Source organism: Pseudomonas sp. MDT1-85, assembly GCF_054898065.1.
Window position 1 is genome coordinate 6,070,338 of sequence record NZ_CM142715.1, and the last position, 56,968, is coordinate 6,127,305.

Genomic DNA, 56,968 nt, shown 5'->3' on the forward strand with positions numbered 1-56,968 from the left:
TGCTCTCGCGGCCGCTCAGCAGCGTTACCAGAACAGCCTGCCGCCAGCGGTGTTTCAAGCCCTGGTCAATAACAGCAATCAGCGCTTTGCGCCCAAGGCCATGGACCAGCGTGCCGAAGCGCAGTTGCGCAAAACGCTTGCCGATCCGAAACCTGCATTGACCTTCTTCCAATCACCCTTGGGCAAGAAAATCGTCGCCGCCGAACTGCTGGCGACCCGTCGCGATCAATTGGCGAAAAATGCCAAGGGCTTGCCGAAAATGCAGGCCAGCGATACCCGTCAACTCATCATCGGACACTTGGCCCAGGCCCTGCCCGCCCGTGAGGCCGGTGCTGAAGTCAGCCTGGCGATCGCGGGCGTGGCGGCCGACAGCCTGAGCTCGATGATCCCCGGCCTGCTCGGTGGCGGTCAGGCTCAAGGCATGTTGAACGGCCAGCGCCAGCGCCTGATGGAGCAGATCGGCGCCGACCTGAACAACACGCTGCTGTATGTCTATCGCGACCTGTCGGATGAAGAGCTGGAAGAGTTCGCGACCTTTGCCGAGTCCATTGAAGGCAGGGCTTACTACCAAGCGGCATTGGCGGCGATTCGGGCGGGGTTGGCGGTGGGGCAGAGTACGTCGAGCCTTGCCCAATAATCTGCAGCGACTGGTAGATCGCTATCGCGAGCAGGCTCGCTCCCACAGTTGACCGGGTTGCTCAGGCAGACACGGTCTAATGTGGGAGCGAGCCTGCTCGCGATGGGGTCGCAATGGCCACTAAAGATTCCGCCCCTTCATCCGCTTGCTCAAAAACCCGAAATACTCCTGCCGCAATCCCGGCGTCTCATTCGCCAAATGATGCCGTGCCTCAGGCAACATCAGCACCTGAGGCCGATCGAACTTGCCCCGCAGTACATCAAGGTTGTGCTTCCAATCCACGGTCATGTCCGCCTGCCCCTGCACGATCAGCGGCTGCCGCGGGCTCTTCGGAGCCGCTTCGATACGCTTGATCCATCGACCCAGCGCACCGACCCAGGCCGTTGGCAGACGCAACGGCTGCAGCGGATCGGCTTGCAGGAATGCGAGAAAGTCAGGGTCGTTGGAGTTCTCGCTGAAACGCCGGGCGATGCCGTTGACGAAAGGCTTGAGCAGGTAATAACTGAGCTGCGACCAACCCCAGGCTCGCGGCCGCACCAACGGCGACAGCAGAATCACCTGCCCCTGGGCCGGACTGTTCGCGCCCTGATTGAGCACATGATCGATCACGATCGCCCCGCCGGTACTTTGCCCGCACAAGTGCCAAGGCTGCGGAAGGCCCAGCGACTGCGCCTCGGCCAATAGCCCTTGCAGCGTGCTCTGATACTCGGCGAAATCCTTGATGCTCGCCCGTTCGCCACTGGACAGGCCATGCCCCGGCAGGTCACAGGCGATCACCGCAAAACCCTGGTCCAGCGCCCACTCGATCACATGCCGGTAGAGCCCGGTGTGATCGTAGAAGCCGTGAAACAAAAACAGCGTCGCCTTCGCCCGCTCGGGCCACCAGAGCTGGCTGACCACTTCATAGCCATCGACCTCGAAACGCCCCAGGCCACTGCGCAGGTTTCGTTGCGGGAAATCCAGCCCATAAAAATGCTGATAGGCCATGGCTTCCGTCGACAGCGGCTGCCACTCGGCCAATGGCCGCAGGCTGGCACGCAAATGATCGGGGTCGAAAGTGGCAGACATGGGCTATTCCAGAACGCGAAACGGGCTTTATGGGCCTGCGATATTCATCTGTCGCGGCAAGCATGGCAAGCTAGCCGACCTTCGAGGATTGAAACCCATGCGTCCGGCCTACCGCACCACACTGCTTGCCAGCCTGCTCGCCCTTGTGTGTGCCGGCGTGCTGTGGGCCGCCTATGACTGGTTTCAGGGGCGCTACTTGCGGGCATTCAGTTCGCACACCGCCGTGTTCTCCGGCGACCCGTTGCGCCTGCCGGACGAACTGGCCGGACCCGGCGCCATCCGCCTAGTGCACTTCTGGGACCCGGCCTGCCCGTGCAATGTCGGCAATCAACAACACCTGACCGAACTGGTTGAGCAGTATGTACCGCGGGGCGTCGAGTTCTATGCGGTCCAAAAACCCGGCAGCCACGGTCAATTACCCAGCACGTTGAGTCGCCTCAAAACCATTACTGTCCTGCCGGGTTCCGAACAAATCCCTGCCAGCCCGGCGGTGGCGATCTGGGACCGCAGTGGCAGGCTGGCGTATTTCGGGCCGTACAGCGAAGGCCTGACCTGCAATTCGAGCAACAGTTTTATCGAGCCCATTCTGCAAGCGCTGAATGAAGGCCGGGCCGTGAACGCCACCCATACGCTGGCGGTGGGTTGCTACTGCCCGTGGCCTGTTGAGGTGAAGTAAGGCATTCCTGACTTTTCCAGGACCGCGATGCCCGGCACAGGAGGTCTGTGCTACACGTTTGCAGCCCACACGGGCGGCAATCCCGAAAGAACAAGGAGTCACCATGAAACGCGTCCTGACCGTACTTGCCTTGCTGATCGTCGTGCTCGTCGCCGGGGGCGGCTGGTACGTGTACAGCAAGCAACCGACGCGCCAGGGCCAGGTGAAGTTGCAGCACCTGCAAGGTTCGGTGACCGTGCGCTACGACGTGCGCGGCGTGCCGCATATCCGTGCCGAAAACGAAACCGACCTCTACCGCGCCCTTGGCTATGTACATGCCCAGGACCGACTGTTCCAGATGGAAGCCATGCGGCGCCTGGCCCGTGGTGAGCTGGCCGAAGTCCTCGGCCCGAAACTGACCGACACCGACAAACTGTTTCGCAGCCTGCGCATCCGCGAACGGGCTGAAAGCTACGTGGCCGCGCTGGATCGTCAATCGCCGGCATGGAAAGCCTTGCAAGCCTATCTGGACGGCATCAATCAATATCAGGACAGCCACGCTGCGCCGGCAGAGTTCGACGTGCTGGGGATTCCCAAGCGCCCTTTCACCGCCGAAGACAGCATCAGCATCGCCGGCTACATGGCCTACAGCTTTGCCGCGGCGTTTCGCACCGAACCCTTGCTGACTTACGTGCGTGACCAACTGGGCGCCGAGTACCTGAATATCTTCGATCTCGACTGGCAGCCCAAGGGCGTGCTGGCCAAAAGGCGCGCCAATCCTCCACCGGCCCTCACCACCAATGACTGGAAGGATTTGAACGCCCTCGCCCGTTTGAGTGAGCAGGCCTTGGCCGACAATGGTTTGCCACAATTCGAAGGCAGCAATGCGTGGGTGATTTCCGGCAGCCGCAGCAAAAGCGGCAAACCACTGCTGGCCGGCGACCCGCACATTCGCTTCTCCGCGCCGTCGGTGTGGTACGAAGCGCACCTGTCAGCGCCGGGTTTCGAGCTTTATGGTTACCATCAGGCGCTGGTGCCGTTTGCGTTTCTTGGCCACAACCTGGACTTCGGCTGGAGCCTGACGATGTTCCAGAACGACGATCTGGACCTGATCGCCGAGAAGGTCAACCCGGACCACCCGAACCAGGTCTGGTATCGCGGCCAGTGGGTCGACATGGTCAATACCGAACAACAGATCGCGGTCAAAGGCCAGTCACCGGTCACGCTGACCCTGCGCCAGTCGCCCCACGGCCCGATCATCAACGATGCGCTCGGCACGGCCTCGGGCAAGACGCCGGTCGCCATGTGGTGGGCCTTCCTCGACACCCCGAATCCGATCCTCGATGGCTTCTACCAGCTCAACCGCGCCGACACCCTGGCCAAGGCCCGCGCCGCGTCGGCCAAGGTTCAGGCACCGGGGCTGAACATCGTCTACGCCAACGCCAAGGGCGACATCGGTTGGTGGGCCTCGGCGTTGCTGCCCAAGCGCCCGGCCGGGGTGAAACCCGGTTTCATCCTCGACGGCAGCACCCCTCAGGCAGACAAGGAAGGTTTTTACCCGTTCAGCGCCAACCCACAGGAAGAAAACCCGGCGCGAGGCTATATCGTTTCGGCCAACTTCCAACCGGTGTCGCCGACCGGCATGGAGATTCCCGGTTACTACAACCTCGCCGATCGCGGCCAGCAACTCAATCGTCAGCTCAGCGACAAGAACGTGAAGTGGGACAACGACTCCAACCAGAAGCTGCAACTGGGCACCACCACCGACTACGGTCCGCGTTTGCTGGCGCCGTTGTTGCCGGTACTGCGTGAAGTGGTGAGCGATCCCGCCGAACTCAAACGGGTAGAGCAACTGGCGCAGTGGAGCGGCGATTACCCGCTGGACTCCGTCAGCGCCACCCTGTTCAACCAGTTCTTGTTCAACCTCACCGACGCGGCGATGCGCGATGAACTGGGCAATGACTTCTTCGAAACGCTGCTCCCGACTCGGGTAATCGATGCCGCACTGCCGCGCTTGGCAGCCTCCGCCGATTCACCGTGGTGGGACAACCGCAACACCCCCGGCAAGGAAACCCGCGCCGATACGGTCAAGGTTGCCTGGCAAGCGAGCATGGCCCACCTCAAAACCACCCTGGGCGCCGATTCAACACAATGGCAGTGGGGCAAGGCGCACACCCTGACTCACGGCCATCCGCTGGGGACGCAGAAACCGCTGGAGCGGATCTTCAACGTCGGACCGTTTGCGGCGCCCGGCACCCATGAAGTGCCGAACAACCTCTCGGCCAAGATCGGCCCGGCGCCGTGGCCTGTGACCTATGGCCCGTCAACCCGGCGGTTGATCGACTTCGCCGACCCGGCCCACAGCCTGACCATCAACCCTGTCGGCCAGAGCGGCGTGCCGTTCGACAGCCACTATGCCGATCAGGCCGAATCGTATATCGAAGGGGTTTATTACCAGGCGCATTTCAATGATGAAGAAGTGACGGCCAATACACGTAGCACGTTGAAGCTGTTGCCGGCGCGGGCTGCGCAATAGATTTTTGGTTGGCCCGGCGGGCCCCATCGCGAGCAGGCTCGCTCCCACAGGATTCTGTGACATACACAAAATTTGTGTTCGCTGGAGATCCCTTGTGGGAGCGAGCCTGCTCGCGATGAGGCCCTGAGAGACGACAAAAAACCCTACTCAAACCATCGCCGTAAAATTCAACCTGAACTGCTGCGGCGTCACCCCCAGCCTGCGGTTGAACACACTGCGCATGTGCTGGGCATCGCGAAACCCGCACTGGTACGCCACGGTTTTCAGCGGCGCATGGGTGCTTTCGAGCATCACCCGCGCCGCGTCCACCCTCGCCCGCTCGACGAATTCCGCCGGAGTGATTTTCGCCTCCTTGGCAAACACCCGGGAAAAGTTGCGCGTGCTCATATTGGCGGCGTTGGCCAGATCAGCGATGGTCAGGTCGCCATTGAGGTTGGCCAACACATAGAGCTGGACCAGCGCCACCACCGAAGTCGGTTCGGCGTGGGGCGTGAGGAACGGGCTGAACTGCGATTGCCCGCCCGAGCGCTGGGTGAACACCACCAGCCGCTTGGCCACGCTGAGTGCCACGTCCGGCCCGTGATCCCGGGCCAGCAAATACAGCGACAGATCGATCCCCGCGGTGACCCCGGCCGAGGTGTAAAGCTCGCCGTCCTGCATGTACAAGCGATCAGCCTCGACCTGAGTCGACGGGCATAGCTGCGCCAGCGCCGCGGCGTCGCCCCAATGGGTGGTGACGGCTCGCCCATCGAGCAATCCGGCCCGGGCGAGCATGAAGGCACCGTTGCAGATCGAACCAAACCGTTGCGCCCGCGCGCAGGCATCGCGCAACCAGGCATCGAACGCCGCGCCAAAATTGATGAACGGCAACTGCGGCCCACCCGCCACCAACAGCAGGTCATAAGCCTCCAGCGCTTCACTGAAGTGCCGGTGGGCGTTGAGCGACAAACCGTTGGAGCACGCCATCATCCCACGCTCGACACCGATCACCTCCAGCCGATAGTGATCCTGCGGTGCCAGGAAACGATTGGCTTCGGAAAAAACATCCATGGGGCCGGTGACGTCCAGTGACTGGACGCCTGGGAACACCACGATGGCAACGGTTTTGTGCATGGCATGAAACGCCTTCTATGGCACTGAACTAGATGTCAGCTATCACTGGACCTGTAGCAGCTGCCGAGCCTGCGAGGCTGCGTTCGGCTGCGCAGCAGTCGTGAAGTCAGGCACCGCGGTCTTTCAGGTGAATCGCGTGCGCAGGGTTTACGACTGCTTCGCAGCCGAACGCAGCCTCGCAGGCTCGGCAGCTGCTACAGGCCTGCTTCTTTCGGGATATCTGCGCCAACCCTAGCCAATCCAGGCCCAACAAGCGAGGTTGGCGCGATAGGCAGGCTCATTGGCCGGGATCGCAGCCATGGATCGATTGTCCGGTTTCGGTTGCCTGAACAGACTTGACTCCATCAGCGCCGCCACGGTGCCGGCGTCGAGATGGATGTGCCGGGCATCAACTACGCGGCGTTTTCCACCGTGCAGCGTGAAGCGGTGGTGCATGCGCATCCACGGGGTGAAGGGTTCAAGGAGTGCATCCTGTGTGCGTTCGCCAATGGCTTCAAACATAAGCCGGACAGCACGTTTGGCACCGTGAACGCGGATGTGCTGGTGGACAGCGAGCCGGGCTTCAAGCCGATGAACTTCGTCGAGATAATCCGAAAATAGCCTTGGCTCGCTTGACCCTTTGTGGGAGCGAGCCTGCTCGCGATGCAGGCCACTCGGTGCAACCAAGATACCGAGGTGATGCTATCGCGAGCAGGCTCGCTCCCACAGGGATTTGGGTTGGCCACGCAACGGTGATCAACCCGGCATCAAGCTCAAGCCGCTTCCGGCGCTTGCGCCCGGCGCACGTCCGGTTGTTTCCAGGAATCGGCGGCACTTTCTTCGATGGCCTGCTGGATCGCACGCTTGCGAATCTCTTCGGCACGTCGGCTGAAGTACCAGACCAGGAACGTCATCAGCGACACCGCCAGCAGAATCAAGCTGGCCACGGCGTTGATCTCAGGCTTCACGCCCAGACGCACCGCCGAGAACACTTCCATCGGCAGGGTCGTTGAACCCGGTCCAGAGACGAAGCTCGCCAGCACCAAGTCATCCAACGACAAGGCGAACGACATCATCCCGCCCGCCGCCAGCGATGGCGCGATCATCGGGATGGTGATCAGGAAGAACACCTTCCACGGCCGCGCACCCAGGTCCATGGCGGCCTCTTCGATGGACAGGTCCAGCTCACGCAAGCGCGCCGACACCACCACCGCCACATACGCTGCACAGAAGGTGGTGTGGGCGATCCAGATGGTGACGATGCCACGCTCCTGTGGCCAGCCGATCATCTGCGCCATGGCCACGAACAGCAGCAACAGCGACAGACCGGTAATCACTTCAGGCATCACCAGCGGCGCGGTGACCAGACCACCGAACAGCGTGCGGCCCTTGAAGTGAGTGATGCGGGTCAGCACGAAGGCTGCCAGCGTCCCCAGTGCCACCGCTGCAATCGCCGTGTAGCAGGCGATTTCCAGGGAGCGCACCACCGAGCCCATCAGTTGGGTGTTGTCCATCAACCCCACGTACCACTTGATCGACCAGCCGCCCCACACCGTCACCAGTTTCGAGGCGTTGAACGAGTAGATCACCAGGATCAGCATCGGCGCGTAGATGAAAAGCAAACCCGCTACCAGCATGAAACTTGAGAAACGGAAGCGCTTCATTCCTTGCCCTCCATTTCTTTGGCCTGACTACGGTTGAACAGAATGATCGGCACAATCAGGATCGCCAGCATCACCACCGCAAGCGCTGATGCCACCGGCCAGTCGCGGTTGTTGAAGAATTCTTGCCAGAGCACTTTACCGATCATGAGGGTTTCCGGACCGCCAAGCAGTTCCGGGATCACGAACTCACCCACCACCGGGATGAACACCAGCATGCAGCCGGCGATGATGCCGTTCTTGGACAGCGGAATGGTGATCTTCCAGAAGCTGTTGAAGGTGCTCGAACCCAGGTCGGACGCGGCTTCCAGCAGGCTGTTATCGTGTTTCACCAGGTTGGCGTAGAGCGGCAGGATCATGAACGGCAGATAGGAGTAAACGACCCCGATATAGACCGCGAGGTTGGTGTTGAGAATCTGCAGCGGCTCGTCGATCCAGCCCATCGTCATCAGAAAACCGTTGAGCAGACCGTTGTTGCTGAGAATGCCCATCCACGCATACACGCGGATCAGGATCGCGGTCCAGGTCGGCATCATGATCAGCAGCACCAGCACCGTCTGCATTTCTTTGCGGGCACTGGCAATGGCGTAGGCCATCGGGTAGCCGATCAGCAAACAGAGGACGGTGCTGATCAGCGCCATCTTCAATGAGCCGAGGTAAGCAGCGATGTACAACTCGTCGTCGCCGAGCATCGCGTAGTTGCTCAGGTTAAGCAGCACCTGGAGCTTCTGGTCGATGAAGCTGTAGATTTCGGTGTATGGCGGAATGGCCACGTCGGCTTCGGCGAAGCTGATCTTCAAAACGATGAAGAACGGCAGCATGAAGAACAGGAACAGCCAGATGAACGGAACCCCAATGACCAGCTGACGGCCACCGGGAATTATTCGATTGAGCCGGCGTTTGAGTTTGCGCATGTTCATGAGCGAAGTACCACGCCGCTGTCGTCTTCCCAGTACACGTAAACCTGGTCACCCCAGGTTGGGCGCTGACCGCGACGCTCGGCATTGGCGACGAAGGACTGCACCAGCTTGCCGCTCGGCAGTTCGACGTAGAACACCGAATGGCCACCGAGGTAGGCGATGTCATGCACCTTGCCGCTCGACCAGTTGTATTCGCAGGTCGGCATGTCGGCCGTCACCAGCAGTTTTTCCGGACGGATCGCGTAGGTAACGGACTTGTCCTGCACCGAGGTGCTGATGCCGTGACCCACATAAATACTGCGGTCCAGATCCTTGCAGGTGATGAGCGCATGACCTTCGGCGTCGTCCACCACTTCGCCTTCGAAGATGTTGACGTTGCCGATGAATTCGCAGACCAGACGGCTGGTCGGGGTTTCATAGATGTCGATCGGGCTGCCGATCTGGGCGATCCAGCCCAGGTGCATGATCGCGATGCGCTCGGCCATGGTCATGGCCTCTTCCTGGTCGTGGGTCACCATCACGCAGGTCACGCCGACCCGCTCGATAATCTCGACCAGTTCCAGCTGCATTTGCGAGCGCAGCTTCTTGTCCAGCGCCCCCATCGGTTCGTCGAGCAACAGCAGCTTCGGCCGCTTGGCCAATGAACGTGCCAGCGCCACACGCTGACGCTGACCGCCGGACAACTGATGGGGTTTGCGCTTGGCGTACTGGCTCATCTGCACCAGCTTGAGCATCTCCGCCACGCGAGCGTCGACTTCAGCCGACGGAATCTTGTCCTGCTTGAGGCCGAAGGCGATGTTCTGCGCCACCGTCATGTGCGGGAACAAGGCATAAGACTGGAACATCATGTTGATCGGCCGCTCGTACGGCGGCATGTCCGTGATGTCTACGCCATCGAGGAAAATGCGCCCCTCCGTGGGCCGTTCGAAACCTGCCAGCATCCGCAGCAAGGTGGATTTGCCCGAACCCGAGCCGCCGAGCAGGGCGAAGATTTCGCCTTTCTTGATTTCCAGGGACACGTCGTCCACGGCAATCGTCTCGTCGAACTTTTTGGTGACCCGGTCGATTTTGACCAGCACCTGTTTAGGTGTCTGGTCGCCCTCGAGGGCTTTCTTATAGGCGCCGGAGGCAACTGCCATTTACGAAACTCCCAACAGAATTTGCAGTTCGCTCAACGTGGCGAACCTGGATAGTTTGAAGCTATTTGCCCGACTTGACCTTGGTCCAGCTGCGCGTCATCAAACGTTGAATGTTCGGTGGCAAATCGGTGGAAACGTATGTCTTGTCGAGGACCGCTTGCGGTGGATATACCGATGCGTCGGTGCGTATGGACTGTTCCATCAGTTTGTCCGAACCGGGGTTCGGGTTGGCGTAGCCTACGGAATCACTGACCTTGGCGATCACTTCAGGTTTGAGCAAATAGTTGATAAAGGCATGGGCTTCTTTGACGTTGGCCGCATCCTTGGGGATCGCCAGCATGTCGAACCAGAGCGCGCCGCCTTCTTTCGGAATCGAGTAGGCGATGTTCATGCCTTTGCCGGCTTCAGCCGCGCGGGCCTTGGCCTGGAACATGTCGCCGGAGAAACCGATCGCCACGCAGATGTCACCGTTGGCCAGGTCTGCGATGTATTTGGACGAGTGGAAATAGGTCACGTAAGGCCGCACTGACAGCAACTTGGCTTCAGCCTTTTTGTAGTCTTCAGGGTTGGTGCTGTTGGCGTTCAGGCCCATGTAGTTAAGGACCGTGGGCATCATTTCATCGGCGGAGTCGAGGAACGCCACACCACAGCTGTGCAGCTTCTTGATGTTCTGCGGCTCGAACACCACATCCCAGGAATCGATCTTGTCGAGGCCCAGCACTGCCTTGACCTTGTCGACGTTGTAACCGATGCCGTTGGTGCCCCACAGATACGGCACGGCGTACTGGTTGCCCGGATCGTTCTGCTCCAGCCGCTTGAGCAGTACCGGGTCGAGGTTGGAATAGTGGGTCAGCTTCGATTTATCGAGCTTCTGAAAAGCCCCGGCCTTGATCTGCTTGCCAAGGAAGTGGTTGGACGGCACGACCACGTCATAACCGGTACGCCCGGCCAGCAACTTGCCTTCAAGGGTTTCATTGGAATCGAATACGTCATACACCGGCTTGATGCCGGTTTCTTTCTGGAAGTCGGCCAGGGTGGTTTCACCGATGTAGTCCGACCAATTATAAATATGCACTGTGCCAGCGGCCTGAACACTGACAGCAAGTGTCAGCCCGGCACCGACCAGCAGGGCATTGCGCAACAAAGAAAAAATAGGCACGTGGAGGTCCTCTAAAATTAGTTGGGCCCAAGTTGCCCCGCGTTACATGACAGCCATGGCTACCGGGCAACAAAACCGGCGCGCAACTTACCCTCGAAAAACCGTTCCAGCAAACTTTATGAAGATCCTGTAGCAGCTGCCGCAGGCTGCGTTCAACGGCGAAGCAGTTGTGCTGTCGAAAAGCGGAGGTCCTTCGGACCTCAACGCAGCCTTCGGCAGCTGCTACAGGGTTTTACTTATTTACCGGATTTAATCTTGGTCCAACTGCGAGTCATGATCCGCTGGGTCGCGGCCGGCAAGTCAGCAATCGCGTACAGCTTGGCCAGCACGTCCGCTGGCGGGTAGATGCCTGGGTCGGCGGTGATTTCTTTATCGACCAATTCGGTGGCGGCCGCGTTACCGTTCGGGAAACGTACGGCGTTGGTGATTTCAGCCATGATTTCCGGCTTCTGCAGGAAGGTCATGAACTTGTAGGCGCCTTCGACGTTTTCGGCATCTTTAGGGATGGCGACCATGTCGTAGAAGCTGCCGGCACCTTCTTTGGGAATGTTGTAGCTGACTTTCACCTTGTCACCGGCTTCAGCGGCGCGAGCCTTGGCCTGATAGATGTCACCCGAGTAACCCACGGCGACGCAGATGTTGCCGTTGGCCAGGTCGGAGATGTACTTGGACGAGTGGAAGTAGCCCACCGAAGGACGGATTTTCAGGAACAGCGCTTCGGCTTCAGCCAGTTGTTTCTTGTCCTGGCTGTCGGTTGGATAGCCCAGGTAATGCAACGCCACCGGAATCATCTCGGTTGGCGAATCGAGGAAGCTGATACCGCACGACTTCAACTTGGCCGCGTTTTCAGGTTTGAACAGCAAGTCCCAGGAGTTGGTTGGCGCGTCGGCACCCAGTGCAGCCTTGACCTTCTCGGCGTTGAAACCAATACCGATCGAACCCCACATGTAAGGGAATGCGTGTTCGTTACCCGGGTCGCTCACCGATACCGCTTTGAGCAGGTCCGGGTTCAGGTTTTTCCAGTTAGGCAGCTTGGACTTGTCCAGCTTCTGGTAGACGCCGGCCTTGATCTGTTTGGCCAGGAAGTTGTTCGACGGCACGACGATGTCGTAGCCGGACTTGCCCGCCAGCAGCTTGGCTTCAAGGGTTTCGTTACTGTCGAACACGTCGTAGACGACTTTGATACCCGACTCGGCCTCGAACTTCTTGACGGTATCCGGTGCGATGTAATCGGACCAGTTGTACACGTGCAGCACCTTGTCGTCGGCCTGAACGGCACCCGCCATCACGCCCATCAGGGACATGGCGAGGAGGGTCTTGCCAGCTATCTTCATACCTAATGCCTTCATGGGTAATGCTCCAATTTTTCTTTTTAACCACGTGCTCAGCGGCCTGTTACTGGGCATCCGAACAACCGGTAGTCTGGCAAGATCCAAGGCAGGCTTTCAAGGAAAGCCCCATCCTTTGTTTGCACTGAGCGAAGTGCAATCTTCGCACCTCGCTCAGAGCCTAGCACTTAGCCCTGCAACGCACTCAGGGTCAGGTCCAGGCACTTGCGCGCCTTGGTCACCAACTCGTCGATTTCAGCCGGTGTAATCACCAGTGGCGGAGCAATGATCATGGTGTCGCCGACGGCGCGCATGATCAGGCCGTTTTCGAAGCAGAACGTGCGGCAGATCATGCCGACGCCCTTGCCTTCGTAACGTTTGCGGGTGGCTTTGTCCTGAACCAGTTCAATGGCCCCCAACAGACCGACCCCACGCACTTCCCCCACCAACGGGTGATCGCTCAGTTCCCGTAGACGCTTTTGCAAATAGGGTGCCGTTTCTGTGCGCACTCGCTCGACAATTTTCTCGTCGCGCAGGATACGAATGTTTTCCAGCGCTACCGCAGCGGCCACCGGGTGCCCGGAATAAGTGAAACCGTGGTTGAAATCACCCCCTTCGTTGAGCACCTCGACCACGTCGTCATGCACGATCAGGCCACCCATCGGGATGTAGCCGGAGGTCAGGCCTTTGGCGATGGTCATCATGTGAGGTTTGAGGTCGTAGAAATCGGTACCGAACCACTCACCGGTACGGCCGAAACCGCAGATCACTTCGTCGGCCACGAACAGAATGTCGTACTTGGCGAGGATTTCCTTGATGCGCGGCCAGTAGCTGTCTGGCGGAATGATCACGCCGCCGGCGCCCTGGATCGGCTCGGCAATAAAGGCACCGACGTTGTCGACGCCGACTTCCAGGATCTTCTCTTCCAGCTGATTGGCCGCCCAGATACCGAACTCGTTCGGCGTCATGTCGCCGCCTTCGCCGAACCAGTACGGCTGGGCAATGTGGACGATGCCCGGGATCGGCAAGTCGCCCTGTTCGTGCATGTACGTCATGCCACCCAGGCTCGCGCCGGCCACGGTAGAACCGTGATAGCCGTTCTTGCGACTGATGATGACTTTCTTCTTCGGCTGGCCCTTGATCGCCCAGTAGTGGCGAACCATCCGCAGCATGGTGTCGTTGCCTTCGGACCCGGAACCGGTGAAGAACACGTGATTCATGCCTTCAGGCGCAACGTCGGCAATCACCTTGGCCAGCTCCAGTACCGGCGGGTGAGCCGTCTGGAAGAACAGGTTGTAATAAGGCAGTTCGCGCATCTGTTTGCTGGCGGCATCGGCCAGCTCATCGCGACCGTAGCCGATCGCTACACACCACAGGCCGGCCATGCCGTCGAGGATCTTGTTGCCCTCGCTGTCCCAGAGGTAAACGCCCTTGGCGCTGGTGATGATGCGCGGGCCTTTCTCTTTCAGCTGCTTGAAGTCGCTGAACGGGGCCAGGTGGTGATCGCTGCTCAGGGCTTGCCATTCACGGGTTTGCGGGTTGTTGCTGGTCATGCGAATTCTCCTAAGATTCGAGTGGAGGGCGCCGCCAAGCGCAGCGGCGCCCGGCGTATCAGACGGCGAAGAGCAGGAACTCCCGCTCCCACGAACTGATCACGCGCTTGAAGTTTTCATGCTCGGCCCGCTTGACCGCGATGTAGCCCGTGATGAACTTCTTGCCCAAGTACTTTTCGATGGTCTTGCTGTTTTCCATGCGTTCCAGGGCGTCTTCAATAGTCAGTGGCAGGCGCAGGTTGCGCCGCTCATAACCACGACCCACGACCGGAGCACTCGGGTTATGCCCTTCGACCATGCCGATAAGGCCGCACAACAGGCTGGCGGCGATGGCCAGGTAAGGGTTGGCATCAGCCCCCGGCAGACGGTTTTCCACCCGACGATTCTGCGGCCCGGCATCCGGAACCCGCAGGCCCACGGTGCGGTTCTCTTCGCCCCACTCCACGTTCACCGGTGCCGAGGTGTCCGGCAGGAAGCGACGGAACGAGTTGACGTTGGGTGCGAACAACGGCAGCAGCTCAGGAATGAATTTCTGCAAGCCGCCAATGTGGTTGAGGAACAGCTGGCTCATGGTCCCGTCTTCATTGGAGAAGACGTTTTTGCCGGTCTCGATGCTGATAATGCTCTGGTGCAAGTGCATGGCGCTGCCGGGCTCGCCGGTCATGGGCTTGGCCATGAAGGTCGCCGCCACGTTGTGCTTGAGCGCGGCTTCACGCATGGTGCGTTTGAACACCAGAATCTGGTCGGCCAGGGACAGGGCATCGCCATGACGGAAGTTGATTTCCATCTGCGCCGTGCCGTCTTCGTGGATCAGCGTGTCGAGGTCCAGCTCCTGCAGTTCGCACCAGTCGTAGACGTCTTCGAACAATGGATCGAATTCGTTCGCGGCTTCAATCGAGAAAGACTGGCGACCGGTTTCCGGACGACCGGAGCGGCCGATCGGCGGTTGCAGCGGGTAATCCGGGTCATCGCTGCGCTTGGTGAGATAGAACTCCATTTCCGGCGCCACGATCGGCTGCCAGCCGTGGTCGGCGTAGAGTTTCAGCACCTTCTTGAGCACGTTGCGCGGCGACAGCTCGATCGGATTGCCCTGCTTGTCGTAGGTGTCGTGGATCACCTGAGCGGTGGGCTCGATGGCCCAAGGCACCAGAAACACCGCGTTCTGGTCGGGGCGGCAGATCATGTCGATATCGGCCGGGTCGAGCAGTTCGTAATAGATGTCGTCTTCGACGTAGTCGCCGGTGACGGTCTGCAACAGAACGCTTTCGGGCAGGCGCATGCCTTTTTCGGCAATGAACTTGTTGGTCGGCGAAATCTTGCCCCGAGTGATGCCGGTCAGGTCGCCAATCATGCATTCGACTTCTGTGATCTTGTGGTCTTTCAACCAATCGGTGAGCTGGTCGAGGTTGTTACTCATAAATGCCTCTTAGGCTGAGTTTCCTGACTCTTATAAGTCAGGCGTTGTTTGACGCATCGGCGTCGCGTTGTAGTGCGTGCTTGCGGCAGGCATCGCCAAATGCCTGGAAAATCGCAAGGTAGTCAGGGTTAGAGCTTACCTGCCATTCGGGATGCCATTGAACTCCCAGAGCAAAAGCTTTGCCGCTATTGACTGAGACAGCTTCGATCAAACCGTCTGGAGCCAAAGCCTCTACGCGAAGGCCCGGCGCCAGACGGTCAACGCCCTGACCATGAATCGAATTGACTTGAATCTCGCTCGCCAGACCCAGCCCGGCCAGTACACCGCCCGGCTGGACGTGCACCGGGTGACTTGGCGCGTATTGCCCTTCCAGCGGCAGGCTGTCGTCTTCGCGATGATCCATGAATGGACCGGCCTCGTGCACCTTCTGGTGCAGACTGCCGCCGAACGCCACATTCATTTCCTGGAAGCCGCGGCAAATGCCGAGCACGGGAACGCCGGCCTCGACAGCGGCGCGGATCAGCGGGAGAGTGGTGGCATCGCGTGCAGAATCATGAGCGGTACCCGGCGCACTGGACAGGCCGTTATAGTGAAACGGTTCTATATTAGAAGGGGAGCCTGTAAAGAGAATGCCGTCCAGAGCGTCCAGAATATCGGACGATGTCAGTAGATCCGCCAGGGATGGAAGAATCAACGGCAGGCCCTTGGCAGCTGAAGCCACGGCGCGTACGTATTTGTCGCCACTGATGTGATAAGCATGCAGACCGATCTGCTTTGAGCAGGCGGTGACGCCGATTAACGGCAGGCGAGACATGAAGCACCCCGGTATTATTGCTGTTATGGGTTTAAATCGAGCTTAGCCTTGTTCATTTTTTTACACAACACCCCCGTAAAAAATACAACACGGCCCGCTCAAGCTCGCGGGCGCCAAGAAGGCTGAAGGCATAAAAACGCCCCTAAGTGCCTCAAAAAAGCCCAATGAGTGCTTTTTTAGGGCAAAAAAGGCCTCGCTTGACTTCGGCATGCCGTTCGGGTTGACTGGAATCCGAAGAGATCAATGATTGATATTTTTAACAACAAAGGTGTTGCATCATGTCGGTACCCCCGCGTGCCGTTCAGCTTAACGAAGCGAACGCGTTCCTTAAGGAACATCCTGAGGTTCTGTACGTTGACCTTCTGATTGCGGATATGAATGGTGTGGTGCGCGGCAAGCGCATTGAACGCACCAGCCTCCACAAGGTTTACGAGAAAGGCATCAACCTGCCGGCCTCTCTATTTGCTCTGGATATCAATGGCTCGACGGTGGAAAGCACCGGTCTGGGCCTGGACATCGGCGATGCTGACCGAATCTGCTATCCAATCCCCGACACCCTGTGCAATGAGCCCTGGCAGAAGCGCCCGACTGCGCAACTGTTAATGACCATGCACGAACTCGAAGGTCAGCCATTCTTCGCCGACCCGCGTGAAGTGCTGGCCAATGTGGTGCGCAAGTTCGACGAAATGGGCCTGACGATCTGCGCCGCGTTCGAACTGGAGTTCTACCTGATCGACCAGGAGAACGTGAACGGTCGTCCGCAACCGCCGCGCTCGCCGGTTTCCGGCAAACGCCCGCACTCGACACAGGTCTACCTGATCGACGACCTCGACGAATATGTCGATTGCCTCCAGGACATTCTGGAAGGTGCAAAGGAGCAAGGCATCCCTGCCGACGCGATCGTCAAGGAAAGCGCCCCGGCACAATTCGAAGTGAACCTGCACCACGTGGCCGACCCAATCAAGGCCTGCGACTATGCGGTACTGCTCAAGCGTCTGATCAAAAACATCGCCTACGACCATGAGATGGACACCACCTTCATGGCCAAGCCTTACCCAGGCCAGGCGGGTAACGGTCTGCACGTCCACATCTCGATTCTTGATAAAGATGGCAAAAACATTTTTGCCAGCGAGGATCCCGAGCAGAACGCCGCACTGCGTCACGCGATCGGCGGTGTGCTCGAGACCCTGCCGGCGCAGATGGCTTTCCTCTGCCCGAACGTCAACTCCTACCGTCGTTTCGGCGCACAGTTCTACGTGCCGAACTCGCCGTGCTGGGGCCTGGACAACCGTACCGTGGCCATCCGCGTACCGACCGGTTCCTCCGATGCCGTGCGCATCGAGCATCGTGTCGCCGGCGCTGATGCCAACCCGTATCTGTTGATGGCTTCGGTTTTGGCGGGCGTGCACCACGGCCTGACCAACAAGATCGAGCCGGGCGCGCCCGTGGAGGGCAACTCCTACGAGCAGAACGAGCAAAGCCTGCCAAACAACTTGCGTGATGCACTGCGTGAGCTTGATGACAGCGAAGTCATGGCCAAGTACATCGATCCGAAATACATCGATATCTTCGTCGCCTGTAAAGAGAGCGAGCTGGAGGAGTTCGAACACTCCATCTCCGACCTCGAGTACAACTGGTACCTGCATACCGTGTAAGTGGTTGCAGTAAAAAAACGCCGCCGGCCTCACAGCTTGCGGCGTTTTTTTATGGGTTCATAAAGTTGACCGAGTTGGATTCATCGCGAGCAGGCTCGCTCCCACAGGGGGATTTTCTGTGCACACAGAATTTATGCTCACTGGAGATCAACTGTGGGAGTGAGCCTGCTCGCGATGGCGTCCTGGCAGACAACACACACCCCTGCTCGTACAATGCCCGCTGCCCCGCAGGAGACTTCAATGACCCGACTCGCCACCCCACGCAAACCCCGCGCCCGCAGTCAGGCCCGGATCGATTCGATACTCGATGCCGCCCGCACGCTGCTGGCCGCCGAGGGCGTGGCCAGCCTGTCGATCTACAGCGTCGCCGAACGCGCGGAGATCCCGCCCTCCTCCGTCTACCACTTTTTCGCCAGCGTCCCGGCCCTGCTGGAAGCCCTGACCGCCGATGTCCACGCCGCGTTTCGCGCCTGCCTGCAAGCGCCCATCGACCACCATGCCCTCAACGGCTGGCGCGATTTATCGCGACTGGTGGAACAACGCATGCTCGCCATCTACGACGAAGACGCCGCCGCCCGCCAATTGATCCTCGCCCAGCACGGCCTGACCGAAGTCACCCAGGCCGACCGCCAGCACGACATCGAACTCGGCGACCTGATGCACAAGCTGTTCGACCACCACTTCGAATTGCCGACGCTGCCGAGTGATGTCGATGTGTTTGCGCTGGCCATGGAGCTGGGCGATCGAGTGTATGCACGCTCGGTGCAACAGCATGGGCAGATCACACCGCGAATGGCTGAGGAAGGGATGCGGGTGTTTGATGCTTATATTGGGTTGTATTTGCCACCCTATCTGCCCAAGCGCACCGTTTGATTATTCGCTGACCATCCCGGCCTCATCGCGAGCAGGCTCGCTCCCACATTGAATTAGTGTCGGGCACACATTTCATGTTCGCTGGAGATCAACTGTGGGAGCGAGCCTGCTCGCGATAGCCGCACCGCTGATTTACCGGAAAACACCCACAAAAAACCCCGAAGGGCTAACACCCTCCGGGGTTGTTGTTTGCGCACGCGCTTACAACTTGGCGATCGACACCTCGGTTGATTTCACAAACGCGATCACCTCACTGCCGACCACCAGTTCCAGCTCTTTCACGGAACGGGTGGTAATCACCGAAGTGACGATGCCGGAGGCAGTCTGCACGTCGATTTCCGACAGCACGTCGCCCAGCACGATTTCCTTGATGGAGCCTTTGAACTGGTTACGAACGTTGATGGCTTTGATTGTCATGATGTCGATTCCTGTCGTTGGATGAATCTTCAAGTTATTGAGCCCAACGCAATTGCGTAGGCAGTGGTGAAACAGGTTCCGGTTCCGGCGGTTGGCCAGGCAAGGACAGCACGCGGTTGAGCACTTCGGTTTCCAGCGCAGCCAGCCGATGGGAGCCACGGACCCGAGGGCGCGGCAGTTCCACCGTCAGATCGAGGCCGACCTCGCCCTCTTCAATCAGGATCACCCGGTCGGCAATCGCCACCGCTTCGCTGACGTCGTGGGTCACCAGCAACACGGTGCAGCCATGCTGTTGCCAGAGCCGTTCGATCAGTTGCTGCATTTCGATTCGGGTCAGGGCATCCAATGCGCCCAGCGGTTCGTCGAGCAACAGCAAGCGCGGTTGATGGATCAAAGCGCGAGCCAGAGCCACACGCTGCTTCTGCCCGCCGGACAAGGCTGCCGGCCATTCGTTGGCGCGATCCGCCAGGCCGACCGCTTCCAGCGCTTGCAATGCTTGCGGCCGCCAGTTGCCTTTAAGCCCGAGACCGACGTTGTCGATGATCTTTTTCCAGGGCAGCAGACGGGCTTCCTGGAACATCAGTCGGGTGTCTTCCCGGGCGTCACTGAGTGGCGCTGCGCCTGCAAGCAGCTCACCACTGGTGGGCTTGTCGAGACCGGCGAGCAAGCGCAGCAAAGTACTTTTACCGCAGCCGCTACGCCCGACCACCGCTACAAACTGCCCGGCCGGAATGTGTAGATCGATCTCGCGTAGCACCTGCCGCGAACCGAAGTTTTTTTGCAGCTTGCGCACCACCAGCGCAATTGCGCGCAACAAGCGTGGAGGTTGTTGAGCCGTCATGCGGCACCGCCCTTGGCAACCTGATAAGCCGGATGCCAGCGCAGCCACACGCGTTCAAGCCCACGCGCCGCAAGGTCGGCCAGCTTGCCGAGCACCGCGTACAAAAGAATCGCCAGCACCACCACGTCAGTCTGCAAGAACTCCCGGGCATTCATCGCCAGATAGCCGATGCCTGAACTGGCGGAGATGGTTTCAGCGACGATCAGGGTCAGCCACATAAAGCCCAGGGCAAAACGCACACCGACCAGAATCGATGGCAACGCACCCGGCAGGATTACCTGACGAAACAGGCTGAAACCGGACAGGCCATAACTGCGGGACATTTCCACCAGTGCCGGATCGACGTTGCGGATACCGTGATACGTGTTGAGGTAGATCGGGAACAACGTGCCCAACGCCACCAGAAAAATCTTCGCCGACTCATCAATGCCGAACCACAGGATCACCAGCGGAATCAGCGCCAGGTGCGGCACGTTGCGGATCATCTGCACCGAACTATCGAGCAGGCGCTCGCCCCATTTCGACAAGCCCGTGATGAAGCCCAAGGTCAGACCGATGCCGCCGCCAATGGCGAAACCGAGTGTCGCCCGCCAGCCGCTGATGGCCAGGTGAGTCCAGATTTCACCGCTGCTGACCAGGCTCACACCGGCCTCGATCACCGCGATCGGTGCCGGCAGAATTCGCGTCGACAACCAGCCCGCCGATACCGACAACTGCCATACCGCCAGCAACAAGACCGGCAACGCCCAAGGCGCGAGGTTGTGGATGATTTTCTTCATGGCGGCGCCTCAGCTCTGGGACGCGGCTTTGGGAAGAATGTCGTTGGCCACCATCTCGCCGAACGGGCTGACATAGTTGGCGCCTTTGGGCAGCTCCGGACGCTCGATGTCCAAGTGCGGGAACAACAACTCGGCCACCCGGTAGGACTCTTCCAGGTGGGGATAACCGGAGAAGATGAACGTATCGATGCCCAGGTCCGCGTATTCCTTCACCCGAGCGGCCACGGTCGGACCGTCGCCGACCAGCGCCGTTCCGGCACCGCCGCGCACCAGACCGACACCGGCCCAGAGGTTGGGGCTGACTTCCAGATGGTCGCGGCTACCGCCATGCAACGCGGCCATGCGTTGCTGGCCGACCGAATCGAAACGTGCCAGAGACGCCTGGGCACGGGCGATGGTTTCGTCGTCCAGATGCGAGATCAGTCGATCCGCCGCTTGCCAGGCCTCGGCATTGGTTTCACGAACGATCACATGCAGGCGAATACCGAAGCGCACGGTGCGGCCGAGTTTCGCGGCTTTGGCGCGAACCTGTTCGATTTTTTCTGCCACGGCGGCCGGTGGCTCGCCCCAGGTCAGGACCATTTCGACCTGCTCTGCCGCGAGGTCTTGCGCCGCTTCCGACGAGCCGCCGAAATACAGCGGCGGACGCGGTTGCTGGATCGGCGGATAGAGCAGTTTGGCGCCCTTCACGCTGATGTGCTGACCGTCGTAATCGACGGTTTCACCTTCCAGCACCCGGCGCCAGATTCGGGTGAATTCCACCGAGGCCTGATAGCGCTCTTCGTGACTGAGGAACAAACCGTCGCCGGCCAGTTCTTCCGGATCGCCGCCGGTGACCAGGTTGAACAGCGCACGACCGCCAGACAAGCGATCCAGTGTCGCGGCCTGACGCGCCGCCACCGTGGGGGAAATGATCCCGGGGCGCAGGGCGACAAGGAATTTCAAACGCTGGGTCACCGGGATCAGCGATGCAGCCACCAGCCACGAGTCTTCGCAGGAGCGACCGGTGGGAATCAGCACCCCGCCGAAGCCCAGACGATCCGCCGCTTGCGCGACTTGTTGCAGATAACCGTGATCGACGGCGCGAGCGCCTTCGGCGGTGCCAAGGTAATGGCCATCGCCGTGGGTAGGCAGGAACCAGAAAATATTGAGGCTCATGGAGTGGTCTCCTTAGGAATCTAATTACGGCGCTTTGGCCACGGCGGCGGGTGGTGTCCAGATCACGTCTTTGATGCTCAAGGGTTTGGGAATCAGCTTGAGCTGGTAGAAGCTGTCGGCGATTTTTTGCTGGGCAGCGACTACTTCCGGCGTCAGGAACAGCGCGCCGTAGCCCTGGCGTTTCACCAAGGTGAGGGTGATGTCCGTTGGCAAGCCGAGCAGTGGCGAAACTTGCTTGGTCACGTCCTCCGGATTGGCCTTGGACCATTCGCCGACCGCGCGTACTTCTTCCACCAGAGCCTTGATCACCTCAGGATTTTTCTGCGCGTAAGGTTTGGTCGCCAGGTAGAACTGGTGGTTGTCGACGATGCCTTGGCCATCGCGCAAAGTGCGTGCTTGCAGTTGCTGTTCGGCGGCGGCCTGGTACGGGTCCCAGATCACCCAGGCATCGACACTGCCACGTTCGAACGCCGCGCGGGCATCGGCTGGCGGCAGGAACACGGTCTGGATGTCGGTGTATTTGAGGCCGGCGTCTTCAAGCGCACGCACCAGCAGATAGTGCACGTTGGAGCCTTTGTTGAGCACGACTTTCTTGCCCTTGAGGTCCTGCACCGATTTGATCGGCGAGTCCTTCGGCACCAAAATCGCTTCGCTGTGTGGTGCTGGTGGTTCATAGGCGACGTAGAGCAGATCGGCGCCTGCTGCTTGGGCGAACACGGGCGGCGTTTCACCGGTGACGCCAAAGTCGATGGAGCCGACGTTCAGGCCTTCGAGCAGTTGCGGGCCACCGGGAAATTCAGTCCATTGCACGTCCACGCCTTGGGCGGAGAGGCGTTTTTCGAGGGTGCCTTTGGCTTTAAGCAGCACCAAAGTGCCGTACTTTTGATAACCGATCCGGAGGACGCCTTCATGGGTAGAAAGTGCCTGAGCTTGAGTAATGGCGCCGAAGGTTAAAGCCGCAGCAAACAGAGCGACCAGACCACGACGCAAAATGACAGTGCGCATAGCGCTCTCCTTTTTGCAGTTGGGTTTTGGCTGCACCTGCTTGCCCGTTAGCGGACCAGTAAGGTGGAGTACATCAAATTCGGGTGCGGCTTGAGTGCTGGCTTAAATGCTCCAGCGAGCACTCAACAAACGCTCATTCAACAGGTTCGGATCGAGCGGCTTGGGCCGACGAGCCATGGCGCTGAAAAACTGCTCCAGCGCTTCAAACAATCGTTGCGCAAGCTCCGGCGCCAACTGCGCCTGGGCGCTGCCTTCGCCGTAAGCGATCTGGCTGTCCACGGCGAAAATCCCCTGCAGCATTTCCTGGGCTTTCAACGCCGACAGCACCGGTTTGAGTGCGTAATCCACCGCCAGCATATGGGCGATGCTGCCGCCGGTAGCCATCGGCAAAACCACCTTGTGGCTCAGGGCACGTTCGGGCAGCAGATCGAGTAAAGTTTTCAGCGCACCGGAGAACGATGCTTTGTAGACCGGCGTGGCGATCAGCAAGCCATCGGCGTTTTCAATCTGTTGCAGCAGGTCGATCACTTTCGGGCTGTCGAAGCGGGCATGCAGCAAATCTTCGGCCGGGAAGTCCCGTACCTGATAACTCACCACTTCCACACCTTGCTCTTGCAACCAGCGTCGCGAGCGCTCCAGCAAAATCCCGGAACGGGAGCGTAGGCTGGGACTGCCACCGAGTGAGACGACCAGCATTCAGACAATTCCTTGAGCGATGTTGGCGATTCGCGGCTTGCGATCTCGCTTTGATGGAATGACCTTAACAGGTGATTTATATATCCATAAATCATATTTATTCATTTGGTTATTCTTTAAATGAATATGTGGATTGTCTTTTTTCAGGATCGAGTAGGAGGCGGATTTACATCCGCCGTCCTCTCACACCACCGTACATACGGTTCCGTATACGGCGGTTCAGGTTACACGGCTAAGCCGATCTATCGTATCCAGTATCGAGATCAGCCCGAGTCGGTCCCACAGCTTCTTCGGCAGCGCCTGATTCATATGAGGCGCTCCCGAGTTCCACCATGGGCCTCGGCCATTGACTGCCGATTTACACGCCCGCGCCTCATTAAGTCCCAAGCGTATCAAGTTGCGCGCCCTCGTAGAGGGCCGCTTCCATTGACGCCAGACGACACAGCGAAGCTTGCGACGCACCCAGCCGTCCAGTTCCTCAAGTGGCCGTTTGCTTTGGCTCAGTTTGAAGTAGCCCGCCCAACCACGCAGCACGGGGTTTATCCGCTCGATGATATTCGCCATCTTGTGGCCCCGCGCTTTACGTAGCAGCTCTCTGAGTCGGTCGCGCAAGCGACCTAGACTCATCGTCGCCACTCTCAGCTTCGGTTGCTGATGCCAGCTCATCCCGTAACCCAAGTAATCACACTTCCAAGACCTCGCAACTCGGCTCTTGTCCCGGCTCAGCGTCAGTTTCAGGCGCTGATTCAGGAAGCGCTCAACACTCCTCATCACTCGTTCGCCAGCACGAGGGCTGCGCACATAGATGTTCGCATCGTCGGCATAACGCACAAAACGATGCCCCCGTCGTTCCAGCTCGCGGTCGAGTTCGTTGAGCAGGATGTTCGACAGCAACGGCGAGAGCGGGCCGCCTTGCGGCGTCCCTTCCTGCCGTCGGCTGGCGATACCGCCTGACATCGTTCCCGCTTCGAGGTAACGATGGATCAGCTTGAGCACCCGCTTGTCTTCGATTTGGCGCGCCAGATAAGCCATCAGGATGTCGTGATTAACCCGATCAAAGAACTTCTCAAGATCGAGTTCCACGCACCAGCGATGCCCTGCCGCCACATGGGCGCGGGCTTTCTCGATGGCTTGGTGGGCGCTTCTGCCCGGTCGGAAGCCGTAGCTATAGTCCGAGAATAGCGGGTCGAAGATCGGCGTGAGCTGTTGCAGCAATGCCTGTTGGATCAGGCGATCCACAACGCTGGGAATACCCAGCTGCCGGGTGCCGCCTTTGGGTTTGGGGATGTCGACGGCGCGTACACCTTGCGGGTGGTACTCGCCGGCCAGCAACCTCTTCTGGAGGGTCGGCCAATACTGTTTCACATAGTCCGCCAACTGGTCGACCGTCATGCCATCGGCACCCGGCGCGCCCTTGTTGCTGACTACGCGATGATACGCACGTCTGAGGTTGGCGGGTGCAAGCACCCGCGCCATCAGCGTGTCCGGCTCCGCGTTCGTCCACGTCACAGACGCCGTCGATACCTTTGCGCTATCAGCCGTCATCCTCGGATTCTGTCCGGGACTCGGAGTAACAGTCTTCTCTGGGAGAAATTTCTGCATTTCGGTATTCAACGAGACTCTGACGCCTACTGGCGGCATAACCTGTTCGGCCCTTGGTGGCAGGGTTATTTGCCACTTACTACGGCCTCGGCTGACTTCTGCACGCTCATCCCGTCGCCTCTCGACGCGCGGTAGCACAGTGGCAAACGTGCAGATCTCCCAGGGTAATTCGCGCGACCTTCCTGCTTATGCCTGTCGGATCTACGTCACAGCGTTCCGTGCAAGTACTGGGCTTTGAAGATTTTGGCCTTCTTACCCCGCTGCGCCGCCTCTATCCGCTTCCTGTTCGTCAGGCCAGCATTTTGCCTCGGGCTTCCTTCAGATTCGCAGTCACCCGCGACACCCTTGCCTCTGGCTAACACTTCCCCTTGCCGGGTGTGTAGAGGACTTTCACCTCCAAGTCACCAGCGTGGCCACCACAGCCCAGCTGGTTGCGCTTGCGCGCAACGCGCCATGCCTGGCGCACCAAAAAAACAGGCCGTCGAAACGGCCTGAAATCCCCTGCTTTGGTAGACCTGTAGGAGCGAGGCTTGCCCGCGAAGGCGTCATCCCTAACGCTAGAAAGACCGAGGCGTTAGCTTCGCGGGCAAGCCTCGCTCCTACAGAAAATCAACGATTCGGTTGCGGCGTCAGGCGCAGATAGGGTTTCACCGCCCGATAGCCTTTGGGAAAGCGTTGCCTGATCTCATCCTCATCCTTGAGCGACGGCACGATCACCACTTCATCACCGTTCTGCCAGTTGGCTGGGGTGGCCACTTTGTAGTTGTCGGTGAGCTGCAGCGAATCGATCACCCGCAAAATTTCATTGAAGTTACGACCGGTACTCGCCGGGTAGGTAATCGTCAGCCGAATCTTCTTGTTCGGATCAATCACGAACAGCGAACGTACGGTCAGGGTGTCGTTGGCATTCGGGTGGATCAGGTCATACAGGTCGGACACTTTGCGGTCCGCGTCGGCGAGGATCGGGAAGTTGACGATGGCGTTCTGGGTTTCGTTGATGTCCTCGATCCACTGGTGGTGCGAGTCCACCGGGTCGACCGACAGAGCAATGGCTTTGACGCCACGTTGGGCGAATTCATCCTTGAGCCTGGCGGTGAAGCCCAGCTCGGTGGTGCACACCGGCGTGAAGTCCGCCGGATGGGAAAACAACACGCCCCAGCTATCGCTCAGCCATTCATGGAAACGGATAGTGCCGGCGCTGGAATCCTGTTCGAAATCGGGGGCGATATCGCCAAGTCTGAGGCTCATGGTGCTGCTCCTTGTGAGTGCTTGTTGAGCCCAACTGTGCCTGTGTTCGATATTAATTAAAAAGAATAAATATTGATTTATTTAGATCCAAAAGAAATATTAAAAATCTGTTCACTGGACCTGAATAGCCATCGGGACGAACATCGATCACAAGGTTCGAGAAGGCCTTGAGTTGCTGCAAAAGAGGGGAATTTCAAGGAGTGTTTACGGGAGTGAGCCCACCTTGAAAACGCAAAAGCCCCGCCCGGCGTGATGCCGGGCGGGGCTTTTTTTACGTCGGTTACGCGAGTGCTGTTACAACAGCGGGATCGAGTAGCTGACGATCAGGCGGTTTTCGTCCTGGGAGCGAACACCCGGGATGTTGGTACGCCATGTAGCATTTTTCCACATGACGCCAACATTTTTCAGCGGGCCTTCTGGCACGACGTAACCTACGGTCAGATCGCGCTCCCACTCGGAGCTGTTATTGCCTGCTGGCGCGGAAGAAGTTCTGTTGGTGTCGATATTGTCGCCACGCAGGTAAACCATACCAGCGGTCAAGCCAGGCACGCCGACTTTGGCGAAGTCATACGAGTAGCGGGCTTGCCAGGTACGTTCGCCGGCACGGGCGAACTTGGCGATCTGACTGTCGGTAGTCAGGTACGCCGACGAGCCGTCACCCTGGTTCAGCCAAGGGAAGTCGCTGCTGCCGTTGCTGACCTGATAACCGCCGCCGAAGGTGTGACCGGCAACGGTATACAGGAACAGGCCGCTGTACAGGTTGTTGTCGACCTTGCCTCTGCCATTGGAGGTGCTGCTGTAGTTGCCGGAGCTGTAATACAGCGGGTCGTTCCCGTTAGCGCCGTCATCAGAGCTGTTGAAGTAGCGCAAGTCCGACTTCAACACGCCCGGGCCGATAGACCAGTTGTGCACCAGCCCCAGGAAGTGTTGCTTGTAGAAGTCTTCCAGATTGCCGTAGTAGTACTGGGCAGTCAGGTCTTTGGTGATTTTGTAGTCACCACCGGCATAGATGAACTTGTTGCTGTCGCGGCCGCTGGCGGTACGAGCGTTGGCACCGCCGATGCTCAGTTGTTCGTTGTTGCTGGAGTTACGCCCTTTCACGGCTTCGATCTGACCGCCGACCAGAGTCAGGTCCTTGATCTCGCCGGAAGTGATCTGACCACCCTGCCAGGTTTGCGGCAGCAGGCGACCGTCGTTGGTCACGATAACCGGGTTTTTTGGCTGCAAGGTGCCCAGTTTCAGTTCGGTCTGGGAGATCTTGGCTTTGGCAGTCAGGCCCAGGCTGGAGAAGTTATCAACCGCTTCGCCATTGGATTCGCTTGGGAAAACAGTGCCGCCATAAGCGTTACCAGGGGTGCCATTGGCGTTAACGTTGCCATTAGTGCCGCCGCCAGAATCCAGACGTACACCCAGCAGGCCGATGGCGTCGATACCGAAGCCGACAGTGCCTTGGGTATAACCGGAAGTGAAGCGCAGATCGAAGCCTTGGCCCCACTCTTCGTTTCGACTTGGGTTGGCAGTGCCGTCACGGTTATCCGTGTTGATGTAGAAGTTACGCAGCCCCAATGTAGCCTTGCTGTCTTCAATGAAACCGGCGGCGCCTGCCTGCTGCGCCAAAACCCCTACGGCCACAGCCAGGGCCAAGGTGGACTTCTTCATTGTTTCGCTCCTCTCGTTCTAATTTTTGTGTTCTTTGGTCTCGGGTCTAACGCCCCAGATCCACAGATGCGCGATTAGCGCCAGACCGTGACTGACAAGTCAATCGTAACCATGTGTGTCTACGACCAAGGTCTAACCGCAGTGATTTGGTCCCTGCAGGGTAATGACTTCCTCATAAACCCAAAAAGAATTATTTCATTCTTTTTCATGCCATTTAGGAATATAGCTCTCGAGCAATGACCCGAACCGGGACAAAAGGTATCGGCTAACAAGCTAATTCCTAAATGGTATTTATTGGCCTTTTTTTAGATCGATTAGCGTTGGCGTATTCCCCATACGTCAATCACTTTCGAAAAGGCGACGCCCATGATGGCCAAACGCGCACTATCTAGTCAATTTGTTACAGTTTGTGTGTCGCTGATGTTTTCTTTTTCAGCCCAGGCGGCGACTCTCACGGTCGGTTATCAAACCGGTATCGACCCCAGCAAAGTCCCTCAGGCCGATGGCGTTTACGAGAAAACCATTGGCCAGAAAATCGAGTGGCGTCGTTTCAACAGTGGCCCGGAAGTGGTCACCGCCATTGCGTCCGGCGATGTGCAGATTGGCAACCTCGGCTCAAGCCCGCTGGCGGCAGCCGCTTCGCGCAATCTGCCGATTGTCGCGTTCATTGTTTCGGCTCAGATCAACGCTGCCGAAGCACTTGTGGTGCGCAACGGCAGAGGCATCGATAAACCGGAAGATCTGATCGGCAAAACCATCGCCACGCCTTTTGTTTCAACCTCCCACTACAGCCTGCTCGGCGCGCTGAAGCATTGGGGCCTGGACGCCTCGAAAGTCAAAGTGGTGAACCTGCAACCGGCGGAAATCGCCGCAGCCTGGAAGCGTGGCGACATCGATGGCGCGTTTGTCTGGTCGCCGGCGCTGGGGGAAATCCGCAAGACCGGCAAGACCTTGACCGACGCCGCGCAGGTGGGCCAATGGGGCGCGCCGACCTTCGAGGTGTGGGTCGCTCGCAAGGATTACGCCGAAAAACATCCTGAAGTCGTGGCCCGATTTGCCAAGGTCACCCTGGACTCATTCGCCGACTATGCCGCCCATAAAGACAGCTGGACCGCCGATTCGATACCCGTGCAGAAAATCGCCAAATTGACCGGTGCCAATGCCGCCGATGTGCCGGAACTGCTGGCCGGCTCCGCATTCCCGGATGCCAAGGCGCAGCGCACCACCGCGTTGCTCGATGGCGGCACAGCCAAGGCGATTGGCGAAACGGCGAAGTTTTTGAAGGAGCAAGGGAAGGTCGAGACGGTGCTGCCGGATTATTCGCCGTATGTCAGCGCGAAATACATCACTGAGTAACACCCCGTTCCCCCTGTAGGAGCGAGGCTTGCCCGCGAAGAGGCCATATCTGCCGACACAAGTGTTGAAAATGTCAGGCCGCCTTCGCGGGCAAGCCTCGCTCCTACAGGGTTCGGGTAGCCCGGAGGTCAGAGGGTTTTTTCGAAGATCTTCGAATTACGCTGGTAGTTGTAAAGTGACGCCCGCGCCGAGGGCAGGCGTTCGACGCTGCTCGGCACGAAACCCCGCTCACGAAACCAATGGGCAGTTCGGGTAGTCAGCACGAACAAGGTTTTCAGCCCCTGTGCCCGGGCGCGGGTTTCGATGCGTTCCAGCAGTTCATCGCCGCGACCGCCATGGCGGTACTCCGGGTTCACCGCCAGACACGCCAACTCCCCCGCATCCGAATCGGCGATCTGATACAGCGCCGCGCAGGCGATGATCATGCCTTCGCGTTCGACCACGCTGAACTGCTCGATCTCACGCTCCAGCACCTCGCGGGAACGCCGTACCAGAATGCCCTGCTCTTCCAGCGGGCTGATCAAGTCGAGCAAACCGCCGACGTCCTCGATGGCCGCCTCACGCACAACTTCGAATTGCTCCTGGGCCACCAGCGTACCGCCACCGTCACGGGTGAACAGTTCAGTCAGCAACGCGCCATCTTCGGCGTAGCTGACGATATGACTGCGCGCCACCCCGCCGCGGCAAGCTTCAGCCGCTGCGTCCAGCAGCTCAGCCTGATAGTTGCTGCCCAGACGCTGCAAATGCGCCGGTACTTGTTGCGGGCGCAATTCGCGGACCAGCCGGCCATTTTCGTCAATCAAGCCCAGATCGGCGCCGAACAGCAGCAGCTTGTCCGCCCCCAGATCGATAGCCGCGCGGGTAGCGACATCTTCACACGCGAGGTTGAATATCTCACCGGTCGGCGAGTAACCCAATGGCGACAGCAGCACGATGGAGCGTTCGTCCAGCAGGCGATTGATGCCCTTGCGATCGACACGGCGCACTTCGCCGGTGTGGTGGTAGTCGACACCTTCGAGCACGCCGATTGGCCGCGCTGTGACCAGATTGCCGCTGGCCACCCGCAGGCGCGAACCCTGCATGGGCGACGAAGCCATGTCCATGGAAAGCCGCGCTTCGATGGCGATGCGCAGTTGCCCGACCGCGTCGATCACGCACTCAAGCGTCGCCGCATCGGTGATGCGCATGCCATGGTGGTAATGCGGGGTCAGGCCACGAGCAACGAGGCGCGTTTCAATTTGCGGACGCGAACCGTGAACCAGCACCAGTCGCACACCCAGGCTGTGCAGCAGCACCAGGTCGTGGACGATATTGCCGAAATTCGGGTGCTCCACGCCGTCGCCGGGCAGCATGACGACGAAGGTGCAATCGCGGTGGGCGTTGATGTAAGGCGAAGCGTGACGAAGCCAATTGACGTATTCGGGCATGAACCTGGGCCTGTAATAAATAGCAGCCGAAAAAAGGGTAAGCAGTAAACGCACAGCGGGCTGATGGTTATCGTCGGAACAGGCTTGGCGACACGCGCGCTCTCCTCATGAATACGGGTTGGGGCATCGGCAATTTATACCGTAAGTCAGCCAAAACACAGAACCTGTGGGAGCGAGCCTGCTCGCGATGGCGGTACATCAGTCGACATCTCAGTGACTGTTACACCGCGATCGCGAGCAGGCTCGCTCCCACATTGATTTCGCTCAACCGACCGGCGTCAGGCAGTAATGTTCAATCAATTGTCGTAATAGATGCACGGTAGGCTGCAAACGTGACATTTCGAGGTATTCCCCCGGTTGGTGCGCGCAGGCGATGTCGCCCGGTCCCAATACCAACGTTTCACAACCAAGACGCTGAAGATAAGGCGCTTCCGTGCCGAACGCCACTGCTTCGGCGCGATGGCCGGTGAGCTTTTCCGCGACCCTGACCAATTCCGAGTCCTCGGCCTGCTCGAACGGCGGCACTTCGGGGAACAGCGGCGCGTACTCGATCTTCACCTTATGCCGTTCGGCAATCGGGTTGAGCTTCTGCAAAATCGCCGCGCGCAGGGCTTTGGGGTCCATGCCCGGCAACGGACGCAAGTCGAACTCCAGCGAGCACTGGCCGCAGATTCGGTTGGGATTGTCGCCCCCATGGATGCAGCCGAAGTTCAAGGTCGGCTGCGGCACACTGAACTGCGGGTTACGGAACTCACGCTGCCACGCCAGGCGCAGGCCGCGCAGTTCGCCCATGGCGTCATGCATGGCTTCGAGGGCGCTGTGACCCAGGCGCGGGTCCGAGGAATGGCCGCTCTGGCCGAGGATGTCGATGCGTTCCATCATGATGCCTTTGTGCATCCGCACCGGCTTCAGCCCGGTCGGCTCGCCGATCACCGCCGCGCGACCTAATGGCCGCCCGGCTTCGGCCAGAGCGCGAGCGCCAGACATCGAGCTTTCTTCATCGCAGGTGGCGAGGATCAGCAAGGGTTGCTTGAACGGTTGGTCGAGCAAGGGTTTGACGGCTTCGATGGCCAGGGCGAAAAAGCCCTTCATGTCGCAACTGCCCAAGCCGACCCAGCGACCGTCCACTTCCGTCAGTTTCAGCGGGTCGGTCTGCCACAACGCCTCGTCGAACGGCACCGTATCGCTGTGACCGGCCAGCACCAGGCCACCGGGGCCGGAACCAAAACTGGCCAGCAGATTGAATTTGCCGGGGCTGACCTGCTGGATATCGCAGGCAAAACCCAGTTCCCCGAGCCATGTCGCCAGCAAGTCGATGACCGGCCGATTGGTTTGATCCAGGCTGGGTTGGGTACAGCTGACAGACGGCGCGGCGATCAGCGCAGCGAACTGATCTTTCATGGACGGCAAAGGCATCGCTGACTCCCAACTCCCGAATTGAAGTCCATCATAGAACCATCCGGCGACAGGAATAAACCGCCGCGACGCGGGTAGGGTCTGTTGACGCTTGGTGGCGAGCCGCGACGGCGGCCCACTTGGTGCAGGGCAAGGCGCGAGGAACGTGGTTTGGTTGTCCCAAATAAGTTCCGAGCAACGCAGCCCTGCGCCAAGTGGGCCGCCGTCGCGGCTCGCCACCAAGCGTCAACAGACCCTATCTCGGGTGAGTCCTGTACACTGCACGACCTTGGCAGCCACACATTCCCCCCGGCTGCGCTCCCGATCCTGGATTTTCCGGCCATGCAGAAAGAAACCGAAATCAAACTCCGCGTCAGCCGCGAAACCCTCGCCGCCCTGCGCGAGCACCCGCTACTGAAAAAGCGCAACAAAAGTGGCTGGGAACGCCGTGAGTTGATGAACCAGTACTTCGACACGCCTGAGCGCGACCTGGCCCGCGCCAAGGTTGCCCTGCGCCTGCGCCGCGATGGCGAAGAAGTGATTCAGACCCTCAAGACCCGTGGCCAGAGCGTGGCCGGTCTGTCCGAGCGTCACGAATACGACTGGCCCCTGCCCAAAGCCAAACTCGATGTGAAGAAGCTCGACGGCGAATGCTGGCCCGAGCAGTTGGCCGAGTTGGACAAGAAAACCTTAAAAGCCATCTTCACCACCGATTTCGTGCGCGAACGCGCGGAAATCGCCTGGGGCCGCGGCAAGACCAAAGTGGTCATCGAAGCCGCGCTGGACTTGGGCCACGTAGTGGTTGGCAAGCAGAAAGAAGAAATCTGCGAGCTGGAACTGGAACTGCGCGAAGGCGAACCCGCCGCGCTGCTGGAACTGGCCGCTGAACTGGCTGCGACCCTGGCGCTGATGCCATGTGATATCAGCAAGGCCGAGCGCGGTTATCGCTTGTTCGACGCCAACAGCTACTCGCTGAGCTTGCCGGCGCCGCAGATCACCGCCGAAATGCCGCTGGACGATGCGTTCGCCGCCCTGAGCTGGCATTTGCTGAGCAGCAGCCAGCGTCTGGCCGAGCAATATCGCTTCAATGGCCACTGGCGCCTGCTGCAGGACTGGGTCGAGAACCTCGCTGAAATGCGCGCGCTGATCAGCAGCCTCGGTCAGGCGGCACCGCGTCAGTCGACTCACGATCTGCGGGTCGCGCTGGATGCCCTGCTGGAAGACTGGCGCCCGCTGGTACAAGCCGGCCTGGACGACGAAGACGTGCGCAAAGCCGCGCCAGAGCAGTTCCTCGAAGAACTGCAAGACGTGCGCTGGGGCCTGTTCTCCCTGAACACTTCGCGCTGGTTGCTGGCCCGCACCTGGGCCGCCGATCGCAACACCCGCGGCAATCGCCAGGGCGCTGCGCAACTGGGCAGCTGGCTGCCGCGCATGCTGGGCGAAGAAGCCAACTCGCTGCAATTGCAGCGTTACCAGCAACAGCCGGAAGACCTGGCCGAGCAGCTGCCGCGTATCGAGCGCATCCAGTCCTGGCTGCACCATGCCCGCGGCGTACTGGAGATCCCGGAAATGGATCGCCTGTACGGTGAGCTGAACAAACTGACGCAACTGGCCAACGAGCCGATCACCGATGAATCGCTGGATGCGCGTAAGCACCAGGCGATTGCGGTGTATCAGAATCGTGCCTGGAAGACTTTGCTGCGTCTGTAATACCGCCTTCGCGAGCGAGCCTCGCTCCTACAAGGGCAGCATGATCTCTTGTAGGAGCGAGGCTTGCCCGCGAAGAGGCCCGCAAAAACACTGAAGATCTCTACCCCCGCAACACCGGCAAACTCGTCGTGGATTTGATTTCCGACAACGCCACGATCGAGTTGACCTCCTGAATCCCCGGCACCATCGACAGCTTCTCGAAGAAGAAGCGCTCATAAGCCTCGATGTCCGCCGTGACGATCCGCAGCAAGAAATCCACCGACCCCATCAGCACATAACATTCCAGTACTTCGGGAAAACCGCGAATCGCCTCGGTAAACTCAGTGAAGTTCGAACGTCCGTGGGCGTTGAGTTTGATTTCGGCGAATATCTGCGTGTTAAGGCCGATTTTCTTCCGATCAAGCAACGTCACCTGAGCGCGAATGATCCCCTCTTCCTTCATCCGCTGAATCCGCCGCCAACATGGCGACTGCGAGAGCCCCACCTGTTCGGCGATCTGCGCGCTGGAGAGCGAAGCGTCCTCTTGCAGCAACGCGAGAATCTTGCGGTCGTAGCTATCCAGCTCGCTGTGCATAGAAAAACCTGTAGTGGGTACTAAATCGAATTGATCGATTCGATAAATGGTCAATAAGCCCCATCATAGATAAGAAATGCCCCGCACCTAATGTAAAAATTCCTCCAGTTATTTTGGAGACCGACCATGCCGCACTTAGAAGCCGTGAACACCCCGCCTGCCCGCGCCGATGTCTGGAACGTCAGCAACGCCCACTGCCGCGTTCACTATCAATTACTGGCCGAGGCCGAGCCGGATCTGCTGTGCCGCGCGCTCAATCTGTTCGCCTTGCAGTTTCTGACGCCGCAGCAGGTCAACGTGCAGCGCATGGACGATCTGCTGTCGATCGACATCGTCATGGACGGCCTGAGCTGGCACCGTGCTCAAGTGATCGCGGAAAAATTACGTAACCTGATCAGCGTCTGCTCGGTGAACCTGCAAGCGGCTGATTGTGCGTGGGGAGAGCCGGTTCAGGCCGCTGGTAAAAAAAACCCTGAAAAAACCCGACACGTCTTGGTCCGGTAGTGGCCCAACGGTCTGCGGGTGCGCGGCTATCCTTTGCGAACGGTTGTTCATAAGGAGCCCGCATGTCCGTTCAACTCGCCACTCAGGACCGCTGGCTGGACCTCAATGATTTGCTGCGTGAACTGGTCGCCCAAGGCTTTATCAGCCAGGATTCGGCCGAACACGCACTCAACGCCCGCCGCCGTCTCGCCACCAATGGTCAGCAGCACCCGCTGGAATTCATCGCCAGCCAACACCTGGACGACCTCAGCCGTCCCGGCAAACACCTCGATCTGGAAAGCCTGACGCTCTGGCTGTCTCAGCAGGCCGGTCAGCCTTACTTGCGCATCGATCCACTGAAAATCAACGTCGCGGCCATTACGCCGTTGATGTCTTATGCCTTCGCCCAACGCCACAAGATTCTGGCGGTGTCCATCGACCGTGACGCCGTCACCGTGGCCAGCGCCCAGCCCTTCGTCAGCAGCTGGGAAGCTGACCTGACCCATGTGTTGAAGCTGCCGATCAAACGCGTGGTGGCCAACCCGGTGGACATCCAGCGCTTCAGCGTGGAATTTTTCCGCCTGGCCAAGTCGGTCACCGGCGCCACCAACGCCGATCAGCAAATGAGCACCCTGGGCAACTTCGAACAGCTGCTCAACCTCGGCGCCAGTGACCAGGAACCGGACGCCAACGACGCACACATCGTCAACATCGTCGATTGGCTGTTTCAGTACGCGTTCCAGCAACGGGCCAGCGATATCCACATCGAACCCCGACGCGAGCAAGGCACGGTGCGTTTTCGCATCGACGGCGTGCTGCACAACGTCTATCAATTCCCGCCGCAGGTGACCATGGCTATCGTCAGTCGCCTGAAAAGCCTGGGGCGGATGAACGTAGCGGAAAAGCGTAAACCCCAGGATGGCAGGGTCAAAACCAAAACCCCGGATGGCGGTGAAGTCGAGTTGCGGCTGTCGACATTACCGACGGCGTTCGGCGAAAAAATGGTCATGCGGATCTTCGACCCGGAAGTGCTGCTCAAGGACTTCGATCAGCTGGGCTTTTGCGCCGATGACCTGCGTCGCTGGCAAGACATGACCCGCCAGCCCAATGGCATCATTCTGGTGACCGGGCCGACCGGTTCAGGCAAGACCACCACGCTGTACACCACCCTGAAGAAACTGGCGACGCCGGAGGTCAACCTCTGCACCATTGAAGACCCGATCGAAATGGTAGAGCCGGCGTTCAATCAGATGCAGGTTCAGCACAACATCGACCTGACCTTTGCCGCCGGCGTGCGCGCACTGATGCGGCAAGACCCGGACATCATCATGATCGGCGAGATCCGCGACCTCGAAACCGCCGAAATGGCGATTCAGGCGGCACTCACCGGCCACTTGGTGCTGTCGACGTTACACACCAACGATGCCCCGAGCGCCATCAGCCGCCTGCTGGAGCTCGGCGTGCCGCATTACCTGATAAAGGCCACCGTACTTGGAGTCATGGCCCAGCGTCTGGTCCGGACTCTCTGCCCGCATTGCAAGGCGCCACTGACCTTGGGCGAGGACGACTGGCAAACCCTGACCCGGCCTTGGCAAGCGCCACTGCCAGGCAACGCACAACGCGCCATCGGTTGCCTGGAATGCCGCGAAACCGGCTATCGCGGCCGCGCCGGGGTGTACGAAATCATGCAACTGACTGACGGCGTTAAAGCGCTGATCAACCCTGATACCGATTTGCTGGCGGTCCGCCGTCAGGCCTTCAAGGAAGGCATGCGCAGTTTGCGGCTCTCGGGGGCGCAGAAAGTGGCGGCGGGTTTGACCACGATCGAAGAGGTGTTGCGCGTGACGCCGCAGAGTGAGCAGAAATAGGCCATTGCAACCGCTACACACTCCTTGTGTTAGCAGCTGCGAAGCCTGCATTCCCCGTAGGAGCTGCCGCAGGCTGCGATCTTTTGATTTTCGCTTTTAAAAACAAGATCAAAAGATCGCAGCCTGCGCCCCCTCCTACAGACGTCACGGAACTCGATTGGGTAATTGGCAATCAAAGGCCGTAGTTAAAACCCAGTGGAGTCACCTTTTATGCGTCTCAAACTTGCTGTCGCTACCTTCGCCGTGTTGTCCCTTCCAGTCGGTTCGGCGATGGCTGACAGCTTTTGGCGTAACGTCCTTACGTCCGGTGCAACCACCGGTTCGACCTATCTCACTTTCAAGGATCACAAGCTGATCGTCGCCGCCCAGGACGACGCCGGCAGCTTTGTTGCCAGTGATGGCGGAATTCGTGGCCCCTATCTGGAAGCTGCGATGCAGAAAGTCCGCGCCGACAACCCTGGCCTGCAAGCCACGGACATGGAACTGGCGAATGCAATCCTGGCGAAGAATGCCGTCGCCTCGCAATAAGGTTCGTTGCTGAACAAAAAATGTCGCTCTCATGAGCGGCATTTTTTTTGCCCGACGCAAAACCCTGTAGGAGCGAGGCTTGCCCGCGAAGCTTTTGGCGTTCTTGAGGACGCCTTCGCGGGCAAGCCTCGCTCCTACACTTGGTACTTCAGCGGTATTCGTCCACCGGCACACACGCGCAAAACAGATTGCGGTCACCGTAGACATTGTCCACACGGTTCACCACCGGCCAATACTTGTGGGCCTTGGTGTGAGCATCCGGCGTCACCGCCTGCTCGATGCTGTACGGGCGCTCCCAAACCCCGGTGATGTCGGCCAAGGTATGCGGGGAGCGTTTCAGCGGGTTGTCCTCCGCCGGCCAGTTCCCGTTCTGCACCTCGGTAATTTCCGCGCGAATGCTCAGCATCGCGCCGATAAAACGGTCCAGCTCTGCCTTCGACTCACTCTCGGTCGGTTCGACCATCAACGTCCCTGGCACCGGAAAGGACATGGTCGGCGCATGGAAACCGTAGTCCATCAACCGCTTGGCGACGTCCTCTTCACTGATCCCGGTCTGCGCCTTGAGCGGTCGCAAGTCGAGGATGCATTCGTGGGCCACTCGCTCGTTGCGCCCGGTGTAGAGCACTGGAAACGCACCGGCCAAATGCTGCGCCAGGTAATTCGCGGCGAGAATCGCCACCTCGCTCGCGTCCGCCAGTTGCGGCCCCATCATGGCGATGTACATCCAGCTGATGGGCAGAATGCTCGCGCTGCCCCAAGGTGCCGCGCTCACCGCGCCGTTCTCCGGCAGTGGACCTTCGAGTGGCACCACTGGGTGATTGGCAACGAATGGCGCCAGGTGCGCCCGAACGCCGATCGGGCCCATCCCTGGTCCGCCACCGCCGTGGGGAATGCAGAAGGTTTTGTGCAGGTTCATGTGCGACACGTCGGCACCGATGTCGGCCGGCCGTGCCAATCCAACCTGCGCATTAAGGTTGGCGCCATCCATGTACACCTGACCGCCATGGCTGTGGATAACTTCACAGATCTCGCTGATGCCTTCCTCGTAGACCCCGTGGGTCGAAGGATAAGTCGCCATCAGGCAGGCGAGTTTATCCCCCGCCTCCCTGGCCTTTTCCTTCAGATCATTCAGATCGACATTACCCCCCTCGTCGCACTCGACGATCACCACCCGCATCCCGGCCATTTGCGCCGAGGCCGGGTTGGTGCCGTGGGCCGAGGACGGAATCAGGCAGATATCGCGCGCGCCCTGATGGCGGCTCTCGTGATATTTGCGAATCGCCAGCAACCCGGCGTACTCGCCCTGAGCGCCCGAGTTGGGTTGCATGCAGATCGCATCGAAACCAGTGATCGCGCAGAGCCAGCGCTCCAGTTCCTCGATCATCAAGGAATAACCCACCACCTGCTCTCTCGGCACAAACGGATGCAGGTTGGCGAATTGCGGCCAGGTGATGGGGATCATCTCGCTGGTGGCGTTGAGCTTCATGGTGCAGGAGCCCAGCGGAATCATCGATTGATTGAGCGCCAGGTCCTTGTTTTCCAGCTGCTTGAGATAACGCAGCATTTCGGTTTCGCTGTGATGAGCGTTGAACACTGGATGACGCAGATACGGTGTACTGCGCTGCAACCCGGCAGGAATGCCGGACTCCAGAGCATCAGCATCCAGTTCATCGATGTTGAGCCCATGATCGGCACCGAGAAACACATCGAACAGCTTCGCCACGGTGGTTTCGTCACAGGTTTCGTCGAGGCTCAGGCCCAGCTGCCCACGGCCAAGAATGCGCAAATTGATCTGCGCCGCTTGGGCACTTTCGATGATTGCGGTCTGAGTGCCCCCGACCTCCAGGGTCAGGGTGTCGAAGAAATGTTGGTTGAGACGGGTAATGCCGTGACGCTCCAGGCCGGCAGCGAGGATGCAGGTCAGCCGATGGACGCGCTGGGCAACCCGTTTGAGCCCTTCCGGGCCATGGTAGACCGCGTAGAAACTGGCGATATTGGCCAGCAGCACCTGCGCGGTGCAGATGTTGGAGTTGGCTTTCTCCCGGCGGATATGTTGCTCGCGGGTTTGCAGGGCCATGCGCAAGGCGACGTTGCCGCGAGCATCTTTCGATACGCCAATGATCCGCCCGGGAATCGCCCGTTTGTATTCGTCGCGACTGGCAAAAAACGCCGCGTGCGGGCCGCCGTAACCCATGGGCACGCCGAACCGCTGGGACGAACCGAACACCACGTCGGCGCCCAGTTCCCCCGGCGGGGTCAGCAACAGCAGACTTAGCAGATCGGTCGCGACGCAGGCCAAAGCTTGCTGGGCATGCAGATGATCGATCAATGGACGCAGATCGCGCACTTCACCATGGGTGTCGGGATATTGCAGCAGCGCGCCGAACACCTGGTGCTGTTTCAAGTTATCCACAGCGTCCACGATCAGCTCGAAACCGAACCCTTCGGCCCGGGTCCGCACCACGGAAATGGTCTGCGAGTGGCAATTCTCATCGACGAAAAACAGGTTACTTCTGGATTTGGCCACGCGTTTGGCCAGTGCCATGGCCTCGGCTGCCGCCGTGGCTTCATCCAGCAGCGAGGCGTTGGCCAGTTCCAGGCCGGTCAGGTCGATGGTCAGTTGCTGGAAATTTAGCAACGCTTCGAGACGGCCTTGGGCGATCTCTGGTTGATAGGGCGTATAGGCGGTGTACCAACCGGGATTTTCCAGCACGTTGCGTAAAATGACGGCCGGTGTGAGGGTGCCGTGATACCCCATGCCGATGAGGCTGGTCCAGACCTGGTTCTGCTCGGCGTAGCCCCGCAGCTTGGCCAGCGCGGCGTCTTCGTCGAGGGCCGGCGGCAAGTCCAGCGGCCGGTTGAGTCGGATTCCCGGCGGCACCGTCTGCTCGATCAGTTCGACCCGGCTGCCAAGACCAAGGCTGTCGAGCATCGCCTGCTGCTCAGCGGCATCGGGGCCCAAGTGGCGGCGCAGGAAGGTATTGGGGTCGCGTAACTGGCTCAAGGACGGCAACTGGGACATGACGGGCTCTCTCTTGACTGGCGCTCGGCGTCGATGCAATGCGGTCAAACCAGCATAGCTCTCCTGCGGTCTTTGCACCCTCAGGCCATCCTGCGCGAAGCCTGCAATCCCACCTGCCACCCATCGGCTGCAGGGCAAAACAGGTGATCAAGTGCCGATCTTCAGCAATACCCTCCACTCCCAATAGCTATAAACAGACAAAGAACGTTTTATTTTTTGCGTCAGAACAAAGACCTTTTTAAGCCCATAAAAAAAAACGTAGGCAAATACGTGATAAATCAGCATTCGCCAAACCATTATATTTCTGGAAAAACCAATCGCGATAGCTGCGACCCAACAATAGCTAATCAATCTATAGATCAAAAAACGGCATGCTATGTTTGTCTAGGGCTGGGCAAGGGAGACAAAACTCCACTACCCAGTTACAACCAAACTCGATGCTTCAACTTATTCGAAATGGAGTTCAAAAATGAGTAGCCAACAAATAATTTTATTCATCGAAGAAGAACAGTTGATTGCACAAAAGAACAATCACTACAGTCTTTACCTAGCCAAAAAGGTAAACAATGACTTTACGGTTATCTGGCAATCAAAAGGTGCCCAAGCTACCGTTAATAATCCTAGCTATCAATACCGAAATACGTTCGACATCGCGACACCCTCGTTCATGGTCAACTTTACCAACGATCCAGTTCAACAAGGAGATGTCACTTTCACTTCCGGTGGAAAAAACTTGCCCATCAGCACCGGTCAAACAACAGTACTGGATGCAAACGGCGTGTTTTCACCGGCAAAAAACGGCGGCAAGCCGTCGGATGTGCTTATTACCAACCAATTGCAAGGTAATCCACACGAAATACTGCTGGATTCCAACGGCAAGAATATCTGGGTAAACCGCCAGAGCGGCATGAACATCGGCACCGCGACCCTGACACCAAAAGACCAATACCAACTCTGGTTCGGCAACCTTCAAGAAACAGGCTCGCTGATTGCCAGCAACTTATCCGACGCCTATGTGGCAACCTTGCAGAATGGAGGCAGTATTACCCTCACCTATACAGACGAAGGCACTTGGGTCACTGGCGAACCAGCCAAACGCCTAAGCGAAGCAGAAGTCAAGGCGCTTCATGCCAGGGTCGGGATCAAAGATGCTGCATAGCCTGCCGGGCTGATCGGGCATCGTTTGCCGGATGGGCTGTGAGTATTACGCGTACCTGTTTACAGCCTTTAGACAGCAGGCTTTTCTTAGGGAATAAAAACCCTGTGCATCGTGGATCTACAGGGTTTTTATTAATGTCCCTCGGCCGTGGATACTATTGGGCCAGATGAATCTTGATTTCCGCCATGAAATATCCCGCCGGATGAATGGGAAACACCATGAGCAATCAACAAATTATTGTTTATATTGAAGAGACACAATTAATTGCACAGAAAATCAATAATTACAGTCTCTATCTGGCGAGAAAAGTAAACGACACCTTCACCGTCATATGGCTATCAAAGGGCCCCAAAGCGGCAACCGGCCAACCCAGCTATCAATATAAAAACATCTTCGACATTTCAAGTGCTTCATTTATGGTCAATTTTACAAACACTCCATTGCAAGAAGGCGATATCACGTTCACTTCAGGAGGCAAAAATCTGCCCATCAATACCGGACAAATAACAACATTGAGTGAGTACGGTGTATTCAGCCCCGCAAAAAATGGCGGTGTGCCGGGAAATATTTTAATCAACAATCAACTTCCGGCCTATCCGCGTGAAATATTACTGGATTCCACAGGCTGCAGTATCTGGGTGGACTGTTCAGGCGGCATGAGTATCGGAGCAACTACCATGACACCAAAAAACCAGTTCCAGTTATGGTTCGGTGCGGCTCAGGCAACGGGCTCATTAATCCCCGCTAATGTAACGAATTTTTATATCGTCACGGTAAATAGCGGAGAAACCCAAACGATTACTTACAATGACAGTGGTGTTTGGGTTCCTGGCGAGCCGGCAAAACGCCTGACAACAGAAGAAGTAACAGCACTTCACGCCAGAGTAAATAAAGCGGTAGCAATAGCAGCCTAAACACAAACGCCGCGCCCCATGGCGATGGAACGCGGCGTTTGTTGTAAATGATGCATTTCTAGCGATGACTACTCGCCAATAGCAGCCTTGTAGGCCACCGGGTCGAGCAGGTTGTTCAGCTCGGAGGTATCGCTTGGCTCGAGTTTGAAGAACCAGCTGTCATAAGGCGCGCTGTTGACCAGTTCCGGGTTGTTGGCCAAATCTTCGTTAACGGCAATGACTTTGCCGGAGACTGGCGAGTAGATATCGGAGGCGGCCTTGACCGATTCGACTACACCTGCAGCCTCACCGGCAGCGAACACTTTGCCGATTTCCGGCAGCTCGACAAACACCACGTCACCCAAGGCTTCCTGAGCATGGTCTGAAATACCCACTTTCACGCCGCCATCATGGTCTAGACGGGCCCATTCGTGACTTTCGGCAAAACGCAGGTCGACAGGGATTTCGCTCATGTTCTGTGTCCTCAAGAAAAATGTCAGCGGTCATTGCCCGCCAAAAAAAGTTAGATCAAGGTTTTGCCGTGGCGTACGAAAGTCGGTTTGACCACTCGAACCGGGTACCATTTGCCACGGATTTCCACTTCAGCGCGGTCGGCGGTGGCCACCGGCACGCGCGCCAGTGCTATCGACTTGCTAAGCGTAGGAGAGAAACTACCACTGGTGATCTCCCCTTCGCCAACATCGGCGATGCGAACCACTTGATGCGCCCGTAAAACCCCACGCTCTTCCAGGACCAGGCCCACCAATTTGTGCTGTACGCCGTTGGCCTTTTCCGCTTCCAGCGCAGTGCGGCCGATGAATTGGCGCGTGGCCGGTTCCCAGGCAATGCTCCAGGCCATGTTGGAGGCCAAGGGCGAAACTTCTTGATGAATGTCCTGACCGTAGAGGTTCATGCCGGCTTCGACACGCAAGGTATCGCGCGCGCCGAGGCCGATCGGGGAAATACCCGCTCCCACCAGATCGTTGAAAAAGCCCGGCGCCTGATCGGCCGGCAGCACGATTTCCAGACCATCCTCACCGGTGTAACCGGTGCGCGCGATGAACCAGTCACCGTCGGTCTGACCTTCGAAATATTTGAGCTGCTGAATCAGCGTGCCACGGGACTGAGTCACCAGTTCGGCAATCTTGTGCCGGGCGTGAGGCCCTTGAATGGCCAGCATCGCCAACTCGGAGCGCTCGTTGAGCTGCACATCGAAGTCGCCGAGATGCGCTTGCATCCAGGCCAGGTCCTGATTGCGAGTGGAGGCGTTGACCACCAGGCGATAACCGTCCTCGAGACGGTAGACGATCATGTCGTCGACGATGCCGCCGTGCTCGTTGAGCATGGCGCTGTACAAGGCACGGCCGGGGCTGTGCAGACGTTCGACGTCATTGGCCAGTAAATACTGAAGCCAGGCCTTGGCCTGGGGGCCGCCAACATCGATCACGGTCATGTGGGATACATCGAAAACCCCGCAATCGCGGCGCACCTGATGGTGTTCCTCGACCTGCGAGCCGTAATGCAGAGGCATATCCCAACCGCCAAAATCGACCATCTTCGCGCCGAGGGCGAGATGAAGGTCATACAGAGGCGTACGCTGTCCCATGGGTTTCTCCTTCCGGGCGTGGCGAAGGTGCGGGCAGGCGCTGCACGGGGTGAAATGCCTTGAAATAAAAGGCTTTCAGCCGTTTCAGCCACCCGGTCTGAAAGACGGACCGCACCGAATGCCGCGCATTGTAGCCGCAAGGTGTAGGACTGACACCTACGTGTTTCGATGCGCCGAACGTCGGATCAATCCGATGACCGGTAACAACCCGACCAACACCAGGGTCAGTGCCGGCAACGAGGCCCTCGCCCACTCGCCCTCGCTGGTCATTTCAAAGATCCGCACTGCCAGCGTGTCCCAGCCAAACGGGCGCATCAGCAGGGTCGCGGGCATTTCCTTGAGCACATCGACGAACACCAGCAACGCCGCGCTCAACGTGCCCGGCAGCAACAGCGGCAGATACACTTTGAAAAACAGTCGTGGCCCACTGACGCCAAGGCTACGTGCTGCTTCGGGCAAAGATGGCCGTATTCGCGCCAGGCTGCTTTCAAGCGGTCCATAGGCCACCGCGATGAATCGCACCAGATAGGCCAGCAACAACGCCGACAGACTGCCCAGCAGTAACGGTTTGCCGGCGCCGCCAAGCCAGCCCGACAGCGGGATCACCAGTTCGCGATCCAGGTAACTGAACGCCAGCATGATCGACACCGCCAGCACCGAGCCCGGCAAGGCGTAGCCAAGGTTGGCCAGGCTGATGCCGGAACGGATCGCCCGGGTTGGCGCCAATCGACGGGCAAAAGCCAGCACCAGCGCAACGCTGACGGTGATCAATGCCGCCATACCGCCCAAGTACAGGGTATGGACGATCAATCCGGCATAACGCTCGTCCAGATCGAAGCGCCCGCGTTGCCAGAACCACACCACCAGTTGCAGCACGGGAATGACGAAGGCGCAGGCGAATACCAGACCACACCAACTCATCGCCGCCAGTGCCTTGACCCCGCGCAGGTGATACATCGCCTTGACCCGTGGCCGTTCGTTGCTCGCCCGATTGGCCCCGCGGGCACGGCGCTCGCCATACAGCACGAGCATCACCACCAACAGCAACAGGCTGGCCAGTTGCGCCGCGGTGGACAGACTGAAGAAGCCATACCAGGTTTTGTAGATGGCGGTGGTGAACGTATCGAAGTTGAACACCGACACCGCACCAAAATCCGCCAGGGTTTCCATCAGCGCCAACGTTACCCCTGCGCCAATGGCCGGACGAGCCATGGGCAACGCCACCCGCCAGAACGCCTGCCACGGGGATTGCCCAAGGACGCGCGCCGCTTCCATCAGACCTTTGCCTTGAGCCAGGAAAGCGCTACGCGCCAACAGGTAAACATAGGGATAGAAAACCAGCACCAGCACCAGAATCACGCCGCCGGTGGAACGCACTCGCGGCAGCCGCAAACCGCTGCCAAACCATTCACGCAGCAAGGTTTGCATGGGGCCGGCAAAATCCAGCAAGCCAACGAAGACGAAGGCCAGCACGTAAGCAGGAATCGCAAAGGGCAGCATCAGCGCCCAGTCCAGCCAACGCCGCCCGGGAAATTCGCAGAGGCTGGTGAGCCAGGCCAGGCTGACGCCCAGCAGCGTTACACCGAAACCGACGCCGAGTACCAGCGTGAGGGTATTACCCAGCAGTCGCGGCATCTGGGTGTCCCACAGGTGGGACCATATCTGCTGATCGATGGTTTGCCAGGAAAGAAGCAGGACGCTCAGGGGCAGCAGGACCAGCGCAGCAATGGCGAAGACCAGGGGATACCAGCGGCGTTGGGCAGGGTGGGCCAAGGAAAGCTCTCGTTTAAATGATTGTGCCCACGCTCTGCGTGGGCACACATCTTGTGACGCTCTGCGTCACGCCTCGACGCGGAGCGTCGGTGGATGCGTTCCCACGCAGAGCGTGGGAACGATCAGGCCGGCAGGGACGCCGCCGACTTCATTCTGTGGCGCAGTATATCGACAGACTCAGTTCCAGCCAGCCCGATCCATCATCCGGATCGCTTCAGCCTGACGCTTGCCAGCGATTTCCACCGGCAAGGTGTCGGCCACAAACTTGCCCCAGCTCGCGACTTCAGCTGAAGGCTGAACGGCAGGGTTGGCCGGGAACTCCTGGTTCACGTCAGCGAAAATCTTCTGCGCTTCAGGCGTGGTCATCCACTCCACCAGCGCCTTGGCGGCTTGCGGGTGCGGCGCGTGTTTGGTCAGGCCGATGCCTGACAGGTTGACGTGCACGCCACGGTCGCCCTGATTGGGCCAGAACAGCTTAACCGGCAGGTCAGGCTTCTGTTTGTGCAGGCGGCCGTAGTAGTAAGTGTTGACGATACCGACGTCGCACTGGCCGGCGTTGATCGCCTCCAGTACGGCAATGTCGTCGGAGAACACGTCAGTGGACAGGTTGTTGACCCAGCCCTTGAGGATTTTCTCGGTTTTCTCGGCGCCATGGACTTCGATCATGGTGGCGGTGAGGGACTGGTTATAGACCTTCTTCGCCGTGCGCAGGCACAGGCGGCCTTCCCACTGCTTGTCGGCCAGCGCTTCGTAGGTGGTCAGCTCACCGGATTTTACCCGGTCGGTGGAGTAGGCGATGGTACGCGCCCGCAGGCTCACGCCGGTCCAGGCATGGGAGGAAGCGCGATATTGCAGCGGGATGTTGGCGTCGATCACCTTGGAAGTGAACGGCTGGAGGATGCCCATCTGCTCGGCCTGCCAGAGGTTGCCGGCATCGACGGTCAGCAGCAGGTCGGCGGTGGCGTTTTCGCCTTCGGCCTTGATCCGCTGCATCAGCGGCGCTTCCTTGTCGGTGATGAACTTCACCTGCACGCCGGTTTTCTGGGTATAGGCATCGAAGACCGGTTTGATCAGCTCATCGATACGCGAGGAGTAAACCACCACCTCGTCGGCGGCCTGGGCAGCGGTGCTGCCAATCAGGGTCAGGGCCAGTGCAGTCAGTAGACGCTTGGGTGCCAACATGGAAGCGGTCTCTCGAATGGGGAAGTGAGGCCAAATGATAAGGACTCACATTTCGCTTCTCAATCGAACAGTGGATTGAGGCGTTACCAGATGTTGCACAGCGGGGATTGGTGGTGGATGGGCCGACGCCTTCGCGGGCAAGCCTCGCTCCTACAGGTATTGAGTCAATCGCGACATCAGCGAACGACACAAAATCTGTAGGAGCGAGGCTTGCCCGCGAAGAGGCCATCAGCCCCAGTGAAGATCTCAGGCCTTGGCCAACGCCGGCAGATCCCCAATCAGCCCAAGCGCTTCGCGCACGAACAACGCCTTGGCCTCGGGCATTTGATCGACCATCTTCAACCCGGTATTACGCAACCAGCGCACCGGCAACGGATCGGCCTGGAACAGTCGCTCGAACCCTTCCATCGCCGCCATCAACGCCAGGTTGTGGGGCATGCGCCGACGCTCGTAGCGACTGAGCACTTTCACGTCCGCCAACCGCTCGCCACGCGCGGCCGCTTGCAGTAGCACTTCGGCCAACACCGCGGCATCGAGGAAACCGAGGTTCACGCCCTGCCCGGCCAGCGGATGGATGGTGTGGGCCGCATCGCCGATCAGCGCCAGGCCTTCAGCCACATACCGCTTGGCATGACGCTGACGCAGCGGCACGCACAAACGCGGGTCTGTGCTGAGCACTGTGCCGAGACAACCTTCAAAGGCCCGTTCCAGTTCCTTGCAGAAGCCTTCGTCGTCCAGCGCCATCAGGCGTTCGGCTTCGCTCGGCGTGGTCGACCAGACGATCGAGCACCAATCCTGTTGACCGTCCCGCTCCAGCGGCAGAAACGCCAGCGGGCCGTTGTCGGTGAATCGTTGCCAGGCGGTCATTCGATGAGGTTTTGAGCTGCGCACACTGGTGACGATCGCGTGGTGCATGTAATCCCACTCGCGAGTCGCAACGCCGGTCAGGCGCCGCACCGCCGAGTTGGCGCCATCCGCGGCGATCACTAAAGGCGCCCGCAAGGTGCGGCCATCCGCCAGGGTCAGCAGCCAGTCGTCACCGGAGCGACGCATCTGTTCCAGACGCGCATTGGCCAGCATTCCTAGATCACAGTCATGCAGTCGGTCGAGCAAGGCGTCCTGAACCACGCGGTTCTCGACGATATGCCCGAGCACTTCGGCATGCACGCTGGTCGCCGAGAAATGGATCTGCCCGGTGCCGCTGCCGTCCCAGACATGCATGTCGGTGTAAGGACTGCAGCGTCGAATAGCGATGCCATCCCAGACGCCCAGGCGTTCGAGTATTCGCTGGCTGGCCGCCGATAAGGCGCTCACCCGCGGTTCGAACGGAGCCTGCCCATCGAAGGGTTTGACGCTCAGGGGGCTACCGTCCAGCAGCAGGACTTCGAGCCCGCTGTTTTGTAACGCCAGCGCCAGGGCGCTGCCGACCATTCCGGCCCCGACAATCAGCAGATCTGCGCGCATTTCCATGCTTTAAGCCTGTCTCGCTTGCGGCTTGAGCCGCAGGTAATGGGTTCTCTCGACGCGTGTCAGCAAAGTGCGCGCGCCATCATGAATATCGACTTGCAGGTGCGCCCTCTTAAACATCGGGACGTGTACCCAAACCCATGGCCTGTCGGGCGAACCAGCGTTTGGCAGGCGGCAGCAGATCGAGGCCGAGCAGGCCGATGTTGCGGCCCAGGGAAACCAGCGGCTGAGTGTTGCCGAATAACCGGGTGACCTGATCGGAAAAGCCCACGGTCAGGCTCTGATCCAGACGCTGACGCTCGCGATAGGCCTGCAAAGTAGCGAAATCGCCGGGCGATGTCTCGCTGCCCAACAAGCTGTCGGCCAGCGCCTGGGCGTCACGCAACGACAGGTTGAATCCTTGCCCGGCAATCGGATGCAGGCTATGCGCAGCGTTACCGAGAATCGCCAGATGCGGGCGGACTTGTTCCTCGGCTTCGATCAGCGACAGCGGATACAAATGCCGTACGCCGACCTGCTTCAGAGTGCCGAGGCGATAACCGAAGATGCCCTGCAACTCGCCGAGAAAGCTGCGGTCATCCAGGGCTGCCAGCCGTTGCGCGTCCATGCCCAGACGGGTCCAGACCAAGGCGCAGCGATTGTCCGGCAACGGCAGCAAGGCCATCGGGCCATCGTCGGTGAAGCGTTCGAAGGCCATGCCGTTGTGGGATTCGCTGGGGGTAATGTTGGCGATCAGCGCGCTCTGGTTGTACGGGCGTGTTTTGATGCCGATCCCCAATTGCTCACGCAATCCCGAACGCCCACCATCGGCCAACACCGCGAGGTCGCATTCCAGCAGGGTTTCATCGTCGAGCGTCAGGCTATAGCCGTCGGTCAGGGGCTCCATGCCGGTGACTTCCGCCGGGCACCGCCAACTGACCACGTCCTTGTCCAGACCTTGCCAGAGGCATTGGCCGAGCCAAGCGTTTTCCACCACATAACCCAGCGCCGGAACGCCCTCTTCCATCGCCGACAGCCGTGCGGTAGAGAAACGTCCACGGTCGGAGACATGAATCTGCTTGATCGGCTCGGCGCGGCGGGAAATTTCCTGCCACACGCCCAACCGTTGATAAATCTGCCGGGCGCCGAACGACAGCGCCGAAGAACGGGCGTCATAGCTCGGCTGGTAGGTGTGGCCGGGGGCAAACGGCTCGATCAGCACAATCTTCCAGCCACGGGCCTTGGCCCCGGCCTGCAACGCCAACGCCAGGCTGGCGCCGACCAAACCACCGCCGATGATTGCCAGATTGACTCGACTCATGCCGCTTGTGTCCGTGCAGCGGCCATCAAGGCCTCGATTTCAGCGACCGTTTTCGGCACGCCGTTAGTCAGGATTTCACAACCGGTTTTGGTAACCACCACGTCGTCCTCGATGCGCACGCCAATGCCGCGCCATTTTTTCGCCACGTTCTGGTTGTCCGCAGCGATGTAGATGCCCGGCTCGACCGTCAGCGCCATGCCGACTTCCAGCACGCGCCATTCGCCGCCGACCTTGTATTCGCCGACATCATGCACATCCATACCCAGCCAGTGGCCGGCGCGGTGCATGTAAAACGCTTTATAGGCTTCGCTGGCGATCAACTCGTCGACGTCGCCCTGCAACAGGCCCAACTTCACCAGACCGGCGGTAATCACCCGGACCGTAGCTTCGTGTGCCTGATTCCAGTGCTTGTTCGGTGCGATTTCGGCAAACGCCGCTTCCTGGGAAGCCAGCACCAACTCGTAGATCGCCTTCTGCTCCGGTGAATACTTGCCGTTGACCGGCCAGGTGCGGGTGATGTCGCTTGCGTAGCAGTCGATCTCGCAACCGGCGTCGATCAGCACCAGATCGCCGTCCTTGAGCACCGCGTCATTCTGCTGGTAATGCAGGATGCAGCTGTTGCGCCCCGCCGCGACGATCGAACCATAGGCTGGCATCTTCGCCCCACCCTTGCGGAATTCGTAATCGAGCTCGGCTTCGAGGCTGAACTCATGCAAACCGGCACGGCTGGCCTGCATCGCACGAATATGTGCCTGGGCAGAAATCCGTGCGGCTTCGCGCATCACCTTCACTTCTGCCGCCGATTTATACAGGCGCATGTCGTGAAGCAGATGATCCAGGGCAACGAATTCGTTCGGCGGCTGGGCGCCCAGGTGCGCTTTAGAACGGATCACGTTGATCCAGTCCATCAGGTGCCGATCGAATTCCGGATTGCTGCCCATGGCCGAATACACCCGGTCGCGGCCTTCGATCAGGCCCGGCAGGATGTCGTCGATGTCGGTGATGGGGAATGCGTCGTCGGCGCCGAAATCGCGGATCGCGCCTTCCTGACCGGCACGCAGGCCGTCCCACAATTCACGTTCGGCATTACGTTCCCGGCAAAACAGCACGTATTCGCCGTGCTCACGGCCGGGCATCAAGACGATGACGGCTTGAGGCTCGGGGAAACCGCTGAGGTACTGGAAGTCGCTGTCTTGACGGTAGACATGCTCGACATCGCGGTTGCGGATGGCCACCGCGGCGGCGGGCAGGATGGCGATGCTGTTGGGTTCCATCTGCGCCATCAACGCCTTGCGGCGACGGCTGTATTCCGATTTCGGGATATGAATCATGGGCAGATGGCTTTCCCTGGCACGCGATTAATGCAACGACGGTTTGGCAGCCGCTTCGTCGGTTTTCCTGGTTTCGGTGAACAGCAGCAACGGAGCGACGCGCAGGTACTCCATCACTTCCATGTAGTCACTTTCGCCGTCGTCGGACTCTTCCAGTGCGTCTTGCACCTGGGCGATGGCGGCGAGATCCTGCAGCACTTCGGTGGCTTCAGAGCTCAAGGCGTATTCGCGACGGGTCAGACCGAAGCCGGTGAGGAAGCCCTGGCACCATTGGCCCAATGCGGCCGCGCGTTCGGTGAGCGGCGCGTCGTCGGTCGGCAGCAGCAGAACAACGGTCATGTCGTCGCTGGTAAGCTCGCCCTTGACCATCTCTTGCAGGCCGATCAAGGCGTTGCGAACGTTGTCTTGCGGCTCGCCTTCGAGCAGCTCGGCGGCGTCGGCCAACCAGTTGTCGGCCTCGAAGCCGGCACCGGCGCAACTGCGGCCGAGCAGCAGGCCGTGCAGTTCGGCAGGCGAGACGGGATGGCCGCTGGTGCTCAGCAGGATGGCGAAGGCTTGGTACGGAGAATTCTGAATGGGCATGGGCAGCTAGGCGCCAGACGGCGCTATGTCTAGAATGAAGGCCTTGTATCCTACATCGACAGACTCGCCAAGACTATTAAAGGCTGTCCGCCTGTCAGGCCTGTAAGAAAACTCGCCGAGCGGCGATCAGGCAAGGCAAAAACAGGCGAGCAAGCGGAGTGTAGGGCCCTACATGAGCATTGCGAGCCTGTTTTTAACGCAGCATGATCGACGCGCAGGCAGTTTTGTACAGAGTCTGCCACCCATCAGACACAACCAGTGGACACAATGGAAGACACCGACCTGCAAGCGCTGATGGCCAGACTCGAACTGCTAATTACTCGAGTCGAGCAACTAAAGAGTCAGAACGGACTCCTATTAGCTCAGGAAAAGAGCTGGCGCGAGGAACGCGCGCACCTCATTGAAAAAAATGAAATCGCCCGGCGTAAGGTCGAATCGATGATTTCGCGCCTCAAGGCCCTGGAGCAAGACTCATGAGTTCAAGCAATAGCGTTACTGTGCAGATCCTCGACAAAGAATACTCGATCATCTGCCCCCAGGAAGAGCGCAGCAATCTGGTCAGCGCCGCCCGTTACCTGGACGGCAAGATGCGCGAAATCCGCAGCAGCGGCAAAGTCATCGGCGCCGACCGCATCGCCGTGATGGCCGCGCTGAACATCACGCACGATCTTCTGCACAAGGAAGAACGCCCGGATGTGCAAGCCAGCGGCTCGACCCGCGAGCAGGTTCGCGACCTGCTGGACCGTGTCGATCTGGTACTGGCAACCGATCCGGATGTCACCAAAGGCTGATTCGCGTGACCGCTTGGGGTATACTCGCATCACTCCCTGGGGTGCTTGCCAGTTGACGACGTCCCTGAGCCGATTCGCACTACCCTGGAAGTTGCACGTTGGGCTGGTGTGCATGTCCGCTAGACGGAAAGCCTTAAAGCCTACTGCATCTTCCACCTTGAACTTTCGGGTTCAAGGGCTAAGTCGACAGCGGTTCATCCGGGGAGCCTGATTCCAGTCCGATGCCGGTTTAAATACCGGCATCGGCTTTTTTACGGGTACGCTTTAGTACTCGCACTTGCGAAGCCTGAATCCATGACCGAACCTGCGCTGCTGCCCCGCCCGCAACTTCGACGCATGCTGCGCAAGGCCCGCCGCGCACTGACCCCCAGTCAGCAGCGCGAGGCCGCTCGCGGGCTGTATAAACAATTGGCCCAGCACCCGCTGTTCCGCCGCGCAAAACACATCTCTCTGTACCTGCCCAACGACGGTGAAATCGATCCGCGCCTGCTGATGCGTGCCGCGCAACGTCGGGGCAAGGCGATTTATCTGCCGGTGCTCAGAGCCTGGCCGCGAACCAAAATGGTGTTCCAGCGGATTCGTCCCGGCGAAAAGCTCAAACCCAACCGTTTTCGCATCCCCGAACCTCGGCACAACATCGCCCGACAACGCAAGGTCTGGGCGCTGGACCTGGTGTTGTTGCCGCTGGTGGGGTTTGACGATGTCGGCGGACGCCTGGGAATGGGCGGTGGTTTCTACGATCGGAGCCTGGCGTACCTGACGCGCCGCAAAAACTGGCGCAAGCCAACGCTGCTGGGCCTGGCCCATGAATGTCAGAAGGTTCAACGATTGGCTCAGGCGAGCTGGGATGTACCGCTGCAGGGAACAGTCACGGACAAGGCCTGGTATTTCGCGGACTAGACGCCACTGATTTCAGCGGCGTCGAAAGACAGGCTCAGCGTTTGAAGGCCGACGGCTGTTGTTGTGCAATCTCGATCGGGGCATCGGGCTTGTTGTTCCACAGGCTTTGGGCATAGCCAGTGGTCACGACGCCAAGGCCGAACAAAATAACCAAAATCCATAGTAAATCCGGTTTGCGTTTCATCGATTGCCCCCCAAAGGCACATCAACACGATGACAGCAGCGGTTTCCGTTGTAGGTGTAGGCCGTGCAGCAGCGTCAAGCTGAGAAGGCCGGCATTTTGCGACAACGTGAACCGACACGCAAACGCTGGCGTCAACCGACTGTCGGTTTGTCATAAAATTGCCCGACAACTTGCCCACTCACCTCGCAAGGAGCAAAACCATGGCCTATTGGCTGATGAAATCCGAGCCCGACGAACTCTCGATCAAAGACCTGGAAAAGCTAGGCCGAGCGCGCTGGGACGGGGTTCGCAACTATCAGGCACGTAACTTCCTGCGGGCCATGGCGGTGGGTGACGAGTTTTTCTTCTATCACTCGAGCTGCCCGGAGCCGGGGATTGCCGGGATCGGCAAGATTGTCGAAGCCGCCTACCCGGACCCGACGGCGCTGGAACCTGAAAGTAATTACTTCGATCCGAAGGCCACTGCCGAGAAAAACGCCTGGAGCGCGATTGATGTCGCGCACGTCGAGACGTTTTCCAGGGTGCTGAAGCTGGATTATCTGAAGCAGCAAACGGCACTGGCCGAGATGCCACTGGTACAGAAAGGCTCGCGACTGTCGGTGATGCCGGTGACGGCCGAGCAGTGGGCGGCGGTGATTGCACTTTTGTAGGAGCAGGGGCTTGCCGGCGATGGCGATCTCAAGGGCGCTATCGCGAGCAGGCTCGCTCCCACAGGGGATCTGCATTCACTGGAGATCCCCTGTGGGAGCGAGCCTGCTCGCGATGAGGCCGACCGAAACAGCGAAAAACTTACTGAATGATAAGGTTGTTGAACAACAAATCCTCAACCACCGGTTTGCCGGTCTCGTCGTTCATCACTTGCTGGGTCTGCTTCAAGGCTTCCTGACGCAGTTTTTCCTTGGCTTCGACGTTGTTCATGGCTTCAGTGGTCTGCTGCGCAAACAACGCCACCAGCTGATTACGGATCAATGGCTCATTGGCCTTCACCGCTTTGGTCGCCTCGTCACCGGTCACCCGCAACGCCACATCGGCCTTGTAGACCTTGAGCTTCGGCGTACCGTCCAGCCCATAGTTGCCCACGAATGGCGGGCTCAGGGTGATGTAGTTGACCTTCGGGGCTTCACCTTCTTTGGCTTCTTCGGCCATCGCTGCCACAGGCAGAGACAGGGCCAGCATCAACATGATCCACGCTTTCACAATTCGCTCCTTATCCGGTTTGCGGCCAAGCATAACGACCCGCCGCTCAAGCACAAGCTTATGGCTGACTATCAGGGTCGGGCATGCTCGTTGACCCAATGACTCACACACCTACACTTATCGGCCATCACTCCCAAAGGAATAGCCCTGATGAAAGCCGTGCTGTGCAAAGCCTTCGGCCCTGCCGAATCGCTGGTGCTGGAAGACGTCGCCAGTCCTGTCGCGAAGAAGAATGAAATCCTGCTGGACGTGCATGCGGCTGGGGTGAATTTCCCGGACACGCTGATCATCGAGGGCAAGTACCAGTTCAAACCGCCCTTCCCGTTTTCGCCGGGTGGCGAAGCGGCTGGCGTGGTCAGTGCGGTGGGCGAAAAGGTCAGCCATCTCAAGGTCGGTGACCGGGTCATGGCCCTGACTGGTTGGGGCAGCTTCGCCGAGCAGGTCGCGGTGCCGGGCTACAACGTGTTGCCGATCCCGCCATCGATGGGCTTCAACACCGCCGCCGCATTCAGCATGACCTACGGCACTTCGATGCACGCCCTCAAGCAACGGGGCAACCTGCAATCCGGCGAAACCTTGCTGGTGCTTGGCGCTTCCGGCGGTGTCGGCCTCGCTGCGGTGGAAATCGGCAAAGCCATGGGCGCACGGGTGATCGCCGCCGCCAGCAGCGCGGAAAAACTCGCGGTGGCCAAGGCCGCCGGCGCCGATGAGCTGATCAACTACAGCGAAACCAGCCTCAAGGACGAAATCAAACGCCTGACCGACGGCCAGGGCGCCGACGTGATCTACGATCCGGTGGGCGGCGATCTGTTCGACCAGGCGATCCGCGCCATCGCCTGGAACGGCCGACTTTTGGTGGTCGGTTTCGCCAGCGGACGAATTCCGGAGCTGCCCGTGAACCTGGCACTGCTCAAAGGTGCCGCGGTGGTCGGCGTGTTCTGGGGCTCGTTTGCCCAACGCCAGCCACAAGACAACGCGGCGAACTTCCAGCAACTGTTTGGCTGGTTTGCCGAAGGCAAGTTGAAGCCGCTGGTGTCGCAGGTTTATCCCCTGAGCAATGCGGCGCAGGCCATCAATGATCTTGGCCAGCGCAAAGCGGTCGGGAAAGTGGTGGTTCAGGTTCGCTGATTGTTTATCTGATCTGTTTTACCTAACCGGGTCGTAGCCCTGCGACCCGGTTCCACCATCCCCATACCGCCCCGCATTTATACCTGAGCGACATGTTCATAAAAGAACATGCTATCTCCAACATTTCCCCTGTTTGGCCGATGCGAACCGGTGCTATTTTCGGTAACGAAACTGTAACATTCGCATCCACAGTCAAAACAAGAAATCTGGAGCTCTTGAATGTTTGCTTTCTTTCGTCCTGCCGCACATCAGGCTCCATTGCCTGAAGAAAAAATAGACAGCACCTACAAACGACTTCGCTGGCAGATCTTCGCCGGGATTTTCATTGGGTATGCGGGTTACTACCTGTTGCGCAAGAACTTCTCCCTGGCCATGCCGTACCTGATCGACGAGGGTTACACCCGTGGTCAGCTGGGCCTGGCGATGTCGGCGATCGCGATTTCCTATGGCCTGTCGAAGTTCCTCATGGGCCTGGTGTCCGACCGTTCCAACCCGCGCTACTTCCTGCCGTTTGGCCTGCTGGTGTCCGCCGGCGTGATGTTCGTTTTCGGCTTCGCGCCGTGGGCAACGTCCAGCGTGACCATGATGTTCATCCTGCTGTTCATCAACGGCTGGGCCCAGGGCATGGGCTGGCCGCCGAGTGGCCGAACCATGGTGCACTGGTGGTCGCAGAAGGAGCGCGGTGGCGTTGTGTCCGTGTGGAACGTGGCGCACAACGTCGGCGGCGGCCTGATCGGCCCGCTGTTCCTGCTCGGCATGGGTCTGTTCAACGACTGGCACGCCGCGTTCTATGTACCGGCGGCGGTGGCTCTGGCGGTGGCGGTATTTGCCTTCATGACCATGCGCGATACCCCGCAATCGGTGGGCCTGCCGCCGATCGAGAAGTACAAGAACGACTACCCGGAAGGCTACGACGCCAGCCACGAAGAGGAATTCAGCGCCAAGGAAATCTTCGTCAAGTACGTTCTGCGCAACAAAATGCTCTGGTACATCGCCATGGCCAACGTCTTCGTCTACCTGCTGCGTTATGGCGTGCTGGACTGGGCACCGACCTACCTCAAGGAAGCCAAAGGCTTCACCGTGGACAAAACCTCGTGGGCGTATTTCTTCTACGAGTGGGCGGGGATCCCCGGCACGCTGCTGTGCGGCTGGATGTCGGACAAGATCTTCCGTGGCAACCGTGGCCTGACCGGCATGGTA

51 protein-coding genes, 1 other RNA gene and 2 pseudogenes (2 of these 54 only partly in view) are annotated in these 56,968 nt (G+C 59.2%); 20 read left to right on the forward strand and 34 right to left on the reverse strand.

The genetic code is table 11. From position 1 onward, the window contains the following. Positions 1-637, forward strand: the 3' portion of a protein-coding gene (locus ACYZT2_RS27380) for a DUF2059 domain-containing protein (RefSeq protein WP_461968924.1). It extends 116 nt beyond the left edge of the window; the window shows 637 of its 753 coding nt (coding positions 117-753); the start codon falls outside the window, past its left edge; its stop codon occupies positions 635-637. Positions 638-757: 120 nt separating this feature from the next. Here the strand turns inward: ACYZT2_RS27380 and bipL are convergent, their stop codons facing one another. Continuing rightward, the gene (bipL, locus tag ACYZT2_RS27385) at positions 758-1,705 is read right to left on the reverse strand and encodes a phospholipase BipL (protein ID WP_461968926.1); all 948 of its coding nucleotides are present in this window, start codon (positions 1,703-1,705) and stop codon (positions 758-760) included. A gap of 97 nt (positions 1,706-1,802) precedes the next feature. Here bipL and ACYZT2_RS27390 point away from each other — a divergent pair, with 97 nt between their 5' ends. Together ACYZT2_RS27390 and ACYZT2_RS27395 are read left to right on the forward strand one after the other, a co-directional pair. Beyond that, the gene (locus tag ACYZT2_RS27390) at positions 1,803-2,381 is read left to right on the forward strand and encodes a DUF6436 domain-containing protein (protein WP_461968928.1); all 579 of its coding nucleotides are present in this window, start codon (positions 1,803-1,805) and stop codon (positions 2,379-2,381) included. Positions 2,382-2,484: 103 nt separating this feature from the next. Then, entirely contained in the window at positions 2,485-4,896 is a 2,412-nt protein-coding gene (locus ACYZT2_RS27395) for a penicillin acylase family protein (protein ID WP_461968930.1), read from the forward strand. Positions 4,897-5,043: 147 nt separating this feature from the next. Here ACYZT2_RS27395 and ACYZT2_RS27400 read toward each other — a convergent pair whose 3' ends face one another. Continuing rightward, entirely contained in the window at positions 5,044-6,009 is a 966-nt protein-coding gene (locus ACYZT2_RS27400) for a GlxA family transcriptional regulator (RefSeq protein WP_461968932.1), read from the reverse strand. Positions 6,010-6,369: 360 nt separating this feature from the next. Between ACYZT2_RS27400 and ACYZT2_RS27405 the strand changes: the two are divergent. Beyond that, positions 6,370-6,609, forward strand: a pseudogene (locus ACYZT2_RS27405) (phosphohydrolase); the annotation flags it as partial. Positions 6,610-6,761: 152 nt separating this feature from the next. On the opposite strand, the gene ACYZT2_RS27410 reads toward ACYZT2_RS27405, so the two are convergent. The 8 genes from ACYZT2_RS27410 to ACYZT2_RS27445 form a co-directional block, all read right to left on the reverse strand. Continuing rightward, positions 6,762-7,652 (reverse strand): ABC transporter permease subunit, encoded by an 891-nt coding sequence (locus tag ACYZT2_RS27410; RefSeq protein ID WP_461968934.1) that lies wholly within the window; start codon positions 7,650-7,652, stop codon positions 6,762-6,764. Further along, entirely contained in the window at positions 7,649-8,530 is an 882-nt protein-coding gene (locus ACYZT2_RS27415; RefSeq protein ID WP_461973284.1) for an ABC transporter permease subunit, read from the reverse strand. Before ACYZT2_RS27415 ends, ACYZT2_RS27410 begins: the two co-directional genes overlap by 4 nt. Before the next feature lie 35 nt (positions 8,531-8,565). Continuing rightward, a complete protein-coding gene (locus tag ACYZT2_RS27420; RefSeq protein ID WP_253546340.1) occupies positions 8,566-9,708 on the reverse strand; it encodes an ABC transporter ATP-binding protein in 1,143 nt (380 codons plus the stop codon). Positions 9,709-9,769: 61 nt separating this feature from the next. Next, a complete protein-coding gene (locus tag ACYZT2_RS27425) occupies positions 9,770-10,867 on the reverse strand; it encodes a polyamine ABC transporter substrate-binding protein (RefSeq protein WP_461968936.1) in 1,098 nt (365 codons plus the stop codon). A 236-nt stretch (positions 10,868-11,103) separates the two neighbouring features. Next, positions 11,104-12,201 carry a polyamine ABC transporter substrate-binding protein gene (locus ACYZT2_RS27430; protein ID WP_461973286.1) on the reverse strand — a complete coding sequence of 366 codons (1,098 nt, stop codon included), beginning with the start codon at positions 12,199-12,201 and terminating at the stop codon, positions 11,104-11,106. 182 nt (positions 12,202-12,383) lie between these two features. Then, entirely contained in the window at positions 12,384-13,748 is a 1,365-nt protein-coding gene (locus tag ACYZT2_RS27435; protein ID WP_461968938.1) for an aspartate aminotransferase family protein, read from the reverse strand. A 58-nt stretch (positions 13,749-13,806) separates the two neighbouring features. Continuing rightward, the gene (locus tag ACYZT2_RS27440; RefSeq protein ID WP_461968940.1) at positions 13,807-15,165 is read right to left on the reverse strand and encodes a glutamine synthetase family protein; all 1,359 of its coding nucleotides are present in this window, start codon (positions 15,163-15,165) and stop codon (positions 13,807-13,809) included. A 37-nt stretch (positions 15,166-15,202) separates the two neighbouring features. Then, complete coding sequence (locus ACYZT2_RS27445; RefSeq protein ID WP_461968942.1) at positions 15,203-15,979, reverse strand: gamma-glutamyl-gamma-aminobutyrate hydrolase family protein; 777 nt, start codon at positions 15,977-15,979, stop codon at positions 15,203-15,205. Positions 15,980-16,257: 278 nt separating this feature from the next. Here ACYZT2_RS27445 and ACYZT2_RS27450 point away from each other — a divergent pair, with 278 nt between their 5' ends. Then, positions 16,258-17,634 carry a glutamine synthetase family protein gene (locus ACYZT2_RS27450; RefSeq protein WP_038980872.1) on the forward strand — a complete coding sequence of 459 codons (1,377 nt, stop codon included), beginning with the start codon at positions 16,258-16,260 and terminating at the stop codon, positions 17,632-17,634. A 240-nt stretch (positions 17,635-17,874) separates the two neighbouring features. After that, positions 17,875-18,507: a TetR/AcrR family transcriptional regulator gene (locus ACYZT2_RS27455; protein WP_461968944.1), complete on the forward strand. Its 633-nt coding sequence runs from the start codon at positions 17,875-17,877 to the stop codon at positions 18,505-18,507. A 201-nt stretch (positions 18,508-18,708) separates the two neighbouring features. Here the strand turns inward: ACYZT2_RS27455 and ACYZT2_RS27460 are convergent, their stop codons facing one another. From ACYZT2_RS27460 to ACYZT2_RS27500, 9 genes are all read right to left on the reverse strand, one after another. After that, positions 18,709-18,924 carry a TOBE domain-containing protein gene (locus ACYZT2_RS27460; protein WP_003229256.1) on the reverse strand — a complete coding sequence of 72 codons (216 nt, stop codon included), beginning with the start codon at positions 18,922-18,924 and terminating at the stop codon, positions 18,709-18,711. Positions 18,925-18,958: 34 nt separating this feature from the next. Continuing rightward, positions 18,959-19,765, reverse strand: coding sequence for an aliphatic sulfonates ABC transporter ATP-binding protein (gene ssuB, locus ACYZT2_RS27465; protein WP_461968946.1), 807 nt, complete (start codon positions 19,763-19,765; stop codon positions 18,959-18,961). Further along, a complete protein-coding gene (ssuC, locus tag ACYZT2_RS27470) occupies positions 19,762-20,544 on the reverse strand; it encodes an aliphatic sulfonate ABC transporter permease SsuC (RefSeq protein ID WP_461968948.1) in 783 nt (260 codons plus the stop codon). Before ssuC ends, ssuB begins: the two co-directional genes overlap by 4 nt. A gap of 9 nt (positions 20,545-20,553) precedes the next feature. Continuing rightward, the gene (gene ssuD, locus ACYZT2_RS27475; RefSeq protein ID WP_007899470.1) at positions 20,554-21,702 is read right to left on the reverse strand and encodes an FMNH2-dependent alkanesulfonate monooxygenase; all 1,149 of its coding nucleotides are present in this window, start codon (positions 21,700-21,702) and stop codon (positions 20,554-20,556) included. A 24-nt stretch (positions 21,703-21,726) separates the two neighbouring features. Next, positions 21,727-22,707 (reverse strand): sulfonate ABC transporter substrate-binding protein, encoded by a 981-nt coding sequence (locus tag ACYZT2_RS27480; RefSeq protein WP_461968951.1) that lies wholly within the window; start codon positions 22,705-22,707, stop codon positions 21,727-21,729. Between the two features lie 102 nt (positions 22,708-22,809). Next, positions 22,810-23,403 carry an NADPH-dependent FMN reductase gene (gene ssuE / locus ACYZT2_RS27485; protein ID WP_461968953.1) on the reverse strand — a complete coding sequence of 198 codons (594 nt, stop codon included), beginning with the start codon at positions 23,401-23,403 and terminating at the stop codon, positions 22,810-22,812. 219 nt (positions 23,404-23,622) lie between these two features. After that, complete coding sequence (ltrA, locus tag ACYZT2_RS27490) at positions 23,623-25,044, reverse strand: group II intron reverse transcriptase/maturase (protein WP_461968955.1); 1,422 nt, start codon at positions 25,042-25,044, stop codon at positions 23,623-23,625. Positions 25,045-25,614: 570 nt separating this feature from the next. After that, on the reverse strand, positions 25,615-26,253 hold the full coding sequence (locus tag ACYZT2_RS27495) for a peroxiredoxin (RefSeq protein ID WP_461968957.1): 639 nt from the start codon (positions 26,251-26,253) through the stop codon (positions 25,615-25,617). A 294-nt stretch (positions 26,254-26,547) separates the two neighbouring features. Further along, positions 26,548-27,912: an OprD family porin gene (locus tag ACYZT2_RS27500; RefSeq protein WP_461968959.1), complete on the reverse strand. Its 1,365-nt coding sequence runs from the start codon at positions 27,910-27,912 to the stop codon at positions 26,548-26,550. A gap of 369 nt (positions 27,913-28,281) precedes the next feature. Between ACYZT2_RS27500 and tauA the strand changes: the two genes are divergently transcribed. Beyond that, positions 28,282-29,268 (forward strand): taurine ABC transporter substrate-binding protein, encoded by a 987-nt coding sequence (tauA, locus tag ACYZT2_RS27505; RefSeq protein ID WP_461973288.1) that lies wholly within the window; start codon positions 28,282-28,284, stop codon positions 29,266-29,268. Between the two features lie 128 nt (positions 29,269-29,396). Here tauA and argA read toward each other — a convergent pair whose 3' ends face one another. Continuing rightward, complete coding sequence (argA, locus tag ACYZT2_RS27510; protein ID WP_461968961.1) at positions 29,397-30,695, reverse strand: amino-acid N-acetyltransferase; 1,299 nt, start codon at positions 30,693-30,695, stop codon at positions 29,397-29,399. Positions 30,696-30,959: 264 nt separating this feature from the next. Next, on the reverse strand, positions 30,960-32,111 hold the full coding sequence (argE, locus tag ACYZT2_RS27515; protein ID WP_461968963.1) for an acetylornithine deacetylase: 1,152 nt from the start codon (positions 32,109-32,111) through the stop codon (positions 30,960-30,962). A 321-nt stretch (positions 32,112-32,432) separates the two neighbouring features. Here argE and ACYZT2_RS27520 point away from each other — a divergent pair, with 321 nt between their 5' ends. Then, complete coding sequence (locus ACYZT2_RS27520; RefSeq protein ID WP_461968965.1) at positions 32,433-33,800, forward strand: CYTH domain-containing protein; 1,368 nt, start codon at positions 32,433-32,435, stop codon at positions 33,798-33,800. Between the two features lie 100 nt (positions 33,801-33,900). On the opposite strand, the gene ACYZT2_RS27525 is transcribed toward ACYZT2_RS27520, so the two are convergent. After that, positions 33,901-34,374, reverse strand: a complete 474-nt coding sequence (locus ACYZT2_RS27525) for an Lrp/AsnC family transcriptional regulator (protein WP_461968967.1) — start codon at positions 34,372-34,374, stop codon at positions 33,901-33,903. Between the two features lie 126 nt (positions 34,375-34,500). Between ACYZT2_RS27525 and ACYZT2_RS27530 the strand changes: the two genes are divergently transcribed. The 3 genes from ACYZT2_RS27530 to ACYZT2_RS27540 all read left to right on the forward strand — a co-directional run bounded on the left by ACYZT2_RS27530 (position 34,501) and on the right by ACYZT2_RS27540 (position 37,253). Continuing rightward, the gene (locus tag ACYZT2_RS27530) at positions 34,501-34,878 is read left to right on the forward strand and encodes a hypothetical protein (protein ID WP_461968969.1); all 378 of its coding nucleotides are present in this window, start codon (positions 34,501-34,503) and stop codon (positions 34,876-34,878) included. A gap of 62 nt (positions 34,879-34,940) precedes the next feature. Beyond that, complete coding sequence (locus ACYZT2_RS27535; RefSeq protein ID WP_461968971.1) at positions 34,941-36,725, forward strand: GspE/PulE family protein; 1,785 nt, start codon at positions 34,941-34,943, stop codon at positions 36,723-36,725. A 210-nt stretch (positions 36,726-36,935) separates the two neighbouring features. Further along, entirely contained in the window at positions 36,936-37,253 is a 318-nt protein-coding gene (locus tag ACYZT2_RS27540; protein ID WP_461968973.1) for a DUF2388 domain-containing protein, read from the forward strand. A 148-nt stretch (positions 37,254-37,401) separates the two neighbouring features. Here ACYZT2_RS27540 and gcvP read toward each other — a convergent pair whose 3' ends face one another. Next, entirely contained in the window at positions 37,402-40,275 is a 2,874-nt protein-coding gene (gcvP, locus tag ACYZT2_RS27545; RefSeq protein ID WP_461968975.1) for an aminomethyl-transferring glycine dehydrogenase, read from the reverse strand. A gap of 469 nt (positions 40,276-40,744) precedes the next feature. Between gcvP and ACYZT2_RS27550 the strand changes: the two genes are divergently transcribed. Both ACYZT2_RS27550 and ACYZT2_RS27555 read left to right on the forward strand, forming a co-directional pair. Continuing rightward, complete coding sequence (locus tag ACYZT2_RS27550) at positions 40,745-41,434, forward strand: hypothetical protein (RefSeq protein WP_461968977.1); 690 nt, start codon at positions 40,745-40,747, stop codon at positions 41,432-41,434. Between the two features lie 218 nt (positions 41,435-41,652). After that, positions 41,653-42,348 carry a hypothetical protein gene (locus tag ACYZT2_RS27555; protein WP_461968979.1) on the forward strand — a complete coding sequence of 232 codons (696 nt, stop codon included), beginning with the start codon at positions 41,653-41,655 and terminating at the stop codon, positions 42,346-42,348. A 68-nt stretch (positions 42,349-42,416) separates the two neighbouring features. Here the strand turns inward: ACYZT2_RS27555 and gcvH are convergent, their stop codons facing one another. The 9 genes and pseudogenes from gcvH to ACYZT2_RS27600 all read right to left on the reverse strand — a co-directional run bounded on the left by gcvH (position 42,417) and on the right by ACYZT2_RS27600 (position 51,568). Next, a complete protein-coding gene (gcvH, locus tag ACYZT2_RS27560) occupies positions 42,417-42,800 on the reverse strand; it encodes a glycine cleavage system protein GcvH (protein WP_461968981.1) in 384 nt (127 codons plus the stop codon). Positions 42,801-42,850: 50 nt separating this feature from the next. Beyond that, positions 42,851-43,933: a glycine cleavage system aminomethyltransferase GcvT gene (gcvT, locus tag ACYZT2_RS27565; RefSeq protein WP_461968983.1), complete on the reverse strand. Its 1,083-nt coding sequence runs from the start codon at positions 43,931-43,933 to the stop codon at positions 42,851-42,853. A 156-nt stretch (positions 43,934-44,089) separates the two neighbouring features. After that, positions 44,090-45,706 carry an ABC transporter permease gene (locus ACYZT2_RS27570; protein ID WP_461968985.1) on the reverse strand — a complete coding sequence of 539 codons (1,617 nt, stop codon included), beginning with the start codon at positions 45,704-45,706 and terminating at the stop codon, positions 44,090-44,092. Positions 45,707-45,883: 177 nt separating this feature from the next. Then, entirely contained in the window at positions 45,884-46,888 is a 1,005-nt protein-coding gene (locus ACYZT2_RS27575; RefSeq protein ID WP_461968987.1) for an extracellular solute-binding protein, read from the reverse strand. 246 nt (positions 46,889-47,134) lie between these two features. After that, a complete protein-coding gene (locus ACYZT2_RS27580; RefSeq protein WP_461973290.1) occupies positions 47,135-48,352 on the reverse strand; it encodes a 2-octaprenyl-3-methyl-6-methoxy-1,4-benzoquinol hydroxylase in 1,218 nt (405 codons plus the stop codon). A gap of 9 nt (positions 48,353-48,361) precedes the next feature. After that, positions 48,362-48,457, reverse strand: a pseudogene (locus tag ACYZT2_RS27585) (tetrameric acyl-CoA thioesterase); the annotation flags it as partial. Between the two features lie 10 nt (positions 48,458-48,467). Next, positions 48,468-49,655 (reverse strand): 2-octaprenyl-6-methoxyphenyl hydroxylase, encoded by a 1,188-nt coding sequence (gene ubiH / locus ACYZT2_RS27590; RefSeq protein ID WP_461968989.1) that lies wholly within the window; start codon positions 49,653-49,655, stop codon positions 48,468-48,470. Next, positions 49,652-50,986, reverse strand: coding sequence for a Xaa-Pro aminopeptidase (gene pepP / locus ACYZT2_RS27595; protein ID WP_454188149.1), 1,335 nt, complete (start codon positions 50,984-50,986; stop codon positions 49,652-49,654). The genes ubiH and pepP overlap by 4 nt, the downstream gene beginning before the upstream one ends. A gap of 27 nt (positions 50,987-51,013) precedes the next feature. Beyond that, the gene (locus ACYZT2_RS27600) at positions 51,014-51,568 is read right to left on the reverse strand and encodes a YecA/YgfB family protein (protein ID WP_461968991.1); all 555 of its coding nucleotides are present in this window, start codon (positions 51,566-51,568) and stop codon (positions 51,014-51,016) included. A 267-nt stretch (positions 51,569-51,835) separates the two neighbouring features. On the opposite strand from ACYZT2_RS27600, the gene ACYZT2_RS27605 reads away from it, so the two are divergent. From ACYZT2_RS27605 to ACYZT2_RS27620, 4 genes are all read left to right on the forward strand, one after another. Further along, on the forward strand, positions 51,836-52,045 hold the full coding sequence (locus ACYZT2_RS27605; protein ID WP_007899405.1) for a TIGR02449 family protein: 210 nt from the start codon (positions 51,836-51,838) through the stop codon (positions 52,043-52,045). Next, positions 52,042-52,359 carry a cell division protein ZapA gene (locus tag ACYZT2_RS27610; protein ID WP_007942435.1) on the forward strand — a complete coding sequence of 106 codons (318 nt, stop codon included), beginning with the start codon at positions 52,042-52,044 and terminating at the stop codon, positions 52,357-52,359. Before ACYZT2_RS27605 ends, ACYZT2_RS27610 begins: the two co-directional genes overlap by 4 nt. 30 nt (positions 52,360-52,389) lie before the next feature. Next, a non-coding RNA gene (gene ssrS, locus ACYZT2_RS27615) (6S RNA) lies at positions 52,390-52,568 on the forward strand. Positions 52,569-52,653: 85 nt separating this feature from the next. Then, positions 52,654-53,259 carry a 5-formyltetrahydrofolate cyclo-ligase gene (locus ACYZT2_RS27620; RefSeq protein ID WP_461968993.1) on the forward strand — a complete coding sequence of 202 codons (606 nt, stop codon included), beginning with the start codon at positions 52,654-52,656 and terminating at the stop codon, positions 53,257-53,259. A gap of 34 nt (positions 53,260-53,293) precedes the next feature. Here the strand turns inward: ACYZT2_RS27620 and ACYZT2_RS27625 are convergent, their stop codons facing one another. After that, entirely contained in the window at positions 53,294-53,443 is a 150-nt protein-coding gene (locus ACYZT2_RS27625) for a hypothetical protein (protein WP_088500339.1), read from the reverse strand. 200 nt (positions 53,444-53,643) lie between these two features. On the opposite strand from ACYZT2_RS27625, the gene ACYZT2_RS27630 reads away from it, so the two are divergent. Further along, positions 53,644-54,093 carry an EVE domain-containing protein gene (locus ACYZT2_RS27630; protein WP_461968996.1) on the forward strand — a complete coding sequence of 150 codons (450 nt, stop codon included), beginning with the start codon at positions 53,644-53,646 and terminating at the stop codon, positions 54,091-54,093. A gap of 139 nt (positions 54,094-54,232) precedes the next feature. On the opposite strand, the gene ACYZT2_RS27635 is transcribed toward ACYZT2_RS27630, so the two are convergent. Next, positions 54,233-54,640, reverse strand: coding sequence for a flagellar basal body-associated protein FliL (locus ACYZT2_RS27635; protein WP_033036301.1), 408 nt, complete (start codon positions 54,638-54,640; stop codon positions 54,233-54,235). 150 nt (positions 54,641-54,790) lie between these two features. Between ACYZT2_RS27635 and ACYZT2_RS27640 the strand changes: the two genes are divergently transcribed. Both ACYZT2_RS27640 and glpT read left to right on the forward strand, forming a co-directional pair. Then, positions 54,791-55,768, forward strand: coding sequence for an NADPH:quinone oxidoreductase family protein (locus tag ACYZT2_RS27640; protein ID WP_461968998.1), 978 nt, complete (start codon positions 54,791-54,793; stop codon positions 55,766-55,768). A gap of 219 nt (positions 55,769-55,987) precedes the next feature. Further along, positions 55,988-56,968: the 5' portion of a glycerol-3-phosphate transporter gene (gene glpT, locus ACYZT2_RS27645; RefSeq protein WP_461969000.1), read on the forward strand. 369 nt of this gene lie beyond the right edge of the window; the window shows 981 of its 1,350 coding nt (coding positions 1-981); the start codon lies at positions 55,988-55,990; its stop codon lies beyond the right edge, outside the window.

Bases quoted from the DNA above. Each gene is read 5' to 3' on its own strand.
- ACYZT2_RS27620 (WP_461968993.1), top strand. From the start codon at position 52,654: ATGACCGAACCTGCGCTGCTGCCCCGCCCGCAACTTCGACGCATGCTG.
- ACYZT2_RS27420 (WP_253546340.1), bottom strand. From the start codon at position 9,708: ATGGCAGTTGCCTCCGGCGCCTATAAGAAAGCCCTCGAGGGCGACCAG.
- ACYZT2_RS27500 (WP_461968959.1), bottom strand. From the start codon at position 27,912: ATGAAGAAGTCCACCTTGGCCCTGGCTGTGGCCGTAGGGGTTTTGGCG.
- gcvP (WP_461968975.1), bottom strand. From the start codon at position 40,275: ATGTCCCAGTTGCCGTCCTTGAGCCAGTTACGCGACCCCAATACCTTC.
- ACYZT2_RS27540 (WP_461968973.1), top strand. From the start codon at position 36,936: ATGCGTCTCAAACTTGCTGTCGCTACCTTCGCCGTGTTGTCCCTTCCA.
- ubiH (WP_461968989.1), bottom strand. From the start codon at position 49,655: ATGAGTCGAGTCAATCTGGCAATCATCGGCGGTGGTTTGGTCGGCGCC.
- argA (WP_461968961.1), bottom strand. From the start codon at position 30,695: ATGCCCGAATACGTCAATTGGCTTCGTCACGCTTCGCCTTACATCAAC.
- gcvT (WP_461968983.1), bottom strand. From the start codon at position 43,933: ATGGGACAGCGTACGCCTCTGTATGACCTTCATCTCGCCCTCGGCGCG.
- ssuE (WP_461968953.1), bottom strand. From the start codon at position 23,403: ATGCTGGTCGTCTCACTCGGTGGCAGTCCCAGCCTACGCTCCCGTTCC.
- ACYZT2_RS27640 (WP_461968998.1), top strand. From the start codon at position 54,791: ATGAAAGCCGTGCTGTGCAAAGCCTTCGGCCCTGCCGAATCGCTGGTG.
- ACYZT2_RS27390 (WP_461968928.1), top strand. From the start codon at position 1,803: ATGCGTCCGGCCTACCGCACCACACTGCTTGCCAGCCTGCTCGCCCTT.
- ACYZT2_RS27395 (WP_461968930.1), top strand. From the start codon at position 2,485: ATGAAACGCGTCCTGACCGTACTTGCCTTGCTGATCGTCGTGCTCGTC.
- ssuD (WP_007899470.1), bottom strand. From the start codon at position 21,702: ATGAGCCTCAATATTTTCTGGTTCCTGCCTACCCACGGCGATGGCCAT.
- ACYZT2_RS27580 (WP_461973290.1), bottom strand. From the start codon at position 48,352: ATGCGCGCAGATCTGCTGATTGTCGGGGCCGGAATGGTCGGCAGCGCC.
- ACYZT2_RS27525 (WP_461968967.1), bottom strand. From the start codon at position 34,374: ATGCACAGCGAGCTGGATAGCTACGACCGCAAGATTCTCGCGTTGCTG.
- ACYZT2_RS27400 (WP_461968932.1), bottom strand. From the start codon at position 6,009: ATGCACAAAACCGTTGCCATCGTGGTGTTCCCAGGCGTCCAGTCACTG.
- ACYZT2_RS27530 (WP_461968969.1), top strand. From the start codon at position 34,501: ATGCCGCACTTAGAAGCCGTGAACACCCCGCCTGCCCGCGCCGATGTC.
- gcvH (WP_461968981.1), bottom strand. From the start codon at position 42,800: ATGAGCGAAATCCCTGTCGACCTGCGTTTTGCCGAAAGTCACGAATGG.
- ACYZT2_RS27550 (WP_461968977.1), top strand. From the start codon at position 40,745: ATGAGTAGCCAACAAATAATTTTATTCATCGAAGAAGAACAGTTGATT.
- ACYZT2_RS27520 (WP_461968965.1), top strand. From the start codon at position 32,433: ATGCAGAAAGAAACCGAAATCAAACTCCGCGTCAGCCGCGAAACCCTC.
- ACYZT2_RS27445 (WP_461968942.1), bottom strand. From the start codon at position 15,979: ATGTCTCGCCTGCCGTTAATCGGCGTCACCGCCTGCTCAAAGCAGATC.
- ltrA (WP_461968955.1), bottom strand. From the start codon at position 25,044: ATGCCGCCAGTAGGCGTCAGAGTCTCGTTGAATACCGAAATGCAGAAA.
- ACYZT2_RS27435 (WP_461968938.1), bottom strand. From the start codon at position 13,748: ATGACCAGCAACAACCCGCAAACCCGTGAATGGCAAGCCCTGAGCAGC.
- ACYZT2_RS27430 (WP_461973286.1), bottom strand. From the start codon at position 12,201: ATGAAGATAGCTGGCAAGACCCTCCTCGCCATGTCCCTGATGGGCGTG.
- ACYZT2_RS27605 (WP_007899405.1), top strand. From the start codon at position 51,836: ATGGAAGACACCGACCTGCAAGCGCTGATGGCCAGACTCGAACTGCTA.
- ACYZT2_RS27535 (WP_461968971.1), top strand. From the start codon at position 34,941: ATGTCCGTTCAACTCGCCACTCAGGACCGCTGGCTGGACCTCAATGAT.
- ACYZT2_RS27575 (WP_461968987.1), bottom strand. From the start codon at position 46,888: ATGTTGGCACCCAAGCGTCTACTGACTGCACTGGCCCTGACCCTGATT.
- ACYZT2_RS27480 (WP_461968951.1), bottom strand. From the start codon at position 22,707: ATGCGCACTGTCATTTTGCGTCGTGGTCTGGTCGCTCTGTTTGCTGCG.
- ACYZT2_RS27450 (WP_038980872.1), top strand. From the start codon at position 16,258: ATGTCGGTACCCCCGCGTGCCGTTCAGCTTAACGAAGCGAACGCGTTC.
- ssuC (WP_461968948.1), bottom strand. From the start codon at position 20,544: ATGAAGAAAATCATCCACAACCTCGCGCCTTGGGCGTTGCCGGTCTTG.
- ACYZT2_RS27440 (WP_461968940.1), bottom strand. From the start codon at position 15,165: ATGAGTAACAACCTCGACCAGCTCACCGATTGGTTGAAAGACCACAAG.
- ssuB (WP_461968946.1), bottom strand. From the start codon at position 19,765: ATGACGGCTCAACAACCTCCACGCTTGTTGCGCGCAATTGCGCTGGTG.
- ACYZT2_RS27455 (WP_461968944.1), top strand. From the start codon at position 17,875: ATGACCCGACTCGCCACCCCACGCAAACCCCGCGCCCGCAGTCAGGCC.
- ACYZT2_RS27610 (WP_007942435.1), top strand. From the start codon at position 52,042: ATGAGTTCAAGCAATAGCGTTACTGTGCAGATCCTCGACAAAGAATAC.
- ACYZT2_RS27495 (WP_461968957.1), bottom strand. From the start codon at position 26,253: ATGAGCCTCAGACTTGGCGATATCGCCCCCGATTTCGAACAGGATTCC.
- ACYZT2_RS27600 (WP_461968991.1), bottom strand. From the start codon at position 51,568: ATGCCCATTCAGAATTCTCCGTACCAAGCCTTCGCCATCCTGCTGAGC.
- ACYZT2_RS27630 (WP_461968996.1), top strand. From the start codon at position 53,644: ATGGCCTATTGGCTGATGAAATCCGAGCCCGACGAACTCTCGATCAAA.
- tauA (WP_461973288.1), top strand. From the start codon at position 28,282: ATGGCCAAACGCGCACTATCTAGTCAATTTGTTACAGTTTGTGTGTCG.
- pepP (WP_454188149.1), bottom strand. From the start codon at position 50,986: ATGATTCATATCCCGAAATCGGAATACAGCCGTCGCCGCAAGGCGTTG.
- ACYZT2_RS27410 (WP_461968934.1), bottom strand. From the start codon at position 7,652: ATGAAGCGCTTCCGTTTCTCAAGTTTCATGCTGGTAGCGGGTTTGCTT.
- ACYZT2_RS27460 (WP_003229256.1), bottom strand. From the start codon at position 18,924: ATGACAATCAAAGCCATCAACGTTCGTAACCAGTTCAAAGGCTCCATC.
- bipL (WP_461968926.1), bottom strand. From the start codon at position 1,705: ATGTCTGCCACTTTCGACCCCGATCATTTGCGTGCCAGCCTGCGGCCA.
- argE (WP_461968963.1), bottom strand. From the start codon at position 32,111: ATGCCTTTGCCGTCCATGAAAGATCAGTTCGCTGCGCTGATCGCCGCG.
- ACYZT2_RS27625 (WP_088500339.1), bottom strand. From the start codon at position 53,443: ATGAAACGCAAACCGGATTTACTATGGATTTTGGTTATTTTGTTCGGC.
- ACYZT2_RS27555 (WP_461968979.1), top strand. From the start codon at position 41,653: ATGAGCAATCAACAAATTATTGTTTATATTGAAGAGACACAATTAATT.